Consider the following 57,671-nt stretch of genomic DNA (forward strand, 5'->3'; position numbering starts at 1 on the left):
TCGGGATGACCGCGGCGGCGCTGGCAGCCGCGGTGGCCGGTCTGACCGAGCTGGTGCGGCCCGACCTCGCGGTCATCGGCGGCGGCTTCGCCGACGGGCTGGCGGGATTCGTCGACGAGGTCGCCGCCCGGACCCGGGCCCTGTCCCGGCCCGGTCACCCCCCGGTACCGGTCCAGGCCGCCCAGCTGGGCGGCCTGTCGTCGCTGGCGGGCGCGTTGCTGCTGGCCCGCACCCTGGACCCGACGTCCGGCTGACGGGTCGGCCACGCCGGCCGACGTCCCACCCGGGCGTGAGGGCCGCGAACCAGCGATGCATCCGGGGCCACCGACAGTGGCCTGGATGTCTGTGTACCTACCGCGCGGCGACCCATCGGGGATCCCGCGCCGCCACGCAGCACCGGCAGTTCGTACGAATAGGGGCGAACAGCGCTTGACCGTCCGCAAGAAGTGAGGATCCCGGTTGTTTGAGCAGCCAAAATCCTCCCTTCCTGCTCGGCCGCGGCGGGCGCGGCGTCAGAGGCCGCGCCGCGGAGTGCGGGCGGGGGCTGTGGGCCTCAGGCGGGCTGGAAGGGCCGCGCCGTGAGCAGGCCGAGTAGCTGCGCCGGGGTGTGGGTCACCCAGTCCGGGGCTGCCGCCAACAGTTCGTCCTGGTCGGTTTCTCCCCACATCGCGGCGATGGCACGGACCCCGGCGGCTCGGGCGCTGCGGATGTCGGTGACGGCGTCGCCGACCATCACGGCCTGCGTCGGTGCGACGTCCAGGGTGTGGAGGGCGAGCTCGACGATGTCGGGTGCCGGTTTGGGGTGGGCGACCTCGTCGGAACCGATGACCCGCACGAAGCAGTCGAGGATGCCGAGCTGGGCGAGCAGGTCACGGGCCCGGGGGCCGGCCTTGCCCGTCGCGACGGCGAGGCGTGTCCCGCGGTCGAGCAGGCCGGTGAGCAGTTCGCGGACGCCGTCGAAGAGCACGACCTGGGGTGAGAGCCGGTAGCTTTCCCGGACGAAGGGGCCTTCCATCTCCAGGGGCAGCCCCATGATCTCCATGATGTCGGGGAAGTAGCGGCCGAGGTGCCGGTTGTACTCCTCGAACGGGGCCGGGCCCGGGCCGACGACCTCGGCGTAGGCGAGGGTGAAGGCCTGCCGCATGACGGCGTGGCTGTCGACGATCACGCCGTCGAGGTCGAAGACGACAGCTTGGATGTCCATGGGTGCCTTTCCAGGCGTGGGCAGGGTGGTGGCCGTCCGGAGGGTCACGGCGTGACGGCGAGCCGGCCCGTGACGGCGGCCCGTTCCCGTGCGGCCGGCTGCCCGGACACGGCGGATCGCCCGGCGCAGTGGTAGATCCGTTCGATGGCGGCGATCGTCGACCGGGCCTGCGTCAGCGCGAGACCGTGTCGGTCCGGGTCGCGTAGCAGTCCGGGGAGCTCGTCGAGCTGGCGGCGGTACTCGGTGCCGACCGGTTCGGTGGCGACGTCCACCGGGGTCGTGGTGCCGGCCCGGGTCCAGGACAGCGACGACGCGGGGCGGCGGTTCGGGCTGAACCCGAACGTGCAGTGCAGCTCGGCGGACCCGGCGCTGCCCTCGACCCGGATCACCGTGGCGTCGAGGGGTTCGTGCGACGCCCAGCTCGCCCGCAGGCTCACCGACACCCCGTCGGCGCTGACGAGGAACGCGCGGGCGGTGTCCTCGACATCGCCACCGGAACGGGTGGCCGCGGAGCCGGGATGACGCCACGCGGCGCTCCAGGCGGCGTCCGCGACGAAGTCACTGGAGATCGTTCCGACCGCCTCGACGAACCCTCCCGGCCCGGCCAGGGGCACGACCGCGTCCAGCAGGTGCCAGCCGAGGTCGACCAGCGCCCCGCCACCGGCCAGGTCACGCCGGGTGAACCAGCCCCCCGCGTCGGGAACCCCGTGCGCACGCACCCAGGACACGTCGACATGGCGGATCGTCCCGAGCTGCCCGGCCAGCGTGTACAGCGCCCGCAGGTCGGCGCGCAGGCAGGCGGCGCTCCCGGCGAGCAGCACCGCGCCACCGGCCCGTTCGGCCACGGCGAGCCGGTCCGCCTCGGCGGTGCTCAGGCAGACCGGTTTCTCCACGAACACGGAGATCCCGGCCTCGAGCAGCCCCGCGGCGATCGGGCAGTGCAGATGGTTGGGCACCGCGACGACGGCGAGATCGACGTCGTGCCGGCTCAGCTGGTCGGGATGAGCGAACACCCCGACCGGCCCGGTGCTGTCGAGTTCGGCGCGGATGACCGGGTCGGGATCGACCAGCGCGACCACCTCGTATCCGGGGTGCTCCCGCAGCCGGGGCAGCCAGATCGACCGGCCCGCCCAACCGAGCCCGACCACCGCCACCCGCACACGCCCGGCCTCGGCTCCGCGCTCGTGTTCTGGTTCGGGGGACGTCGGGCTCACGCGGCGGCCAGGGCCTGCGCCAGGATCTCCGCGATGGCGTGCATCTGCTCCTCGGTCCCGAGCAGCGTGCGGTGGTGCAGCCAGATGCCGTCGGCGCCGATCGCCTCCACGTTCGGGCACCGCCCGGCGATCTGATCGACGGTCTCCTCCGGCGCCCCGGTCTCCCAGAAACCGGCGGACCGGTAGATCGCGCGGAACGCGGCGAACGCGGGCAGCCCACGCTCCACCAGGTCATCCACCAGCGCGTTACGTCGATCCTCGTCGAACCCGGGCAGCCGGAACATCGCCATGTAGTGCGGATTACGATCACAACGCGGATCCCGGCCCTGCGGGACAACCCCGGGGATCTGCGCGAGCAGACCGGCGAGAAGCGGCCAGCGCTGCTCACGGGTGTCGATCTGCCCCCCGAGCCGGGCGAGCTGCGCCCGCAGCACCGACGCGGAGAACTCGTTCATCCGGAAGTTCGACCCCGACGTCTGGTGCAGGTACCGACGGTCCGTCCGCGGCCGGCCGCAGCTGTGACGCAGGAACGCCTGCTCGAACTGGTCCGCGTCGCAGAACGTCACCGCGCCGCCCTCACCGGCGGTCATCAGCTTGCCGTTCTGGAAGCTGAACGCCGCGATACCACCATGCTCGCCGACCCGGCGGCCCTGCCAGCTCGCCCCGTGCGCGTGCGCGGCGTCCTGGATCAGCGGCACACCACTGTTCGCGGAGATCTTGCCGAGCGCGTCCATGTCACAGAAATGACCAGCCATATGCACCGGCATGATCGCCCTGGTACGGGAGGTGATCGCGGCCTCCACCGCGGCCGGGTCCAGGCAGTACGTGTCGAGATCGACATCGACGGGCACCGCGACCGCACCGAGCCGCTGCGCCGCCTGCGACGACGAGATGAACGTGAAACCAGGCACGATCACCTCGGTGCCCGGACCGACCCCGAGCACCTGCAACGCCAGCTCCAGAGCATGCGTGCCGTTCGTGACCGCCAACGCGTACGGCGCACCGTGGTACTCGGCGAACTCCCGCTCGAACGCGTCGACCTCACCACCGCCCATCCGCCACCACTGGCCCTGATCAAGCGCACGGACCAGCCCAGCACGCTCCGCGTCATCGAACTGCGGCCAGACCGGGAAGTCAGGAGCCGTCCGTGGGCTGTCGCTCATCGAGCCACCTCTTGTTGATGTGTACGGATGGATACCGGTCGGCGGTGCTGTCAGCGGCCCTGCCTGCCACGTCGACGCCCGCGATCAGGGCGGCACGATACAGGGCAATTCTTCCGGAACGTCAGACAACCAGTCCGAACTACCGGGCAACAGGAATGTTGCCGCGAAAGCCGACCACTGGCGCTGTCGCGATGTCGACACGGCCGGCCGCCAACACCAAGGCGCTTGCGGAGGTGGTCAGAACGGGGTAGAAGCGGTATCGCCCAGGCTCAGGTCCGGAACCGGCGGAAGCGCGTCCTGTTATAAACACCGTGCCCGGACCACGTGCCACACACCTGTAGAGGTCATCGTGAGCAGTCTTCTTCTCCTGAACGGCCCGAACCTGGGGATTCTGGGCCGGCGCCAGCCCGAGATCTACGGGACGGCCACCCTGGCCGACATCGAGGCCGCCGTCAGCGCACGGGTGGCCGACCGGGGCTGGAAGGTCGTCTCGATCCAGCGCGAGTCCGAGGGCGAGCTGATCCACGCCATCCAGGACAACTACGACTCGGTCGGCGCGATCGTGAACCCAGGTGCGCTGATGGTCGCCGGCTGGAGCCTGCGGGACGCGCTCGCCAGCTACCCACGGCCGTGGATCGAGGTCCACCTGTCGAACGTGTGGGCACGGGAGGCGTTCCGCCACGAATCAGTGATCTCCCCGCTGGCCGCGGGGGTCATCGCCGGGCTCGGCCCACTCGGCTACGAGCTGGCCGCCGACGCCCTGCTGCGGCTCGCCCCGGAGTCCTGAGAACGGGCGTCCCAGGATCCGGCCCGCACAGCGCCGGCGCCCCGAGAACCCGCGTTCCGCGCACCCACGGTGCGCAGGCCTGCCGCGGCGCAGGCCTGGCGGAACGCAGGCTGGCGGGACGCAGACCTGCGCCGCCGGCGGCGGTCACCCGATGGTGTCGCGGGCCCGGGTCGGCGGAGAAACGTCCGGAGGATCAACCCGGCACCGGGACACCACGCGGAGACGGGCACAGCGGGCCAGATCGCCGACCTCCGGTCCGGCGCGACGGCCGGAAAGACCGGTGCCGGACCGGGCGGTCGACCAGCCCAGGGCGGGCACCGGACCGACCCGGCGCCGGCACCGGGCCAGGACAGGCGCCCAGATCAACCGGCCGCCGGCCGGCCCGCCGGCGGCGGCCGGCCCAGCGCCGCGGGCCCGGCCGCGACCGCCTGCGTCAGAATTCGTGCGCGCACCGCAAACGCACCAACATCGGCACGAATGTGTGTTGCCGGATCGTCACGCTCAGGAAGTACGGATCGCGCCGAAATGAGACGGCCGCCAGTAAAGTTTCGTGAGTGTTTCGACCGGACCTGGAAAGCCGTCAGATTTCCCTGCCCGAGCCCACCGTCGAGCTCCCGGCGGACCTCCTGGATCCGCTCGCGAACGTCATCGCGGATGTTTTTCCCCAGCTGGTGGCACGGATTCCGCCCACGCCCGCGGCCGAGCTCGGTCGGATCGGCGCGGCGGAGCGGCCCACGGACCGCCCCGGAGCCCCGGTTCTCACCGCGCTGCGCTCGGTCGGACCACGCCTGCCCGAACGCCTGCTCGGTGCCCTTGAGCTGGTGGTCGACGAGATTCCGCTGCACGCCCCGCGCGGCCTGACCGCGGCGCTGGCGGGTGCTCCAGCACGGCCCGCAACCGCGGCGGCCACCCGGGCACTGACTCCCGCGGACGAGCCCGAGGCGGTCACCGCCGTCGCGCAGCTCGACCGGATCAGTCCCGGTGCCTGTGCGCTCATCCACTCCTACCTGCACCGCCTGCTCGACCATCCGGAGATCGCCCCACTGCTGGTCGTGGACGACCGCGTGTTCGACGTCGACGACGCGGCGGACTGCGCGGGCGACCGGTTCGGCGCCGCCCGCGACAGCGCCCGCAACAGCGCCCGCGACGACGACGATGAGGTCGGGCTGGCCGGCGACGAGGCGACCGACGGGCCCGCCGACGAGGCGACCCTCGCCGCCCGCCACGGAGCCGCCCACCTCGCGCTCGCGGTGGCCGTCGCCACCGCCGTCCTGCGCGAGCTGGCCCCGCCGTCGCTGGGTGCCGAGGCCCCGGTCGTCGTCGGCACCGCGGTCGGCTGCGCCGTGCTGGTGCTGCGGGGACGTCCCATGCCGGACGCCTACCCGGCGGCGCTGCTCATGCGCCGGCGCGCGGACTACCGGCTGCCCCGCCAGGTGATCGGCTGCGTGCACGTCGAGGGCCACACCTTCGGCCTCGTCGAGGACATCGTCGAGCCCGCAGCCGAGCCCGCGGCCAAGGCCGCCGTGGAGGACGCGGGCCGCGCGGTGCCGGCGCCGGACTTCCATCGCAACGGGCTCGTGGACGTCGTCGCCGGAGGGGCCCGCGTGCGCACCGGTGTGGGCACGGGCCGGGTGAACGTGTCCCTGCGGGTGCTGGCCGCGCCGCCCGGGACGCCCACGCCCGCCGAGGCCGCTGCCTGGGACGAGATCGTCGAGGTCAGCTGGACGGCCGGCGCCGGCGCCGCGTCGGTGGTGGGGGCCGTGACCAGCCGGGCGGCGGCACCGCCGGACGCGCGTTCCCTGTTCCACCAGACACCGCCCTGGCCCGGGGACTACCGCCTGCGCGTCTGCGCCCGCGGCCGGGACGGTGCCGGCGAGGACGAGACGTACGAGCTGGCGCTGTGGGGCGCACCCGCCGCGCCAGAAGTCGTCCACCAGCGCGGTGACCAGCTGGGCCACCGGCTGCGCGGCGAGGAGCTCCCGCCGGTCACCTCCCAGCCGGAGACCAGGTACCGGTGGGTACGCCGGCGCAGCGAGTTCCGCGAGGCCGCCACGTTCACCGTGGTCGTCGGAGCGACGCCGCAGGATGTCGTGCGCTACTTCGACGCCGACCCCGACGCCCCGTGCTCGCTGGCGCGGCTGCGCGCCGAGGGGCGCACCGACCCGTACCTGCTCGTCCTTCCGCTCGCGGGCGCCGACAGCGGCGCGGTGCTCGCCGTGGAGGCGAACGGCCTGCAGGGCTCACGGCACGCGGTGCTGTCCTCGGTGTCCCGCCAGGGCCTGGCCGCGAGCATGTTCTGGAACATCAACGCGCTCACCCGGCTGTCACTGGCTCAGGGCGGCGAGGTACTGGCCGCGTTCGAGCCCGGCCCGGACGCCGTTCCCGACGCCGTCCTCCCGCTCCTGCGCGACCTCGACCTGACCGGAGCGACCGACCGGGTCGCCAAGGGGCTCGTCGTCGTGGAACGGTTCACCGGCCACGAGATCCGCCCGGAGCAGGTACAGCAGATGATCGACAACGACGTGGCCTATCTGATCAACCAGCCCTGAGCCGTTCGGAACCTGGGCCGTTCGGGATCTGGGCCGTTTGGGATCAGTAGAGCCCGTCGCAGAATCCCGAGCCTCGGGCTCGGGCTGCCGCCGCCGCTGCTCAGTAAGAAGTGAGGATTTCGGCTGCTGCAGCAACCGAGATCCTCACTTCTTGCGGATTACCAAGCGACTCCGCACCCCGTTTGCCCCTATTGTCCGACCTGCGTCTCTCGGGCCGGCACCGGGCCGCCCGCCTCTGCACCTGCGGTGGCGACCGCGCCGGGCTGGGGCTGGGGCTGATGGGCGCCGCGCAGCACCGACGCCACCGCGGCGATCAGCCCGAGCGCCGCGGACACGCCGAACACGACCACCAGGCCGTCCTGGAACGGGGCGGAGATCAGGTGCGGGAAGAACTCCCGCCCGGTGATCGTCGCCTGGTGCTCGGGAGCGAGCAGGTCCAGCGAGCCGGTTCCGGCCAGCAGATGCTCCACCGGATTCAGGCCGAGCACGGCAGCGAACAGGGACGCGACCGGCGGCAGCGCACCGACCTGCTGCGCGACGTCCGCGGGCACCCCCTCGGCGCTCAGCCCCGAGGAGAAGGCACCGGGCAGGCTGCCCGCGAGCCCGGCGATCATCAGGGAGAAGAAGACACCGATCGACAGCGCGCTGCCGGCGTTCTGGAAGGTCGTGCGCATGCCCGAGCCAACGCCCCGCACGGCCGCCGGGACGCTGCTCATGATGGACGCCGAGTTCGGCGCGGCGAACATCCCGGAACCGACGCCGATGGCGGCGATCAGCAGGGCGAACGTCCAGTAGGTGAAGTCGACCGGCAGCAGCATCAGCCCGACGTAGCCGCCGACGGTCACCAGCGCACCGGACGTCGACAGCCCACGGGCCCCGAAACGGTCGGACAGGAAGCCCGACAGCGGACCGGCGACGAGGATTCCCGCTGTCAGCGGGAGCAGGTAGATGCCGGCCCACAACGGCGTGTCCTCGAAGTCGTAGCCGTGCAGCGGCAGCCAGATGCCCTGCAGCCAGATGATCAGGACGAACTGCAGGCCGCCGCGGGCGATCGACACCGCGAGCCCGGCGATGTTGCCCGCGGTGAACGCCCGCAGCCGGAACAGCGCGAGCTCGAACATCGGCGCGGTGAACCGTCTCTCGATCGCGACGAACGCGACGAGCAGCGCGGTGCCGCCGATCAGCATCGCGAGCACCGTGGGTTTCGTCCAGCCCATGGTGTGCCCGCGGTAGGGCTGCAGCCCCTCGGTGACGGCTATCAGGATCGCGCCGAGGCCGACGGCGAAGGTGATGTTGCCCCACCAGTCGAACGGCGCCCGCTCCGGCTGTTCCCGGCGGGCCGGCTCCCGCAGCTTGAGGTAGGCCCAGATGGTGCCGAAGACCCCGACGGGAACGTTCACCCAGAAGACGGCCCGCCAGTCCCAGACGGCGAGGACGCCGCCGGCGACCAGGCCGATGAACTGCCCGGCGATCGCCGCGACCTGGTTGATGCCGAGCGCGAGGCCACGCTGGTCGGCGGGGAAGACGTCGGTGAGGATCGCCGCCGAGTTCGCCGCCAGCATGGAGCCGCCGATCGCCTGCAGCACCCGCCAGCCGATCAGCCACATCGCCGCCGACCCGCCGCGCAGCGGGTCGAAGGACAACAGGATGGAGGCGACGGTGAAGACCACGAAGCCGGCGTTGTAGATCCTGACCCGGCCGAACATGTCGCCGAGCCGGCCCAGCGGCACCACGAGCACGGCCTGCACCAGCCGGTAGCCCATGATCATCCAGAGCAGGTAGCTGACGTTGCCCGGGGCGAGCGGATCCAGATCGATGCCCAGGAAGATCGGCGGCAGCGCGATGAGGATGATCGACCCGTCCAACGCGGCCATGAACACCGCCGCGGTGGTGTTCGCCAGAACGACCCACTTGTACCGGGGGCCGCCCGGAGCGCTGGAAGCCGCCAGCGCCCTCACAGGGTGTGTGCCAGTCGCTCCAGCAGGGGCGCCGCGGCTTTCAGGCAGGCCAGCTCGGCATCGCTGAAACCGTCGGTGAGCGCCCGCGCGAGCTGCTCGATGCGAGCGTTGCGCCGCTCCAGCAGCGCGTCGCGACCCGCATCCGCAAGCGACAGGATGACCCGCCGCCCGTCACCCGGATCGGGCCTCCGCTCGATGAGGCCGCGTACCTCCAGACCGCTCAGGATCGCTCCCATCGACTGTGGGCTGATCGCCTCCTGCTTCGCGAGTGCCGCGGCCGTCGCCGGCCCGCCACGCTCCAGGCGGACGAGAGCCGCCGTCTCCCCCGCCGTCAGCTCGCCGACCGGCCGCGTGATCCGTAGCCTGCGCACCAGCAGGCTGAGGCTCAGCCGGAGCTCGGAGGCAGTCTGGAGCACCTCGGCAGCGGCGGCATCCGCGCCGGAACCCGATCTGTCGCCGTCAGCCATATTGCCAGTATGAACTTATAAGTTCCGACTGACTAGCGGTTGGCCTCAGCAGTCCGTCGGGACGTCACCGAGGTTGATGTCGCCTCCGGCGCACGAACGCGGCCGGACCTCCGAGCGCCCGGCGCCCCGGTAGCCCGGCGGCCCGGCGGCCCGCGGCCCGGTTTGGCGAGTCGCAAGAGTGAACGATTCTGGTCGTTGCGACGACCAGAATCCTTCTTTCTTGCGGGCCGCCAGGCGGCCCTGCGCCCGCTTTTTATCCCTTTTGAGATGAACTGCCGGCGCTGCGCGGCGGTGCGAGATCCTCGGTGGGTGGCCGTACGGGTACGCCCGTGCCGATCGGGATGGATCGGGAGCGCCTGCCAGCAGCCTCGGCATACGGTGCGAAGCATGTCTGACAACCCACCGGTCGTCCTGGTCCACGGCCTCGGCTCGTCGAGCGAGCACGGCTGGCGCGGCGCCGGCTGGATCGACATGCTGCAGGAGGCAGGCCGCGAGGTTCTCCTCGTCGACCTGCCGGGGCATGGCACCTCCCGCCGAGACACCGACCCGGAGTCCTACGCGGACGCCGCCGCCGAGATCGCCGAGGCCTTCGCCCGCCGCGGTCCCGTCGACGCGGTCGGTTTCTCCGCCGGTGCGCACCTGCTGCTGGAGTCGGCGGTGCGCGGGCTCGCGTCCTTCAACCGGCTGGCCCTGATCGGGCTCGGCCCGCGCATGCTGGAGTTCCGTCCCGAGCAGGGCCGTGCCTTCACCCCGGACGCCTCGGACGGCACCGACGTCCTGGCCCGGGTGATCAAGGGGCTCGCCCGCCGCGCCGGCAACGACACCGACGCCGTGCTCGCGTTCGCCCGCCGGCCGACCGCACCGCTGACCGCCGCCGGCCTGGCCACGGTCGCCTGCGAGGTGCTGGTCGTCATCGGCGAGCGGGACACCGCCGGATCCCCGGACGAGTTCGCCGCCCTGTTCCCGAAGGCCACCGGACGGACCATCGACGGCGCCGACCACTACTCCGTACAGGCCCACCCCCGGGCGATGAGCGCCGTCTTCGACTTCCTCGGCGTCTGAGTCCGGACGCCGGGTGGCGCCGCCGAGGATGCGGAGCAAGCCGACTCGCCGTCGTCCGACCGCTGGCCACACCGGCGCGAAGAGGCGGCACAGCGTCAGCTGACCGCCAGGACGATGGCGGCGCCTAGGCCTCCGAGGCCGACGGCGAACGCCATCTCGGGCAGCCCACCGTCGCGCCGCCGGAAGAAGCGGTCAAACGCGAGCCGCCCCGCGCCGATCGCCGCGACCGCGGTCGCGACCACCGCGATGCACAGCGGATACTCCATGCCGCCGTTGGTCTCCCACAGCCCGTGCGGCACGGTCACGATCATCGCATTGATCATCACACCGATCACGGCCGCCGCCGCCAACGGGGTCAGCAGGCCCGCGGCCAGGCCGAGACCACCGAGGAACTCGCCCGCACCGGCCATTCCGGCGAAGAACGTGCCGGGGTGGTAGCCGAGCTGGGCGAACCCTCTGCCGGTCGCGCTGAGCCCCTCGCCGCCGAACAGGCCGAAGAGCTTCTGTGCGCCATGCCCGGCGAGCAGCAGGCCGAAGGTCAACCGAAGGAGCAGCAGCCCGAGGTCAGCGGCGGACACCGCCGCGGGCCGCGCGATGCGGCCGGTCCCAGGGGGTGCGCCCGGGGTCACCGTTCGAGCCGGGACAGCGGCCGGGGCCGAGGTGGCGGGTGGTGGACGGTGGGGCGTCCGGTGCCGCTCGAGAAGCTTCATGTCGAGACCTCGATTCTTCAGGCACACATGGCGATGCTCCGGTCACTGGGATGTTGCCCCTGGACCGGGGCGGTACCACCGCACCGCGTGGCACACCCGGTGGGACGGGCACCACCTGGCTGTTCGGCTGCCCGGGAAGCCCGTCTGTGAATAAATCTCGGACATGTCTGCCATGTGCAGGTCCCGTGTCACCCGCTCGTTGATCGTCCTGCCTGCGCTGGTCGGGATGGCGCTGGTGGGGGCCTGCGGATCGGACAGTCCAGCGGCCACCGGCCCGGCACCGTCGCCGTCGGCGCCCGTGTCGACGACGACGGCCCCGGCGCCGGCGACGCCGAGCGGCCTGAGCGGCCCGGCCTCCCCCGCGGGCACCCCGAGCGCGTCGGCGACCGCAGGGGCGACACCGACGGCGTCCCCGGCGCCCACGGCGTCCCCGACGGCGACCTCGGCCGGGACGACGCCGTCACCAGCGCCGACGCCGACCGGCCCGCCGATCCTGCGGCCCGGCGCGACCGGCCCGGAGATCCTGGAGCTGCAGCGGCAGCTGATGGCGGCCGGCTACTGGCTGGGCACCCCGGACGGCACGTTCGGCCTGCTCACCCAGCAGGCGGTGCTCGCCGTGCAGAAGACCGCCGGCATCGGGCTGGACGGGCTGGTCGGGCCGGCCACCCGAGCCGCGATCGCCCGCGGCACGCGGCCGGACGCACGCAGCACGCAGGGCTTCGTCCTGGAGGTCGACAAGGGCCGGCAGCTGCTGAAGATCGTGCGGGACGGACACGTCGAGACCACGCTCAACACCTCGACCGGCACCGAGCAGATCTACTACCACGACGGCGTCCAGTACCTGGCCGACACCCCGCCCGGCACCTGGCGGATGTTCCGCCAGGTCAACGGGGTCGACCACGGCAGCCTCGGCGACCTCTACCGGCCGAAGTACTTCCACGCCGACGGCATCGCCATCCACGGGTACGCCTCGGTCCCGGCCCGGGCCGCCTCGCACGGCTGCGTCCGGGTGACCAACGCCGCGATGGACTGGCTGTGGTCGTCGGGCAACGCCGAGATCGGCACCACCGTCCTGGTCTACTGACGGCCGGTCCGCTGACGGCCGGTCCGCTGACGGCCGGTCCGCTGACGGCCGGAGGCGGCGGGCCGTGCCAGATCGTGGTCGCGCGACCTGCCGCTCAGGTGGACAGGCAGGTGTAGTGGGCGACGACCTTGGCGATCAGGCCGTCGGCGTCGACGAACAGGACGTCGGCGACGAGCCGGCCACCTACACCCCGCATGTAGATCAGGATGCTGTCGAGGCCGCGCATGACGTCGACGATCTCGAACCGCAGGTCGGGGTTCGCGGCGAGGGCGGTCTCGAAATAGGTGCGTGCCTCGCCCCGGCCCCGCACCAGGTTGCTGCCGACGAGCTTCTCGGCGAGCGGGGAGACGAATTCGACGTCCGCGCTGTACAGGGCGAGGATCCGGTCGAGATCACGCGTGTTCCAGACCGCGATGTGGTGCTCGGCGAACTCGACTGCGCTCTTCTCCGTCCACGGCATGCCGGCAGTCTCTCCTCTTTCGTGCCGCGGCGGTCCGCGGTGCGGCGGTCCGCGGTGCGGCGGTCCACGGTGCGCGTCCGGCGATCTCGGCGGAGGTGTCGGGTGGGGCGCGGGTCACGGCGGGTCCCGGGCCAGCGCACGTGCCGGCGGGCGCTGGCATGCTGGGACGGGCGACGCGCGGCCACCACGCGCGGCCCACGCCGGAAGTCGCGCGACGACGCGATGACGCGATCACGTGAGAGGGAGCCACAGCGCATGACGACGTCCGCTGCCGGTGCCGACCGTGCCCAGGTGATCGGGGACGTGTTCGGGGCGGCCTTCGGTGAGCTGATGGCCGCGGAGCCCGGTGCCTTCCGCCGCAAGTTCCGGAAGATGGCAGCCTCGCCGTTCGCCTTCTACCGGGGTTCGGCCGCGCTGTTCTACACCGATATCAACGGCCTGGACGACCCTTTCCTGAACGAGCGGACGAGCCGGGTCTGGATTCACGGTGATCTGCATGCGGAGAACTTCGGCACCTACATGAGCAGCAACGGCGTGCTCGTGTTCAACGTCAACGACTTCGACGAGGCGTACGTCGGGCCGTTCACCTGGGACCTGCGCCGCCTGGTGGCGAGCCTCGCCCTGCTCGGCCGGGCGAAGGCGCTCAGCGACGCCGTCATCACCGACCTGGTCGAGGCGTGCGTCGGCGCCTACCAGGAGAAGATCCGCGTCCTCGCCGAGGGCGGCTCGTCCGCAGACCTGCTGACCCGGACGTCCACCGAGGGTGTGGTGCACGCCTTCCTGCAGACCGCGCGGCGCGCCACCCGGGTCGCCCTGCTCGACGAGCTGACCGTGGTCGAGAACTACGACCGCCGTTTCGCCCACGTCGACGGCGTCAGCGCGGTGGACGACGAGACACGCGCGAAGGTCATCGCCGCCTTCGACCGCTACCTGGCGACGGTGCCGCCGGGCCGGCGCACGCGCCCGGTGGAGCTGACGGTGAAGGATGTCGTGCTGCGGCGCGGGGTGGGTATCGGCAGTGCCGGGCTGCCGTCCTACAGCATCCTCGTCGAGGGACACACCGAGGCACTGGACAACGACGTAGTCCTGTACATGAAGCAGGCGCAGAGCCCGGCGGTGAGCAGGTTCGTCCCCGACGAACGGATCGCCGGCTACTTCCACCACCAGGGGCACCGCACCGCGGTGTCACAGCGGGCGCTGCAGGCCGACAGCGACTCCTGGCTGGGCTACTCCGAGCTGGACGGGATCGGCCAGCTCGTCGCCGAGGTCTCCCCGTACGCCCAGGACCTCGACTGGTCCGAGGTCAACGAGCGCGACGAGATGCTGGGCCTGGTCGCCGACCTCGGCCGGTCGACCGCCCGGATGCACGCGGTCGCCGACGACGAGAGCGACCACGACCTGGTGAGCTTCTCCACCGAGGACGCCATCCACGAGGCGATCTCGGCGGACCCGAAGGGGTTCACCCTCGCCATGGTCGAGTTCGCCCACGACTACGGAGCCCAGGTCCACCGCGACCACGCCCTGTTCGTCGACATGTTCCGCAACGGCCAGCTCATCGACGTCGACTGAGCCTGCCGTCAGCACCATGGCGTCGCGACGACCGGGCTCCGGCCCTCCCATGGCCTGGCGGCGTAGAGGGCCGTGAGGTCCGCCGCGGCCGCGGCCATCGCCTCGCGCAGCTCCGGCGGGTCCAGGACCTCCACCTCGGCGCCGAGGACGAGCAGGTCACCACGGGCGTGCCGGATCGACTCGATCGGCAGCCGCGCGCGGACCCATCCGTCTACGTCCGGCTCCTGCGCCGTGCTCCGCAGGGACCTCACCACCGCGGGTGCGAGCCGGAAAGGTGCCATCCGCAGTCCTTCCGGGGAGAGCCGCACCGTGGCCGTCGCCCGGTAGACACTCGCCTCGTAACGGGCCGTCCACCCGGCCCAGTAGTCCGCGAGATCGAAATCATCCGGACGAGGGAAGGTGCCCGGCAGCGTCTCCAGGTGGTGAATCTTCCCGACCCGGTAGACCCGGACGCCATCCCCCGCATCCGCGGCAGGCTCGGCCGCGGCGGCGGCCCCGGCAGGCTCGGCCCCGTCCTCGGCCTCGACCTTGGCCGCCGCCGCCGCGGTCGCGGTCGCGGTCGCGGTCGCGGTCGCGGTCGCGGTCGCGGTCGCGGTCGCGGTCGCGGTCGCGGTCGCGGTCGCGGCGACCAGGTACCAGGTACCGCTCTTGAGGACGACGCCGAGCGGCCTTACGTCCCGCACCACCCCCTGGGGGGAGCGCCAGCGCAGGTAGGTGAGCCGCAGCGGGCGGCACTCCCAGACCGCCCCGGCCACCTCGGCCAGGTGCGGCACGGGTTCGACGTCCCGGAACCAGCCCGGCGCGTCGAGGTGGAACAGGCGGCGGGCGTGCTGCGCCCGCCGCCGGTTGCCGGACGGGAGCGCGGCGAGCAGTTTGCGTTCGACGGCGGCCGCGCCCGGGCCGAAGCCGAGCGCCTCGGCGGCCGCGGGGAGCCCGGCCAGCGGCAGCGAGTCCGACTCGCCGGCGGTCAGGCCTGTCAGGCTGGTGCGATAGCCGCCCAGCAGCCGGTAGCCGCCGGCCGACCCGCGCTCGGCCACCACCGGGAAGCCGGCCCCGGCGAGCGACTCCACATCCCGGTAGACGGTGCGGACCGACACCGCCAGCTCGTCGGCGATCTCCCGGGCTGTCAGCCGCCCCCGTGCCTGCAGCAGGAGCAGGACCGAGAGCAGGCGATCGGCGCGCACCGGCCCATCATCCGCCGCGATACCTGACAGAGGAAGTCAGGTATCGCGGTCAGGATGGGACCGCAGCGGTGCTCCCGGTGGCGGCCCCGGTGCGTTCCGACACTGTCGAGAAGACGAGAAGAGAGGCGAGACCCTTGAGCGAAGAGCCTGGACCGGTGGGGACAGCGACGACGTCCGCTGGCGTGAGCTGGGCGGGGCTGATGCTGGACTGCCCCGACGCGAAGGCCCTGGCGGAGTTCTACGGCGAGCTGACAGGCTGGGGCGTCGCCGGCGCCGACGAGGCGGGCGCGTGGGCCTATCTGACGCCTCCGGGCACCGAAGTGATGATCGGCTTCCAGCGGGTGGAGGGCTACCAGCCGCCCCGGTGGCCGGACCAGTCCGCCCCGCAGCAGTTCCATCTCGACTTCCGGGTCACGGACCTGGCGGCTTCGCTTGAGCTGGCCGAGAAGCTCGGCGCGACGCAGGCCGAGTTCCAGCCGGGCGGGGAACGCTGGCGGGTGCTGCTCGACCCGGTCGGCCACCCGTTCTGCCTCTGCCCCCCGGCGCCTTCGGCCTGACCCCGAGCCCCACTGCCGCTGGCCACTGCCGCTGGCCACTGCCGCTGGCCGCTGGCCGCTGCTCCAGAGCAAGAAGGGAGGATTATGGCTGCGACAGCAACCGAAATCCTCCCTTCTTGCGGCTTATCAAGCGACTCCGCGTTCCCTTTGTCGCTATTGGCGTTGATTGCGCGCGCAGCGCCGTGACGCGGGATCCCCGGCGGTCGACGTGCGGCGGGTGGGCACGGACCACCAGGTCAGGTTTCGGTGGCCTGGGCTCCCGCCACTCCTTGGGGATCTTGCGACGCACTCCGGAACGACGAAGATCGCCCGCCCTTTCCTTTGTTTCCCATGCGCCGTGCCCCCTGTGTTTCCCGGGCCCCGCGCCCCGGGGCCTCGCCAGGCCCGAACCGGGCCCGAACCGGGCCCGAACGGACCGACGCGCCCGCGCGAACGGCTAACGTCCACGATGAAACGGTCGGGTCGGGAATCGGATCGGGAATCGGATCGGGTCGGGAATCGGGTCGGGCTGCCGCGGCGGCGCTCGGAGCGGATACGGGGGATGTGGGTGTCGGTACAGGCAGCGGGACCACGGGCCGGGGCGGCTCGGGCAACGGCTGCGCGCACGGTGACGGTCGGCGTCGACGGCGCGTCCAACGAGGTGATCGTGGTCGGGGACGGGGAGCCCGTGGTCCTGGTCGCGCATGCCTGGGGTGCGTCGGCGCGGGTCATGCTGCCGACCGCGCTGGGCCTGCCCGGGACGAAGGTCGTCGTCAACTTCCGCGGCTACGGCGGCTCGTCGCCGCGGCCCAACGGCTGGACGTACCCGGAGCTCGCCGACGAGCTGGCCGCTGTCGCCGCCAAGTTCGGGGCGACGGCCGCCCTCGGGCAGAGCATGGGCGCGGGCGCACTGCTGGCGCTGGCCGCCCGGGAGCCGGGCCTGTTCACGACGCTGGCGCTGCTGCTGCCACCGGCGCTGGACGAACCGATCCCGCCGGACGTCCTGGAGATCTTCCGGCGGATCCACCTCGCCCGGCACGGCGGTGACGAGGACGAGCTGCGCGCCGAGATCGCCACCTCCATGACCTCGCAGCTGCACGGAGTGCGGGGCTTCGACGTGTACCTGCGCGCCTACGCGCTGATGCTGACCGCATGCTCACCGCCGACGGAGCTGCCGGGGAACGCCCCGCTCGCCGGCCGCGCGGCGCTGGCCCGGGTGGGCGCGCGGGCGCTGGTCGTCGGGCAGGACGGCGATCTCATCCACCGCACCGAGGTCGTGGGCGAGGTCGCGGCTGCCCTCCCGCGCGCCCGGACGCACGTCTTCCCGGCGACCGCGCCGATGTGGAGCGACCGCCGAGGCCTGCGCGCTCTGCTGACCGCGCACTTCGGCTGACCGCGCACTTCGGCTGACCGCGCATTTCGCCACCGGGGACCGCTGACACCAGCCCCGGCTGCCTTCGCCGGCTGCTCTCCCACCGCAGCGAGGTCTGCCGGCCTGGGGCTGGATGTACCGATGTGGCCGCCGTCGGCCAGGTTCCGCAGGCCCCAAAGGGCACCGTGTAGGGTCTTGTGTCAGGTCGAGGGGCGCTGCAACGGACGGGTTCCGCAACGGGCCAAGGTCCGCCACGCTCGGCTGGAACCTCTCCGTAAGGGCGCCTCCCCCACAGGGAGGTGTGTGTCTTGGCGGTATCCGGAACCCTCGACAACCTGGTGAGCGGTGCCAGCACGGATTCCCCCGGTACCGACCCCTCCGACACACCCGGCACACCCGGCGCACGTGCCATCACCGCGAGTGAGCGGGCGCTGCGGGAGCTGCTCGGGCAGCGGGTCGCCGTCCTCGACGGGGCCTGGGGCACGATGCTGCAGAACGCCGGCCTCACCCCCGCCGACTACCGCACCGAGCGGTTCGCGGACCATCCGAAGGACGTCACCGGCGACCCGGACCTGCTGAACCTGACCCGGCCGGACGTCATCCTCGACGTGCACCGGCAGTACCTGGCCGCGGGCGCGGACATCACGACCACGAACACGTTCACCGCCACCAGCATCGGGCAGGCCGACTACGGCCTGGAGTCGCTGGTGCGGGAGATGAACGTGCAGGGGGCGCGGCTGGCCCGGCAGGCCGCCGACGAGGCGGCGCAGAAGTCCGGTACCCGGCGGTTCGTCGCCGGGTCGATCGGGCCGCTGAACGTCACCCTGTCGCTGTCGCCGCGGGTGGAGGACCCGGCCTACCGTGCGGTGACCTTCGAGCAGGTGAAGGCCTCCTACGCCGAGCAGATCGCGGCGCTCGCCGAGGGCGGCGTCGACCTGCTCCTCATCGAGACGATCTTCGACACTCTGAACGCGAAGGCCGCGATCGCGGCGGCCCGTGAGGTCGCCCCGCAGCTGCCGCTGTGGATCTCGGTGACGATCGTCGACATGAGCGGGCGGACGCTGTCCGGCCAGACCGTCGAGGCGTTCTGGAGCTCGATCGCGCACGCCGAGCCGCTGGTCGTCGGGGTGAACTGCTCGCTCGGCGCCGAGGAGATGCGCCCGCACGTCGCCGACCTGGCCCGCCTCGCCGGCACGTTCACCGCCTGCCACCCGAACGCGGGCCTGCCGAACGCGTTCGGCGGCTACGACCAGACCCCGGAGGAAGCCGGCCGACTCATCGGCGGGTTCGCCACCGAAGGCCTGGTCAACGTGGTCGGCGGCTGCTGCGGGACGACCCCGCCGCACATCGCGCGGATCGCCGAGTCGGTGCGGGGCACCGCGCCGCGCGCGCTGCCGGAGCTGCCGGCGACAACCCGCTTCAGCGGCCTCGAGCCGTTCGAGATCGGCCCGGACACCGGCTTCGTCATGATCGGCGAGCGGACCAACGTGACCGGTTCGGCGCGGTTCCGCCGGCTGATCGAGGCCGACGACTACCAGGCCGCGATCGACGTGGCGCTGGAGCAGGTGCGCGGCGGGGCGAACCTGCTGGACGTCAACATGGACGCCGACCTGCTCGACAGCGAGCGGGCGATGACCACGTTCCTGAACCTGCTGGCGACGGAGCCCGAGGCCGCCCGCCTGCCCATCATGATCGACAGCTCGCGCTGGAGCGTGCTCGAGGCCGGGCTGCGCTGCGTGCAGGGCAAGGGCGTCGTCAACTCGATCAGCCTCAAGGAGGGCGAGGAGCCCTTCCTGGCGCAGGCGCGGCGCATCCGCGACTTCGGCGCCGGCGTGGTCGTGATGGCGTTCGACGAGCAGGGCCAGGCCGACACCACCGAGCGCAAGGTGGAGATCTGCGCCCGCGCCTACGACCTGCTCACGCAGAAGGTCGGCTTCCCGGCGACGGACATCATCTTCGACCCGAACGTGCTGGCGGTGGCCACCGGCATCGCCGAGCACAACGGCTACGCCAAGGCGTTCATCGACGCGCTGCCGCAGATCAAGCAGCGCTGCCCCGGGGTGCGCATCTCCGGCGGCATCTCGAACCTGTCGTTCTCCTTCCGCGGCAACGACGTCGTCCGCGAGGCGATGCACTCGGCGTTCCTGCTGCACGCGGTGCGCGCCGGGCTCGACATGGGCATCGTAAACGCCGGCCAGCTCGCGGTGTACGCGGACATCCCCGCCGACCTGCTGGAGCTGGTCGAGGACGTCCTGTTCGACCGCCGCGACGATGCCACCGACCGCCTCGTCGCGTTCGCCGAGACGGTGAGCGGCAGCGGCACGAAGCGCGTCGTGGACCTGTCCTGGCGCGAGGCTCCGGTCGCGCAGCGGCTCTCGCACGCGCTGGTGCACGGCATCGTCGACTTCATCGAGGCCGACACGGAGGAGGCCCGCGCGGTGGCGGCCCGCCCCCTCGACGTGATCGAGGGCCCGCTGATGGACGGGATGAAGATCGTCGGCGACCTGTTCGGCTCCGGCAAGATGTTCCTGCCGCAGGTGGTCAAGTCCGCCCGGGTGATGAAGCGTTCCGTCGCCTACCTGGAGCCGTTCATGGAGGCGGAGAAGCAGGCGCTGCTCGCCGCCGGCGGCTCCGTGGACGCCGACGCGGGCCGCCGCGGCAACGGCCGGGTGGTGATGGCGACCGTCAAGGGCGACGTCCACGACATCGGCAAGAACATCGTCGGCGTGGTGCTGGGCTGCAACAACTACGAGGTCATCGACCTGGGCGTGATGGTCCCGGCGAAGGTCATCCTCGACACGGCGGTGGCCGAGGGCGCGGACGCGATCGGCCTGTCCGGGCTGATCACCCCGTCGCTGGACGAGATGGTCGCGGTGGCCGCCGAGATGCAGCGCCGCGGGCTGAAGCTGCCGCTGCTGATCGGCGGTGCGACCACCTCACGCCAGCACACCGCGGTGCGCATCGCGCCCGCCTACGACGGCACGACCGTCCACGTGCTGGACGCCTCCCGGGTCGTCGGTGTGGTCTCCGACCTGCTGGACGACGACCGGGCCGCCGAGCTCGCCATCCGCAACCGCGCCGAGCAGCAGGAGCTGCGTGAGGCGCACGAGCGGCGCCAGCAGCAGCCACTGCTCACCCTCGCCCAGGCCCGGGCGAACCGTGAGCAGGTCTCGTTCGACGACCTGCCCGTGCCCGCGTTCACCGGGCTGCGGGTCGTGCGGCCGGGGCTCGCCGAACTGCGCGCGATGATCGACTGGCAGTTCTTCTTCCTCGCCTGGGAGGTCAAGGGCAAGTTCCCGGCGATCCTGGAGCAGCCGGTCGCCCGCGAGCTGTACGACGACGGGAACGCCCTGCTCGACCAGATCATCGCGGCCGGCAGCCTGCGGGCCGAGGGCGTGTACGGCTTCTGGCCGGCCGTCGCCGACGGCGACGACATCCTCGTCGACGTCCCCGCGGCCGGCACCGGCGCGTCGGGCACTGGCGCGGCCGGCACCGCCGCCACGGTCGAGCCGACCGTCTCGGCAACCGACGGCCGGCTTCGGCTGGCGATGCTGCGCCAGCAGACGGCCAAGCCGGCCGGTCGGCCCAACCGCAGCCTCGCCGACTACGTGGCTCCGGCCGGCGACCACCTCGGCGCGTTCGCGGTGGCCATCCACGGCGCGGATGCGCTGGCCGCCGAGTACGAGGCCCGCCAGGACGACTACCGGGCGATCATGGTGAAGGCGCTGGCCGACCGGCTGGCGGAGGCGTTCGCCGAGTACGTCCACCTCGAGGCCCGGCGGGCCTGGTTCGAGCCGGGCTCCGAGCCCGCGCTGGAGGACCTGCACGCCGAGCGGTTCCGCGGCATCCGGCCCGCGTTCGGCTACCCGGCGAGCCCGGACCACAGCGAGAAGCGGCCGCTGTTCGACCTGGTCGGCGCGGACCAGGTCGGCATGGGGCTGACCGAGTCTTTCGCGATGACCCCCGCCTCCGCCGTCAGCGGGATCATCTTCGCGAACCCGGCGGCGCGCTACTTCACCGTCGGGCGCATCGGCCGCGACCAGGTCGAGGACTACGCCACCCGGCGCGGCATGAGCATCGCCGAGGTCGAGAAGTGGCTGCGCCCCAACCTCGCGTACGACCCGCAGTAGTAGTCGGTCGTCGCACCACGCTGTCGCGGGTCGTTGCGCCTGGCCGCTGCCATGGTGTGGGATCCGCGGTGGCGGGGTGGTCCGGGTGCCGGGGGCGGCCCGCGCCGGGTCCCTCCGGTCGGGAGGCGCCAGGTGGGCAGGTCGTCCGGACCGAACGAGCGGTCCGGCGGATCCCGGCGATCGGGGCGCTCCGACGCGCCGGAGCCGCGGGAGCGCACGGAGTCCGCGGAGCAGGCGCCCGATCGGCTGGGACGCTACCGGCGCAGGAGGGACTTCCAGGCCACCCCGGAGCCCACGGGTGACGGTGCGGGCCCCGGCCCTGACGGCGCGGCACGCTTCGTCGTGCAGCGGCACCGTGCCCGCAGGCTGCACTACGACCTGCGGTTCGAGATGGGCGGGGTGCTTGCCAGCTGGGCGGTCCCCCGCGGCCCGACCCTGGATCCCGCGGTGCGGCGGATGGCCGTGCACGTCGAGGACCATCCCGTCGAGTACCTGGACTTCGAAGGGGTCATCCCGGCCGGGCAGTACGGCTCCGGCGATGTGATCGTGTGGGACATCGGCAGCTGGGTCCCGCACGGGACGGATGATCCGGTCGCGGCGGTCGCCGCGGGGGAACTGCACGCGGATGTGTTCGGCCGGAAGCTGCGGGGCCGGCTCGTGCTGATCCGTCAGCAGGAGCCGCGGTGGCTTCTGCTGCACAAGCGGGACGCACAGGCGGTGCCCGGCTGGAACCCGGAGCAGCATCCGCGGTCGGTGCTCAGCGGTCGCACCAATGACGAGGTCCGCGCCGTGCCCGACCGGGTCTGGCGGTCCGGCGTATCCGCGGCGCAGGCCACCGAGCGGACCCGCGCACCTGCACCCGGACGCGACGCCGACGATGCCGCCGACGCCGACGCCGACGCCGACGCCGACGCGACGGATTGTTCAGGGACGGCGGGCGGCGCCGGGGCCGGTGCGGCGGCGCCCGCGGTGCGCCCCCCGGGAGACGACGAGCTGCGGGCGCTCGACGAGCTGGGGGCGAACGGTGTCTGGGAGGTCTTCGGCCGGCCGCTGCGCCTCACCAATCTCGACAAGGTGCTGTTCCCGGCGGGAGCGGAACGGCCCGCGGCCACCAAACGGGACCTCGTGCGCTACGCGGCCCTTATCGCGCCGACCGTGCTGCCGTACCTCACCGGCCGGGCTCTGAACATGCACCGTTTCCCGAGCGGGGCGCAGGCTCCTGGTTTCTGGCACAAGCAGGTCCCGGCGCACGCGCCCGACTGGGTCACCCGCTGGCATCCCCCCGGGGCCACCGCCGGCCGGACCACCGAGCACCTGGTCGTGGACTCACCGGCGACGCTGGTCTGGGCGGCCAACTTCGGGGCGCTGGAATGGCACGCCTGGACGGCGCCGGTGACCGCCGTGGAGCAGCCGTCCTACGCGCTCATCGACCTGGACCCGGGAACGGGCACAGCCTGGGAGGACGTCCTGGTGCTGGCCCGGCTGCACCGCACAGCGCTCGCGCACCTCGCCGTGCGGGCCGGGGTCAAGGTCACCGGACGCCGGGGCCTGCAGATCTGGGTTCCCATCGCGCCCGGGCCGGGCTTCGACCAGACCCGGGACTGGGTCGAGCGGCTCTCCCGGGCGGTCGGCGCCGTCGTTCCCGAGCTGGTGAGCTGGAAGTGGGAGGTACGCGAGCGGGCCGGGCGCGCCCGGCTCGACTACACGCAGAACGCGCGGAACAAGACGCTGGTCGCCCCGTACAGCCCGCGCGCCGCCGCGGGTGCGCCGGTGTCGGCGCCGATCGACTGGGACGAGCTCGACGACCCGAAGCTTCGCCCCGACAGCTTCACGATCCGCACGGTACTGACTCGTCTCGCCGAGCGCGGCGACCCCTTCCGCGTCGTGCTCGACGGCGGTCAGCCGCTGCCACCGGTGGCCTGATTCCGCGAGCCCAGGCACAGGCGCAGGCGGCTGCGCCAGAACCTCAGCCCGGGTCGCTCAGTCCTCGCTCTCGATCTGGCTGATCTGCATGACCGGGGTGATCGTGGTGTAGTTCGACAGGTCGGAGGCGATCGCGGTGCTGTCGGCCTTCATCGCCGTGCTGAGGGCGTCCATCGAGTCGAAGCGGAAGTGCGCTGCCGCCACGTAGGGCCCGCGGATGCCCCGGTCGACCTCCACCTGGGTCAGCCCCCACATCCTGCAGGCCATCGGGATGTGCTTGTTCAGGTAGTAGTCATGGTCGAACGTCGCGCCCTCGGTCTTCGGGTACAGCACGCTGAGCCGGATCACGGCGATGGCCTCCTCGCTCGCGGCGCGCGCCGGATGCGTCGCCTTTTTCCCAGCTTCCCGCAGATCCCCCGATCGGCGCATCTTTCGTGGCAGACCGGGCCGGCCCGGCGGCCGCGAAGTAGTCCAGCGTGGCGCGCGTCTTGGTCTGCTGCGGGCCGGTGAGGTCCACCCCGTGCCGGCGCAGGACGTCGGCGGTGCGGGCGGCGACCCGCAGGGCCTCGGTAGGGGCGCAGCGGGTCGACAGCTCGACGATGCGGGAGCCGTCGGGGTAGGTCCACCGCTCGACGAGCAGGCGACGCCCCAGCCCGTCCGGGCGGATCTTGGCCCGGCGCACGTCCACCGGGCCGAACACCCGCAGCTGGTCGAGGTCGAGACCGGTGGGCAGGCGGGCGCTGAGCAGGCGCAGCTGCGGGCGGGTGAACAGGCGGTGCAGGCCCCGCCCCTGGGCCATCACCCGTTCGACGTCGTCGGCGCCGAGGCGGGCCCGCAGCGCGCCGGAGCAGACGTAGTAGCCGGGCATTCCATCGACCTCGACGACGAAGTCCTTCGATCGGCGCAGCCGCCGGGAGACGTCGCCGGGAACCATCGGACGCAGCTTGACCACCGCGTCGTCCGGGCCGCCGACGATGCTGCGGACCCGGGCGACCGCGCCGTTGCGGTGCAGGGCGCGGTCCGCGGTGTCGAGGTAGAAGACCCGCTGCCGACGGCCTCGGGTGAAGTCGACACCGAGCGCCGCGCAACAGCTGTCGTGGGCGTCCACCGGGACGACCAGCTTCAGCTCGACCCGGTCCACCTCGCTGGCGAGCTCCAGCAGCCGATCGAGCTCCTTGTCGGGCAGTTGCCAGAACCGCTGGGCGGCCAGCCGCCGCCGGGCCGACCGGGCTCCGCTCGCCGCCATGGACCCGCCCTGCGCCCGGCCGCGGGACGGACCACGCGACAGACCGGGCAGGCCGGACGCGCGGGACACCCGCAGCACGCGCAGAGCGCCGGAACGGTGAGGTTTCATCGTGAATGATCGTAGAGAAGCGGGCGGCAATTCACCCAGCAAAGGGGCTCATTTTTCTTCCAGCCTGGGCTTGACAGGAGGAAATACGTGCACGGGCGGACGTGCCGCCCGTGGTCCCTGTCAGCTCCGCCGCGGATCGGGCTCAGTCGTCGGCGAGGCTGATGGCCTGCTTCGGGCAGGCCGCGACAGCGGCCTTCAGGTCGGCGCGCAGGTCCTCGCCGGGCTCCTCGTCCAGGATCACCAGATAGTCGTTGTCGTCCAGCTCGAACACCGATGGCGCGATGCCCACGCACAGCGCGTTGCTCTCACACAGCTTGAAATCGACTACTACTCGCATGCTGACCTCCGTCAGACAGACAGTCCGGACCCGGATGACGCCCGCTGTCCCCCCGGCGCCGGCTTCCACCGCCGCCAGGGCGTCCGATGGACGCCATCCTCGTCATCCTTTCGCGCACCTGCTCGGTGTGCGGAGGTCAGGCTACGACCTCTTCGCCTACGAGGGTGGTTCGGTGCATCAGTCTGCGGGACGTGGCCGTGTACGGAATTGCCCGGTGCAGCATGCCGGTGTTGTCCCAGATGACCAGGTCACCCGGGCGCCAGTGGTGGCGCAGGACGAACCGGGGCTCCGTCGACCAGGCCAGCAGCCGGTCGAGCAGGGCCCTGCTCTCCTCCTCCGGCCAGCCGACGACGTGGCTGGCGGTGACCCCGACCAGCAGGGACTTGCGGCCGCTGCGGCGGGTCCAGACCAGCGGGTGCTCCCGGCTGGGCACCCGGGCCCACAGCGCCCGGGTCTTCTCCGACGCGTCCGGCTCGGCGAGGCGCTGGGAGGCCGCGAAGCTGTGCACGACGCGCAGCGTGGCGAACTGGGCCTTCTCCTCGTCGGTCAGGGCGTCGTAGGCGGCGTAGGTGTTCGCGAACTCGGTGTCGCCGCCCTCGTCGGAGACCTGGCGCGCGGTCAGCAGGGTGGCCTTCTGCGGCAGCTCGTCGTTCGCGCCGTCGATGTGCCAGAAGAACGTGCCCCTGCGGTACGCGGCGAGCACGCTCTCGGCCGGGTCAAGGGTGATCTTCGAGACCTCGGGAAGCCCGTCGATCCCGCCCGTGGGGGCGACCACGACGGTGCCGAGCAGGCGGCTGAAGGCGACCAGATCGGCGTCGTCGATGTTCAGCTCGCGGTAGACCACCACGCCGTGCTTCTCCAGCAGCGCCTGGCACTGGGCCGCCGCCACCGGATCGACGAGCTGGTGACCCGCCAGGCCGGCGACCTCGACGCCGACCTCGGGGCTGATCGCGGACACGGTCACGGCCATGGCAACTCCTACTCGGATCGTGCTGTCTGGATCGTCCGTGCGGTGCCGCCCCGGCCGGCGCCGGGGCGGCGGGGCGGCGGGCCCTTCGCGGCGATGGCTCGCGACGTGCTCATCGCGACGCGCTCAGTCGTGGCTCTCGTGGAGGTCGTCGTCGAGCGGCAGGTCGAACGAGCTCATCATCATCGCCAGCATGTCGTAGGTGCCGGTCGTGAAGATGATGTCGAGCAGCTGCTGGACGTCGAGCTTGCCGGCGAGGAACTCCCACGTCGTCGCGCTGATCCCGCCGTCAGTGATCAGCTCGTCGACGGCGCGGAGCAGCGCCGCGTCCAGCGGGTCCAGGAAGGGGGCGTCCGGGCCCCACGCGATACGCGCGATCTCGGCGTCGGTGAGGCCGAGATCGCGGGCCATGATCACATGCTGGGCCCACTCGTAGGCGACCTTGCGCACCGTCGCCACCCGCAGAACGATCATCTCCCGCTGGCGCAGCGTGAGCGTCGTGCCGCGCAGGATGTGGCCGTTGAACGTGAAGAACGCATGCGCCAGCTCGGGATGGTGGGCCATCGTTCCCAGCGTGTTCAGGGCCTTGGAGCGCCCCTCGGTGGGCAGCGGAGGATGCCGGGGCGCCGCCGGGGTCATCGCCGCGAGGGCCGCGCGCATCTCCTTCGGCCACTCCCGCAGGGGACGCGGTTCGATCCGTGCCATGTCGACGGCTCCTCTGCCCTCAAACCCAGAACATGCCCTTGAACCCAGCACACGCCCGACAACCAACCGTGATAGCCGTCACACCGGACGCCTTCACGCCATCATCCCCGAGCCCGGCCCCGGAGGCACGCGATTGATCGAGCCTGCCCGGCGGACCGACCGGAACCCTCGCGATCACATCCCGTTCGACCGGCCGCGATAACGAGGCCAAAAAATGCCTATCACCTGACGTTCGATCGGTCAAGAGCCTGTGGATTCAGACCTTCAGGCAGCTACCAGGGCGGACTCGAAGCACCCGCACTTGCCCCCCTACCATATACCTGGCGGACATCGTAGGGATACCAGCGAGAATCAAATATAGCGGGTTCGAGAATGTCCCATCCAGCACAACCGACCCTCCCTTGTGCCACGGCGTGAGCTGGGGGCCGGGTCAGGGCACCCCGTGGACCACAGACTCCGCCCTCGGTTACGGACAGCGCTCGCCATAGCTTCCTTCAGCAGTCACTGCAAGTCATGTTCTCTTTTTTGAGATTGTTGTTTGCGTTCATTGGCAAGGCGTCCGGCTGGTCGCCCCCGGCGGGGCAGACAGATCCCCCGCAGTGTTCCGGGATCGATTCGGGAGGAGTCCCGAGGACACTCTCCGAAGGCATCGCCAGCAGCCGCCAGTTTTATTCAGCGGCAGCCTTGGCCGACACTTCTCGGATTTCTTTATGTTTCATCGCCCAGGCCTCCCGGGAAAGCGCGAATCCGGCACGTCCGCCGTGGATGCCTAGCAGGCCCTGAGGGTTCCGGCCGTTCCGGAGCCCGTCGCAGAATCCCGAGTCTCGGGCTTTCCGGTGCCGCCGCCGCTCCCGAGCAAGAAGTGAGGATTATGGCTGCGACAGCAACCGAAATCCTCACTTCCTGCGGATTGCCAGCGACCCGCACCCCTTTTTGTCACTATTAGCGTGAATTGCTGGCGCTGCGCGGCGGCGCGGGATCCCCGGGAGGGTCAGCCGCCCCGGACGAAGGGGTAGATCCGGGTGAAGTCGGCCCCGGCCTCGGCGGCGGCGAACTGCTTCCACAGTCGCGCCGTGACCGGAGCGACCACCGGGGTGCGGCCGACCTCGCCGACGGCCTCCAGTTCGCCGACGGCCTCCAGGTACAGCGCCACGTCCTTGGCCATCAGCGTGTTGGCGAAGCCGGCGGCGTAGCGCCCGGTGAGCACGTGGTGGGGAAACTTGTCGCTGGTCGCCGTGTTCTGGCCACTGGCAGCGTTCAGGACTTCCAGCATGGTGGCCATGTCGAGCCCGGCCGCGGTGCCGAACGCGACAGCCTCGCTGGTGGCGATGAGCGCGGTGGCGGAGAGGAAGTTGTTCGCCAGCTTGAGCGCCTGGGCGAGCCCCGGCCGCGCGCCGACCCGCCGGCAGCGGTCACTCAGACCGGCGAGAACAGGCCCGACCGCCGCGCAGTCGTCATCCGAACCGGCGAACATCACCGCGATCGTGCGGGCGCGGGCCCCCGCGACACCACCCGACACCGGGGCGTCGACATAGCCGATGCCCGCGCCGGCCAGCAGTGCCGCCACCTGCCGTGCCGCCGCCACCCCGATCGTCGAGGTGTCCACGACCCGGGTGACCCGCCGGGGCGACCGCCCGGCGATCCGCTCGGCGACCTGGTGGCTGGCCGCGCCGTCGGGAAGGCTGAGCACCACGACCTCGGCCCGCCCGGCGACCTCGGCGACCCCGCCGGCGCCGGCGGCACCGGATGGCACCCGCTCCGGACCGGCCGGGTCGAACGCCACGACCTCGTGCCCCGCCGTGACCAGGTTCGCGGCCAGTGCCCCACCCATGCTGCCCAGGCCGACGAAGCCGACCACCGGCCGGCCACCCGAACCCGCGTCCGCCATCGCGCGTCCCTCCCGCCACTGTCTCCCGCGGCCCCAGCCCCGGCGCAGCCACAAGTACAAGTACACGTCTACGTATATTTGACGTTCATCACAGCAGAGGCTGAAGGGGACGGCAAGCGGCAGGAGCCTCGCAGGCCGTCGCGCCGGACGATCAGGGCAACGGCTTGACAATAAGTATACGCATCGGTGTACTTATCGTATGAGGTCGGAGGCCGAGGCCATCGAGGTCGGCACCAGCGGAGCGAGGCCCCGGCACGCGCGCACCACCCGGGCCGGCGCCGCCAGGGCCGACACCAGCGGTCCCGACAGCAGCGGTCCCGGCACCACCGGTCCCGACACCAGCGGTGCCGGGGCGGCGGGGCGGTCCCGCACCGGGCGGCCGACACCGACCGAGGCCGCCGAGATCACCGCACGCCTCCGTCGGGCGGCCGTCGAGATCTTCCTGCGGGACGGCTACGACCGGACCACGATGGAGGCGGTCGCCCAGGCCGCGGGGATCACCAAGCGCACCCTCTACGCCCGCTTCCCCGACAAGCGGACCCTGTTCCTCTCCGTGATCTCCTGGGCGCTCGCCCGGCACGAGAACGACCCGGTCGAGCTCGACACGGTGCCCGACGACCTGGCCGAGGGCCTGACGGTCATCGCCCGGTCGCTGCTGGCCCGGGCCGTCGACCCCGACCTCGTCGCACTACACCGGATGGCGATCGCCGAGGCGGCGCGGTTCCCCGAGTTCGCCGCACATTCCCGCACGCTCGCCTGGTCGCCGCGGCTGCAGGCGGTCATGAGCCTGCTGCGCCGGCACATCGAGCGGGGCACGATCGTCGTCGACGACGTCGAGATCGCCGCCGAGCAGTTCATCGCCCTCGTCAGCATGTCTCCGGCCTGGCTCGCCACGTTCGGCGTCACTCGGGATCCCGAGGTCAGCGAGCGGCACCTGCGCCACGCGGTCGCACTCTTCCTCAACGGAGTGCGCCGCCGGGGCGACGCCGGCCTCCCGGCGTCGCGGTCACGTTGACGCCTGACGCGCCGGCGGCTTTCCTCGCCGGCTACCACCCAGGAAAGGACGTGATCGAGATGGCCGGGAATCCTGCCGGCAAGGTCGCCGTCGTCACCGGTGCCGCCTCGGGGATCGGCCGCGCCTGCGCGGTACGCCTCGCCCGGGACGGCGCCCGGGTGGCGGTGCTCGACCTCAACGGCGGCGAGGCCGAGGGCGTCGCCGAGGAGATCCGGGCAGCCGGCGGGACGGCCCTGTCCGCCACGGTCGACGTCGCGGACCGCGCGAACATCGACCAGGCCCTGGCCGACGTCCGCGAGCGCCTCGGCCCGGTCGCCATCCTGGTCAACTCGGCCGGCAAGGAGGGCTTCAAGCGCTTCCTCGACATCACGATCGAGTCCTGGACGTCGATCCTGACCGTCAACCTGACCGGGACGTTCCACTGCTGCCAGGCCGTCGTCCCCGACATGGTCGAGGCCGGCTGGGGCCGGATCGTCAACATCTCCTCCTCCAGCGCCCACAGCGGCCAGCCGTACATGACCCACTACGTCGCCTCGAAGGCGGGCGTCATGGGCTTCACGAAGGCGCTCGCGCTGGAGCTCGGTCCGGCCGGCATCACCGTCAACACGATTCCGCCCGGGTTCATCGACACCCCGATGACCCGCCGTAACGAGGAGCGGGGCTTCTTCGGCTCGACGGTCGACGAGCTCGCGGCCCGCACACCGGTCCGCCGCGCGGGGCTGCCGGAGGACATCGCCGCGGCCTGCTCGTTCCTCGTCTCCGAGGAGGCCGGCTACATCACCGGCCAGGTCATCGGTGTCAACGGCGGCCGCAACACCTGAGCCGGCCGGCGGGGCCGCCGACCACGCCGACGACCACGCCACCGTCAGCAGGCGGCTGGCCGGGAGGATTGATTGTGGTCGGCTGACCTGGCCGAGCGGAACGAGCGCGGGCCCCGTCCGGAACGTCCCGGACGGGGCCCGCGTCGCTGTACAGGTGCGCGCCGGTCAGCGGCGGCTGGAACCGCCCCGCGGGACGTCGCGGAACGCGACCCCGCGGTCCAGCGCCTGCTCCCGCGGCATGCCGAGCACCCGCTCGGACACGACGTTGCGGGCCATCTCGGTGGTGCCACCACCGATGCAGCTCACCTGCCGCAGCAGGTAGTCGTTGCCGCACTCGGCGGTCGCGCCGTCGGCGTCCTCCCAGGCCGCGCCCGTGCCGCCGGCGATCTCGAAGGCCAGCGTCGTCGTCCGCGCGGCGACCACACCGGTGAACAGCCGCCCGACGGCCGCCGACTGGTCCGGGATCCGGCCGGAGCGCAGGCCGGCGGCGACCCGCTCCTGCAGGGCGTGGGTGACGACGTCGAGGGTGCGGCCCTCGCCGATGAGGTCCCGGGCCAGCGGGTCGTCGAGGCGGCCCGCGTCGCGGGCGATCTCGACGAGGTGGGCGGCGCGGATGCTGCCGCGCGCCCCGCCCTTGGGAATGGTGACCAGGGGCGAGTTGTGCAGCATGCGCTCGTGGAACATCCACCGGGTGCCGACGGTCCAGCCGTCGTCGATGTTGCCGACCCGGTCGGAGTCCGGCACCCGCACATCGGTGATGAACTCCTGGCAGAACTCCTTGTTGCCGTTGAGCATCTCGATGCGGTTCACCTCGATGCCGTCCTGGTGGATCGGCAGGATGAAGACCGTCAGACCACGGTGCTTCGGCACGTCCCAGTTCGTGCGGGCCAGCACCAGGCCCCAGTCGGACCACCAGGCACCGGTCGTCCAGATCTTGGAGCCGTTGAGGATCCAGTCGTCACCGTCCCGGACCGCCGTGGTCAGCGCCGCGGCGACATCCGAGCCCGCGCTCGGCTCGGACAGGAACTGCATCCACAGCTCCTCGCCCCGCAGGATCGCCGGGATGTGGCGGCGCTTCTGCTCCTCGGTGCCGAAGTCCAGCAGCACCGCGGCGCACGGCGAGAAGGTCGGCGCCTGGATCTCCGACGGGTACTCGTACCCGGAGATCTCCTCGCTGAAGGCGGCCTGGTGCTCGGGGGTGAGGCCCTGCCCGCCGTACTCCTTGGGGAAGCAGATGCCGGCGAAACCCGCGTCGAAGAACATCCGCTGGATCTCGCGCTGGCGGGCGATGGAGGCGAGCTCCTCCTCGTCGCTGTGGCTGGCCCGCATCACGCCGACCAGGGCGTCCGATGCGAGCGGCGCCAGGTTCGAGCGGATCCAGTTCCGCGCCCGGAGCCGGAAGCTCTCGACGTCCTCGATGTCGCTCGCCGTCGCGGCGCTGCCGCCTGTCGCGCCCGTGCTCATGCTGACCTCTCCTTGAGGTGCTCGACCACACCGGCGATGCGCTGCCGGTGCTCGGCCGGTGTTCCGAACAGTGCCCGGTCAAGCACGACCCGGCGCAGGTAGAGGTGTAGGTCGTGCTCGAAGGTCACACCGATACCACCGTGCATCTGGACGCAGTCCTGAAGCAGCTCGGACCCGTAGTCACCGATGAACGCCTTGGCGATGCTGACCAGCTCGGCCGCGTCGGGCGACTGGGCGTCCACCGCGGCGGCCGCCTTGTCGCTGATGGCGTGCGCCGCCTCCAGCCATGACTTCATGTCCGCGAAGCGGTGCTTGAGCTCCTGGTAGGAGGCCAGCGGCCGACCGAACGAGTAGCGCTCGAAAGCCCACTGGACGGTCAGGTCGAACGCGGTCTGCATCGCGCCGACGCTCTCCGCGGTCAGGATCACCAGCGCGATCTGGAGCTGGCGCTCCACCTGCTCCGCGGCACCGCCCAGCTCACCGACGACGGCGCTGCGCGGCACCCGCACACCGTCGAACCGCACCGTCGAGAAGCGCCGGGTCAGGTCGACCGTCTTCAGGGGCGTGATCGTGATCCCGGGTGCGTCGGTCGGGACCAGCACCTGGGTGAGGCCCTCCTCGGCGCGCCCGGTGACCAGCAGGTACCCGGCCTGGGCGGCCGACTCGACCGGCCGCTTCACCCCGTCGAGGACGATCTCGTCGCCGTCGACCCGGCAGGTCAGCGTGATCGTGCCCAGCCGGTCGTTCGGCGCGGGCTCCGCGTGCGCCCACGACGCGATGGTCTCCCCGGCCAGCAGCCCCTCCAGGACCGCCAGGTGCGCCTCGCCGCCGGCCGCGCTCAGCGCCGCGGCGACGACGTTCGCCGACGCCAGCGGGCCCGGGGCCGACCGCACGCCGAACTCGTAGGCGGCGATCGTCAGGTCGACCAGGGGCGACCCGCTGATCGACCCACCGCCGTGTTCCTCCGACACCAGCAGGGACGTCCAGCCGAGCTCCGCCCCGGCCTGCCAGTAGCCCGCGTCGAAGCCGGCGGGGTCGTCACGAAGCGCCCTGATCCGGTCGACCGGGACGCGGTCGGTCAGATACCGGGCCGTCGCCTCCCGCAGGACTTCCTGATCAGCGTCCAACTCCAGCAGCACAGTCTGATACCTCCAACTTGCTCGAGCCCTCACGCGACATCCAGGTCCGCAGGAGGTGACAAAAACTTATAGGCGTATTTGACCGGCGTTCAACCCTTGCCGCGACATCGGACGCCCGGACCCGGAGCGGACCCCCCAGCAGCAGCGATACTGGCCTGCGCCGGGTGTCGCCAGCAGCCGACCAGCCCCGCAACTGGGACACCGGTCAGCTCACCCGTCAGCCGTTCCGGCGGCAGCCTCGCCAGCGCTCCCGGCGGCGGCCTCGGCGGCTGTCCCGGTGGCGCTCTCGGCGGCTGTCCCGGTGGCGCTCTCGGCGGCTGTCCCGGTGGCGCTTCCGGCGGCTTTCCCGGTGGCGGCCTCGTCGTCCGCGCCGATCTCGAAGTCGTACTCCAGTGGGACGATCGACCGGTACGGCAGGAAGGCGAGCTCCTCGTACGCCCCGCGGTGGGCCGGGTACCGGCCGACGGCCCGCCAGTACACCCTGGCCCGGTCGATCCGCTCCATCACGGCCGCGGGATCGTCCTCACACAGCAGCAGGTGCAACACCAGGTCGGAGGCGTCGAAGGCGTCGGAGGCGCCCCGCTCCTGTGCCGACGGCCCCTGGCCCGGATCGACCCCCGGCGCGGCGCCCGAATCAGCCTCCGGACGAGCCACGTCGTCAGCCCAGCCCAGCCGGACCGCGGCGAGCACGCCGGGCACCGCGGCCAGGTCGGGCAGGTGCACCCGCTCCCACCAGTCCACCGCCTCGCCCAGCCGGTCGGCCGACGGCGCCCGCCCCAGCGCCACGATCACCCCACGGTGGGCCAGGTACGGCACGGCCACCGGACGGACCAGGCAGCCGGGGCGGGTCCACGCCGAGGTGACCCGCCACCGCGAGTTGTGCCGCGCCCGGCCAGGCCGCCAGAAACGCCCGGAACGCAGGATCGTCCGGTCCAGCGCGAGCCAGCCCTCGCGGGCCTGCTCCCCGCACATGTCGAGCGGCCCGCCGAACCAGTAGGTGGTCAGGTACGGCGGATGCCCGCCGAGCAGGTCCGAGCGGATGATCCCCGGCGCGGCGCGCAGGTCGCGAGCAGCCACGTAGCGGCGGCCGGCCAGCACATCCGGTTTGGCGAGGTGCTCGGGCATGTGATCGAGGTCGTACCAGCGGTTGTACTCCGCGGTGAACTCCGCCGGGATCTCCAGCAGCGCGAGCATCATTCCGGTGATCTCCACACCAGCCCCTTCCAGTCGCCCGTTTCACCCTGGCACCCGGCGACCGCACGGGCTCGGGACGCCACCGGTCGCCGGTGTTTGGACCTGTTGACCCTCGGTGTGCTGGTGTGGGTCAATGCGGCATCGGCACCGAATTTCGGGGGCCGTCGATCACGGTTTGCATCCGTCCGCCTGCTTCCGGCGAAGGAGACCGATGCGTCCCGAGCATGTTGGGTACGACGTCGTCGACGATCACATCGGTGTCATCACGTTCCGTCGACCCCGCGCCGTCGAGGAGCACGGCGCCCGCGGCGCCCATCACGCGCAGCTCCTGCGCGAACTGGACGACGCCTGGCAGACCGCCGCGGCGGACAGTCGGGCCCGGGTCATCGTGCTGAGATCAACCGGCCCGAACTTCTTCGCCGGGCCGGGCGGCTCCGGCGACCGCACGGGAGCCGGCACCGTCCGGCCCGGAACCGGAACCGGTGCAGGTTCCGGCGACAGCGGCACCGGCACCGGCACCGGCAGCACGGTGGGTGCCGCGGCCGGTGCGTGCGGTGGTGACCACGACTGGGAGGTCCGCCAGCAGCTCCACTACGCCCAGGTCTGGCGCGACATCCCGAAGCCCGCGGTCGCGGCGGTCCAGGGCCGGTGCATGGCCGGCGGGGTGTTGCTCTGCTCCCCCTGCGACCTGGTCGTCGCCGCCGACGACGCCGAGTTCGCCCGTCCCGTGACCGGCACGGGCGGCGGCCCGGCCACGGCAGACGGCGCGGCACAGGTAGGCGACCCGGTCACGGCAGGCGGCCCGACTTCGGTGGGCGCTCCGGCCGGGGCCGGCAGCTCGGCTTCGGCATGCGCCATCCTGACCGCCGCGCAGGCTCAGGACCTCGGCCTCGTCACCACGGTCGTGCCGCTCGCCGCGCTGCATCGCACGGCCCTCGCGCTGGCCCGCGACCTGGGCGCGAGCCGGTGACCATCCAGCCGTAGCCACCCGACGAACGCCGCTGGACGCCTGAGCGTGATGGCCAGGGAGGCTCGCACCGCCACGCAAAACCGGTAGTTCATACCAAAAGGCCCGCAGACTCGCCAGGCGACCCGCAAGAACGAAGGATTTTAGTCGTCGGAACAACCAAAATTCTTCGCTCTTGCGACTCGCCAAACCTCCGCTGGCCTCAGGCGGCGCGGGCCTGGCGGTCGTCCAGGATCACCACCAGCGTGACCAGCGCCCACACCGGCAGCGCCGCCAGGACCGCGAACCAGGGCAGTGGCAGCCCGGCCGCGGCCGCGGCGGCGATGGCGGCCAGTGCGCCGCAGGCGACGATGACGACACCGAGGCCGGTGATCGGGAACGCGTGCAACGGGGCGTGCAACACCCACACCAGCAGCAGGAACGCGATGACCGGCAGCGCGATCGCGAACCCGACGACACCGTCGGACACCTTGATGTGGTGGACGAGCGTCTCCGCCGCCACCTCCAGACCGGCACCCAGCGCGGCCAGCGCGGCGAAGACACCGTAATGGCCGTAACCCCAGCCGAACGCCCGCTCCGGGTGGCGGGCCAGCCCGTGCCCGGCGGGGGCCGCGAAGTACAGCCACCAGCATCCGAAGAGCAGCAGCAGCCCGCCGGCACCGAGCAGGACGGTGTCGGTGGTCGCGCCCGCCTCGACGGCCGGCGCGAGCGCCCGGGACGCGGCCAGCACGCTCTCCCCGAGCACGATGATGACGAACAGCCCGTAACGCTCGGCGATGTGATGGGGATGCCAGGACGTCCGGGCCGCGCGCTCGGCCCACGGCGGGACGGCCAGCTCCAGCGGCACGAGTACGAAGAACGCGATCAGCCCGGCGGTGTCCGGCAGCGCGAGCCGGGCGAGCCAGCCGGCCTGGATCACGGCGGTGCCCAGCGCGTAGCGGTACGCGGTCGCCCGGCTGGCCCGATCGCCCCGACCGGCACGCACCCACTGCGTGACCATCGCGACCCTCATGATCACGTAGCCGACGGTGACGGCGGTGTAGTCGGTGTCGTCGAAGGCGGCCGGCACGCCCGCCGCGAGCACCAGCACCCCGGCCATCTGCAGCAGGGTCAGCAGCCGGTACGGGACGTCGTCGCTGTCATAGGCGGAGGCGAACCAGGTGAAGTTCATCCAGGCCCACCAGATGGCGAAGAAGACCATCACGAAACCGACGACACCGTGGCCCAGGTGGTCGTCGGCCACGGCATGCCCGAGCTCCGCCGCGGCGGCGGCGATGGCCACCACGAAGGTCAGGTCGAACAGCAGCTCCAGCGGGGTGGAGGCCCGGTGCGGCTCCACGGCGGAACGCGCACCCATCGGCAGCCGCCACCGGCGCCCGGCGGCCGGGCTCGCCGGTTCACTCGCCGGTTCAACGGTCTCCGGCATACACGCCCCCTTCGTGGTCGGTCGCTGTGGCATCGTCGCCTACCGGCAGCGAGACACCGAAGGCGGCGCCGCCCTCCGGGGCGTGGCCGGCGAAGGGGGTGCCGCCGAGCCGGCGGGTCAGGCCGGCGACCAGCGCGAGACCCACCCCGGTCGAGACCGGCCGCCGGCCGCGGTAGCGCTCGAACAGCGCCGAACGCTCGAAGGCGACGGCGAGGTCGTCGTCGGTGAGGCCGGGACCACCGTCACGGACCTCGATCACGGCGGTGACCGGGGCGGCGACCGGGTCCGCGCGCAGCGCGATCACCACCGGCTGGCCGGCCGGCACGACCCGCAGGGCGTTCTCGGCCAGGCCGTCCACGATCTGACGGAACCGCATCGGATCAGTGCGGGCGGGCACCGGTACGCCCGGCAGCTCGACCTCGAGACGGACACCGGCAGCCGCGCAGCGGGGGCGCCAGACCGCGGCCGCCTCGGAAACCAGCGCCCGCAGGTCGACCTCGGCGAGATCGACGCGGAAGTCGTCGGCGCCGAGGCGGGCCAGGTCGAGCAGGTCGCTGACCAGCCGGTCCAGGCGCTGGGCCTCGCCGAGAATGATGCGCCCGGTGCTGGCGACGTCGGCCGGTTCGGTCACGGCGTCCGCGAGGGCCTCGGCGAAGCCCCGCACCGCGGTCAGCGGTGTGCGCAGCTCATGCGAGACGGACAGCAGGAACCTGCGCTGGCGGTCCTCGCTCTCGGCGAGCGCGGCGGCGAGACCGTCGAGCGCCGCGCCGACGTCCGCGACCTCCGCCGGCCCGGAACGGATGGTCACCGGCTCCGCGGCCACCCGCTCCGTACGGCCCGACCGCCGCAGACCTCCCAACCGTTCCAGACCTCCCAACCTCGCCGGTTCCAGACCTCCCAACCTCGCCGGACGGCCCGCCCGAGCCGGTGCCGCATGCTCCGAGGCCATGTGCTCCGGGCGCACGGCGGACCGCGGGTCACGGTCTCGGCGCCCCGCGGCGAGCTGGTCGGCCACCTCGGCGAGGCGCCGCAGCGGCCGGGCGAGCCGGCGGGCGAGCAGCAGCCCGACGGCCGTCGCCGCGGCGAGCCCGCCGGCCAGCGCGATCCCGAACCTCCGCAGCATCGCGCCGGCCAGCTCACCGTTCTCGGCCGCGGGCTGCACCAGCGCGATGGCCCCGCCGCCGTCGAGCGGCCTGGCCGCCACGATCACCCGCCGGCCACCGACCGTGCGCGCCGCGCCGACGTCCTGCCCGGCGCCGATCCTGGTGAGGACCTCCGTGGGCAGTTCGAGGCCGTGGCCGGACCCGGGACCCTGGCGGGTGATCGGGCGGCCGTCGGGGGTGACCCGCACGAAGGTCACCCGCTGGGCCGCGATCGTCCGGGCCACCCCGGCTCTCAGGTCCGCCGTGGCGTTCGGCCGGGCGAACAGGGTCGCGACGACGTCCGCCTGCCGGCCGAGCGCGCGGCGGGCCTCGTCGTCCGCGGCGCCCCCGACCAGACCGGCGAAGATCGTTCCGGTGAGCACCACCGCCAGCACCGCGACGGCGGTGGTCGCCAACGCGATGCGCGCGGCGAGGCCGACGGGCCGCCGGCCGTCACGCATCGGCGGTGTAGCCGACGCCGCGGACGGTGCGCAGGGGGCTCGCCGGGCCGAGTTTCGCGCGCAGCTGCGCCACATGGACGTCGACGGTCCGGCTGCCGGCCGCCGCCTGGTAGCCCCAGACCTCCGCCAGCAGGCGGTCCCGGGTGTGCACCAGGCCGGGCCGGCGCATCAGCACCGCCAACAGGTCGAACTCGGTGGCGGTCAGGTTCACCTCCCGGTCGCCGGCCGTCACCCGGCGGCGGTCCACATCCAGCCGGACCTCGCCGGCACGCAGCAGGCGGCCCGGTTCGGAGCCGGAGATCGAGTCCGAGATCCGGTCCGGGCTCGTCCTCGAGTCCGGGGCCCTCCTCGAGTCCGGGGCCATCCTCGGTTCCGGGGCCGTGCCGGGCGCTGGCGCGTCCCGCGCCGACGCGGCTCTGGCCGCGGCCGCCGGGCCGGACGTCCGCCGCAGGACGGCCCGCAGGCGCGCGACGAGCTCCCGCGGGGAGAACGGCTTGGTCAGGTAGTCGTCGGCACCGAGCTCGAGCCCGACGACGAGATCCACCTCCTCGTCCCGGGCGGTCACCATCAGCACCGGAACCCAGTCGCCCTCGGCGCGCAGGGTGCGCAGCAGCTCGCGGCCGTCCAGGCCGGGCAGGCGGACGTCCAGGATCACGGCGGCGGGCGCGAGGGCGCGCGCGGCGGCGAGGCCGGTAGGGCCGTCGGTGCTGATCTGGACCTCGAAACCCTCCCGGGCGAGGTACATGCGGATGAGCGCGGCGATGTGCGCCTCGTCCTCGATCACGAGGATCAGGTCGGCGCGGTCGTCCCTGTCCGCGGGCACGCGGGTATCCACCGGTCTGAGTGTGCTTGCCGCGGTCGGCCGCGCCGGCACCGGCTGCGCTCGCCTACCTGTATCGACCTCGCGATCCGTGCCCGCCCGCCACGCGGCGACCCACCGGGGATCCCGCGCCCCCGCACAGCGCCAGCAATTCATGCTATTAGCCGCAAATAGGACGGATAGTCGTTTGACAATCCGCAAGAAGGAAGGATTTTGGTCGTTGTAGCAGCCAAAATCCTTCCTCCTTGCTCAGCGGATGCGGCGGAAGCGGCGGAAGCGGCGGCCCGAGGCTCGGGATTCTGCGACCGGACCGGATGCACCCGCATGACCGGCTGATCAGAGGAACGCCAGGCGGGGAAGGCGCGCGTCCGAGCCGAGGACGACGTCCGCCTCGGTGCCGAGCACGCCTTCCAGCAGGGTCGCGTACACCGAGCGGAAGTCGGTGGTCACCCGCAGGTCGCCGTCGTCGAGCGCGGTGAGGCTGGGCTGCTCGCCGAAGCAGCCGCCGCGCACCGGGTGGCCCAGGATCAGCACGGGGCCCGCCGTTCCATGGTCGGTTCCTCCGCTGGCATTGGGCACGACCCGCCGGCCGAACTCCGAGTAGACCATCGTCGTCACCGCGCCGGCCCGCGGGCCGGCGGCCAGGGCCCGGTCGAAGCGGGTCAGCGCGGCGTCGAGCTCGCGGAGCAGGCGGGCGTGGGTGCCGCTTTCGGCGGCGTGGGTGTCGAAGCCTCCGAGGCTCACCGAGTAGACCCGGGTCGGGACCCCCGCGCCGATCGCCCGGGCCACCACGTCGAGCTGCACGCCCAGCTCACCGCCATCGCCTCCATCCCCGGCGGCACCGGCACCACCGGCGGCGCCGGCAGCGGCGTCGTCACCGCCGGTCGCCGCGCCCTCGAGCTGGCCGGAGGTCCCCGCGGCGCGCTCGGGGGCGTCGGCCAGCACCGGCCCGAGCGCTCCGGCGACCGTGAACATGTCGGCCCCGGACCGCGCCACCCGGGCCCGCAGCGGGCTGTCGGCCGGGTCGGGGCGGTACAGCGTCCGCAGCAGCTCCCCCTCCCGGCCGTCCGGCGCGGCGAACTGGCCGGTGGGGACGGCCGCGCCGACCGCGTGCTCGCCGACGAGCAGTGGGGGGAGCGTCGGCCCGATCGCCAGCGCGAGCAGCGGATCACCGCCGGACGACCCGGCGCGCGTCGCCGTGGCGTCCAGCCACCGCCCGATCCAGCCGGAGGTGGACGCCGTGCGCGGCGACGCCGACTGCCAGATGGCCATCGACCGGAAGTGGCTGTGGTCCGGCTCGGGGTACCCGACTCCGGACACGACCGCGAGCCGGCCCGCGTTCCACAACCCGGCGAGGCCGGACAGCGCCGGGGCGAGCGCGAGGCCGTCGGCGAGCGGGTGGACGTCCTGGGCCGCCGCGGCGAGATCGCCGCGGGCGGTGCGGTACGCCGGGTCCTCGATGGGCACGACGGTGTCGAGCCCATCGTTGCCGCCGTAGAGGGTGACGATCACGAGAATCCCGGTGCCGTCCGCGAGCGGTCGCCGGGTCGCCGCGTCGTGCAGGACATCCCAGCTGACGGCCCCGGCCCCGGCGGCGACGGCCGCCGCCCCGGTCACGCCGGAGGCGAGGAGGAAACGGCGGCGGCTCAGCGGCATGGCGGTCCTTCCGGGTCGGGACGGGTTCGCGGTTCGGTGTCAAGGCCGCGGTTCGGAGCCGGGCCGCGGTTCGGAGCCGGGGCCGGAGCCGCGGTTCGGAGCCGGAGCCGGGGCTGGGATCGGGATCGGGATCGGTCAGGTGACGACGTACTCGGGGGCGAGCAGGGCAAGGGTGACCAGCTGCCGCGGGTCGTCCCGGGCCGCCGACAGCGCGTCGCGGGTGCGGGTGCTCCACGCCGGCACCGAGAGCAGGCGGGCCACGGCGTCGACCCGTTCACCGGGCGGGACGTCCGCCACCGGCGACAGGTCCGCCAGGCCGGTGACGGCGGTGGCGAACCGGGTCCGGGTCAGGCTCGCCGCGGTCGTAAGCCAGGCGCCGCCGGCCGGCCAGCCACCGACGCTCGGCGGGACGAACGGGACCTGCCCGAGGCCGCGCAGCACCGCGATCAGGCGGCTCGGCGCCGCCGCACCCGCCGCACCCGTCGCCGCCCCCGGCTCCGGCACCGCGAGCCGCAGCGCGCGGAGCACACCGACGACGTACTCAACCGGCTGGACGACCAGCCCCCCGGCGGTGGCGCGCAGGCCCGGCGCGAGCAGCAGCGCGCGCAGGGCCGCGCCGGTGTCGAGACCGGGACCGTAGGCGGCCAGCAGCCCGGCGATCGCCGGATCGCCCGGTGCCACCGGTGCCGCATACCGGCTCCACAGCCGGGAGCACACCCAGCGCGGGGACGCCGGCGCGTGCGTCACCAGGTCGATGACGTCCTCGCCGCCGAGGTTCCCGGTATGCCCCAGCACGGTTTTGGTGCCGGAGTCGTGCTGGCGGGCCAGCACGGTGAACCGCCCGGACCGGTCGGCCCGCCAGCCGGTGAACGCCCGCGCGGCCTCGCGGACGTCGGTCTCGCCGTACGCGCCGATACCGAGGGTGAACAGCTCCATCAGCTCGCGGGCGAAGTTCTCGTTCGCGTTGGCCTTGACGTTGCGGCCGGCGTCCAGCCAGAGCAGCATCGCCGGGTCCTGGGCGACCGCAAGCGTCAGCTCGTCGAACCGGCCGCGGCCGGCGCGGCGGAGGATCTCGTTCTGCGCCAGCATCAGGGCCGGTGACCGCACCTTCTGGATGGAGGTGGCGAAGTGGCCGTGCCAGAAGAGGGTCAGCTTCTCGGTGACCGGGTCGGCAGTCGCCACCATGCGGCGCAGCCACCAGCCGATCAGCGCCTCGGTGCGCTCCCGCAGGCCCTTCGCGTAGGCTGCGCGGGCCGCCTTGTCGGCGAGGTCCGGTGGTCGGTGGTCGGCCTCCTGGTCGAGGTCGGGTGGTGCCGCCGCGGCGGGATCCGGGCGGTCGCGTGCTCGCAGCAGGCTGTCGACGGTCGCCTCGAAGCCGGCCTTCTCGGCGGCGTCGAGCTCGTCCGGGCGGGCGCCGAAACCGGCCCGGCGGAACAGCAGCGCGAGCGCCGCCCGCCCCTCGGCCGGTGCGGGCGGGCTGGCCCGGCCCGGTGTGGTGGCGGCTGGGCCGGATGTGGTGGCGAGAGCCATGGCACCGAGGATGGCGGCGCGACATCAGGAACCGGCGAGGGTCCTGTTCGGGTTCGGTAAGGATTCGCCGGTAGCGCCGTTGCGATCAGGGGATCATTGGGCCGGGCCCGAGCCGAGGGCCGAGGGCCGAGGGCCGACGCAGGCCGGCCCATCCGCCGGGCACCCGGACAGATCCAGCTCAATGTCACTCTTGGCGACTGAATGACATCCGGAATGTGATGTTCATTCGTGGCGAATCAGATGCACAGTAGGGCTCGGCGCGGGATTGTCTGTCATGGCGGATCCGCCGGGTCCCGCCGCCGTCCCGCTCAGCCTCGTCCAGTGGAAGGTCGACCGATGCACTTCGAACTCACGTCGGATCAGGAGCAGCTCAGGGCCGGGGCGCGCGAGCTCGCCCGCAGCTTCGGGGACGACTACTGGGCGGACAAGGACCAGAAGTGCGAGTTCCCGTGGGAGTTCTACAACGCGTTCGCCGAGGGCGGCTGGCTCGGCATCGCCATCCCGACGGAGTTCGGCGGCGGCGGGCTGGGCATCACCGAGGCGGCGCTGCTGCTGGAGGAGATCGCGGCGTCGGGCGCCGGCATGAACGGGTGCAGCACGATGCACCTGACGATCTTCGGCCTGAACACCATCGTCAAGCACGGCAGCGCCGACCTGCAGAAGGAGATCCTGCCGAAGGCGGCGGACGGCTCCCTGCACGTCTGCTTCGGGGTGACCGAGCCGAACGCCGGTACCGACACCACCCGCATCTCCACGTTCGCCCAGCGTGTCGACGGCGGCTATGTGATCAACGGCCGGAAGGTCTGGATCACCAAGGCCGGCGACTCGCAGAAGATGATCCTCATCACACGGTCGACGAAGCGTGAGGAGGTCACCCGTCCCACCGACGGAATGACGCTGTTCCTCATCGACATCGACCGGGAGAAGATCGACCTGCGGGCCATCCCGAAGATGGGCCGCAACGCCGTCTCCTCCTACGAGGTGTTCATCGACAATCTGTTCGTTCCGGAGAGCGCGCGTATCGGCGAGGAGGGCAAGGGCTTCAAGTACCTGCTGGACGGGCTCAACCCGGAGCGCATCCTGCTCGCCCACGAGGCACTGGGGATCGGGCGCGCGGCCATCGAGAAGGCGACCCGGTACGCCAGGGAGCGGGTCGTGTTCGAGCGGCCGATCGGCCAGAACCAGGGCGTCGCCTTCCCGCTCGCCGAGGCCCAGATCCGGCTCGACGCCGCCGAGCTGATGGCGCGCCAGGCCGCGTGGCGCTACGACCAGGGCCTGCCCTGCGGGCCGCAGGCGAACATGGCGAAGTGGCTGTGCGCCGAGGCCGGGTTCCAGGCCGCCGACCAGGCCGTCCAGACCCACGGCGGGATGGGCTACGCCCGGGAGTACCACGTGGAGCGCTACTTCCGGGAGTCCCGCGTCATGCGGATCGCGCCGGTCAGCCAGGAGATGGTGCTCAACTACGTCTCCCAGCACGTGCTCGGCCTGCCCAAGTCGTACTGAGCCCCAGGTCCCGGAAGGCCGGCGGGTCCCCTCCCGCCGGCCCCGGGAGCGCCGGGCTCAGGCTCGGGTGGAGCTCAGGCCCGGGTGGAGGAGACGAACTCCAGCAGGTCGGTGCTCAGCCGTTCCCGGAAGGTGACGGCCAGGCCGTGCGGACCGCCCTCGTACACCTTGAGCGTGGCGTCCTTGATCAGCTCCGCCGAGCGCTTCCCGCCGACCTCGAAGGGAACCACCTGGTCGTCGTCGCCATGGATGACGAGGGTCGGCACGTCGAACGCGGCCAGGTCCGGCCGGAAGTCCGTCGCCGAGAAGGCGGCCACGCACTCGTAGGAGCTGCGCAGGCTGGACTGCATGCCCTGGGCCCAGAAGGAGTCACGGGCCCCCTGCGAGACGTTGCTGCCGGGCCGGTTCGCGCCGAAGAACGGGCCGTCGGCGAACTCGCGGTAGGCCTGGGCGCGGTCGTTGACCAGGCTGGTGCGGATCCCGTCGAAGACCTCGATCGGCAGGCCCTCGGGGTTGTCGTCCGTCCGCAGCATGAACGGCGGCACCGCGGAGACCAGCGCGACCTGCGCCACCCGGAACGTGCCGTGCCGGCCGACGTAGCGGGTCACCTCTCCCCCGCCCATCGAGAACCCGACCAGCGTCACGTCGTGCAGATCGAGGTGGTCGATCAGGGTCGAGAGGTCGTCGGCGAAGGTGTCCATGTCGTTGCCGTCCCACGGCTGCGACGAACGGCCGTGCCCGCGGCGGTCATGCGCGACGACGCGGTAGCCGTGGGCCGCGAGCGCGGCCGCCTGGGACTCCCAGCTGTCCGCGTTCAGCGGCCAGCCGTGGCTCAGTACCACGGGACGCCCCGTGCCCCAGTCCTTGTAGTAGATCTCGGTTCCGTCCTGCGTCGTCACGGCCGCCACGATCGTCCCCTTCTCCGCGTGGGTGGGTGGGGGTTACCTCCCCCTCTCTCACGCTAGGCCCGCCCACGGGAGAACGCGCACCGATCAGGCACCGGCCGACACCGTTCGGGCGAGGCCCGGCGAGGCCCGGCGAGGCCCGGCGAGGCCCGGCGAGGCCCGGCGAGGCCCGGCGAGGCCCGGCGAGGCCCGGCGAGGCCCGGCGAGGCCCGGCGAGGCCCGGCCGGCGGCTGCGCGGGCAGCCGCCGGCCGGCTCAGGCGGCTGTCAGGCCGCGGCGGGCCGGCGGCGCCACGGCCGGAGCAGGCCGCCGGGATCGCGGGCGACCACGCCCGTCACCGCTCCCGAGACGGCACCGCTGACGGTGCCGGTCATCATCGCCGTCACCGCGGCCGCGGCGGTGGGCAGGCGCTGGGCCGGCACGCTGACCCGGGCCCGCGGGGCGCAGTCACGCAGCGCGGCGAGCTCGTCCAGCCACAGCTGCGCGAACCGGTCGTGGTTCGGCACGCTGTCGCTGGCGACGACCATGACGCCGACCCGGTCGTCGACACCGAACATCGCCACGGCCAGATGCTGGCGCCCGACCAGCAGCGGGCCCATGCCGATCAGGCCGGTCATCCGCCGGCCGGCGACGGACAGCGGGCCGCGGATGGTCCGCGCGTTGGTCGCGACCAGCGCCATCTTGCTGATCTGGGTCGGGTAGCTGCCGACACTCGCGAGCATGCGCTTGCTGGCGAACCGCGCCATGGCCGGGAAGTGGGCCCGCTCCACCAGGCCGAGGCCGCCCTTCTTCATCCGCGCGGTCGCCTCGGCTGTCCGGGCGAGGCGCCGGGCCGGGTCGGGCTCGCCGCAGTACAGCGGAACCCGCACCCCGGTGTTGAAGTTCGACAGGACGTCCTGCTCGGCCAGCGTGCGGATGCTCACCGGCATGAGCGCGTGGACGGGGCGTGACCCGCTCTCCCAGTCGGCCGGTGACCAGGCGCGCAGCGCGCCGGCGACCGCGGCGAGGTACACGTCGTTCACGGTCACCCCGTGCTGGCGGGCGATCGACCGCAGGGTGCTCAGCTCGGTGGTGACCCAGCTGTGCCGCGCGGGGCCGGACGGCGGGCCGCCCCAGCCGGCGAGGCGGCGGGTCGGCAGCAGGCAGCCGATGCCGCGGCTGACGAACTTCGCGTACTCGACCGGGCGGGGGCGGCGGATCGTCTCCGGCAGGCCCAGGTCGATCCGGTCGCTCTCCCCGAAGAGCAGGTACATGACGCGGTAGAGCGCCATCCCGTCCTGCTGGATGTGGCTGGAGCGGTAGACCATCGCCGTCCGGGTCGCCGCCGGGTCCGGGTCGCGAAGCAGGTAGAGCATCCACGGCGGCCGGGTCATGTCGACGGGCCGGCTGACGATGCTGTCGACGGCCGCCTGCAGCCGGGCGTCACCGAAGCCCGGGTCCCCGCCGGTGCGTGCGTCGGCGGCGGCGCCTTCCCCTGCGCCGGCACCGGAGTCGACACCCGCGTCGGCACACGCGTCGGCGGGAGGCAGGTCGACGACGACGATGTGGTGGTCGAGGTCCACCCCGGGGTCGGAGACCCAGCGGGTCTCCTTCGCCGAGGATCCCCGCTCGGGCGACCAGATCGTCACGGTCTCCAGCCGGTCGGTCAGCATTCGCGCCCGCGGGTCGCGCAGCCGTTCGGCGATGTGCGCCCGCAGCTCGTCGATGCCCACCTGGGGACCGTCGAAGAACAGCAGGGCGCCGATGTCCTGGTGCTCCCCCGGATTGCGGTCGACGAACGCGAGATACGCCCGGTCGCCGGGGGTCAGCGGGCGCACGTGCGCCGGCGTGTAGTCGGTCTTCCTGAGCGCGCCGAGCAGAGCCATCAGACGCTCCCCCAGCCCGTCCGCGGGCGGTGGGTACAGGTCTGGACCGTCCGGTCCTCAGCCCTGACAAATGAGCGCAACTGTGCGCAAAACGTACCTATACCCATGAACCAATTACAACTGGTCACCAACGCGGTAAGCGTCGCTGTGTCGGACGTCTCCACGCCAGCGTTGTGACACGCACGGCAAGAGGGTTGTCGCAAGTAGCAATGAAGAAGGGTGAGCTGCGGATACGCCGCGTTCCCTCATGACAACGGTACAACCGGCCCGCGGGCACCTAGGTGGCTCGGCACCGGCGCGACGGCGGCGAGCGACTCAGTTCCAGTGCGCCGCGAGGCTCAGTTCCAGTGCACCGCGAGGCCGTCCCGACGCCCGAACCGCTCCAGGTGCGAGCCCACGACGTCCTTCACCACGTCGAGCAACTCGGGTTGCCCTTCGGCGGGGCCAGACGGTCCGGGCGGGTCCGGGCCTGGGCCCCGTCACCCCGACCACCTGCCCGGAAATCCGCCGGTAAAAGACCCGGCCCGACCTGGGACGGGAAGGCGACAACACCGGAGGGCACCTTCGGCAGGCACTCCCGAGACGCTGGTCACAGCCCTCCAGAAGGCGCCGCGGAGCACGTTCACCCAGGATTCCCTCCGGCGGGGGCCCCGATTCCCGGCCGTGCTGGACGAGCCGGCGGCCACGGCGCCCGCATCGCGCCGTCCTAGGCCTTTCTCCCCGCGAACGGGCCGCCCAACCACGAGCCACCAGAGCTCTGACCAGGCATAACCCGTGCCCGCGCCGGGTTCCGGACGAACCCTGCGCGGCAACGGAAATCGATTTCAGCCGCAGCGGCGGCCTTCTTTTCCGGCAGCATCCCGAGTTCCCCGGGCTTTCTTCCGACGGCCGGCCACACCATTCTCCGGCGATTTCCGGCACGGCTCCGAGCAGGCCCCAGGGTGATTCTGAACACGATCCGCCCCCGCACCCGAGGCGGAAAATCGGTTGGCAGCGACCGACCACCGCCGCAGTTCTGGTCCGCCACCACAACCGCCTCCGCCACCAACCGCCGAAGGTGGACCTTGACGATCCTCGACGCCAACACCACCCCCGGGCTCGCCGGGCAGCCGAGCTCCCACGGCCCGCGGCGCGACGCCGCGCCGCTGCTGCCCGAGCGTGAGCCGGTCCGCGTACTCGGGACGGAGGCGGCCGGCACGGTCGACCCCGACCTGCTGCGCGATCTGCACCGCCGCCTGGTGCTGGGGCGCCGTTTCAACCAGCAGGCCACCACGCTCGCCCGGCAGGGCAGCCTCGCGGTGTACCCGTCGTCCACCGGGCAGGAGGCGTGCCAGATCGCCGCCGCGATGGTGCTGCGCGAGACGGACTGGCTGTTCCCCACCTACCGCGACACCCTCGCGGTGATGGCCCGGGGCGTGGCGCCGATGGACGTCCTGGCGCTGATGAGGGGTCACACGCACTGCGGCTACGACCCGCGCCGGCACCGGACGGCCCCGCTGTCGACCCCGCTGGCGACCCAGGCCTGCCACGCGGTCGGGCTCGCGCACGCGGCCCGGCTACGGGCCGCCGGCGATCCGGGTGGTGGTCACGACGTGGTGGCGCTCGCACTGATCGGCGACGGCGGGACCAGCGAAGGCGACTTCCACGAGGCACTGACCTTCGCCGGGGTGCTCAACGCGCCCGTGGTCTTCCTCGTGCAGAACAACGGCTACGCGATCTCGGTGCCGCTGGCCCGGCAGAGCGCGGCGCCGACGCTGGCGCACAAGGCGGTCGGCTACGGCATCACCGGCCGTCTGGTCGACGGCAACGACGCGCCCGCCGTGCATGCCGTGCTCGGCGCCGCCGTCGAGCACGCGCGGGCGGGCCGGGGCCCGGTCCTCGTCGAGGCCATCACCTACCGACTGGACGCGCACACCAGCGCAGACGACGCGACCCGTTACCGGACGTCCGAGGAGGTCGAGGCCTGGCGCGCCCGCGACCCGCTCACGCTGCTGGAACGGCACCTGCGCGGCGCCGGCCTGCTCGACGACGCGGGCCTGGCCGCCGTGACCGCCGCCGCCGAGGAGCTGGCCGCCTCGATGCGGGCCGCGGTGGCGCGGGCGGAGGAGCCCGACCCGCGGTCCCTGTTCGCCCATGTCTACGCCGAGCCGACCAGCCAGCTCCGGGAGCAGGCCGCGGACCTGGCCGCCCGGCTCGCGGACGAGGCCTCGACCCCCGCGACGCACGCGACGCACGCCGAGGCCCGGGCATGAGCGGCACCGGCGGAACGACCATGGTGCAGGCCCTCAACACCGCGCTGCGCGACGCGCTGCGCGAGGACCCCGACGTGCACCTGCTCGGTGAGGACGTCGGCGCCCTCGGGGGTGTCTTCCGGGTCACCGACGGGCTCGCCGCCGAGTTCGGGACCCAGCGCTGCCTGGACACCCCGCTGGCCGAGGCGGGCATCCTCGGCACCGCCGTGGGCATGGCCATGTACGGCCTGCGCCCGGTCGTGGAGATGCAGTTCGACGCCTTCGCCTACCCGGCGTTCGAGCAGCTCGCGTCGCATGTCGCCAAGATGCGCAACCGCACGGCGGGCCGGCTGCCGCTGCCCGTCACGATCCGGATCCCCTACGGGGGCGGCATCGGCGGGGTCGAGCACCACAGCGACTCCAGCGAGGCGTACTACGCCCACACCCCGGGCCTGCACGTCGTCACGCCCGCGACGGTCGCCGACGGCTACGGTCTGCTGCGCGCCGCGATCGCCTCCGACGACCCCGTGGTCTTCCTGGAGCCCAAGCGCCTGTACTGGTCCAGCGAGCGGTTCCCACCGACCGCGGTGGCGCCGATCGGCCAGGCGGTGGTACGCCGGGCCGGCACCGACGCGACCCTGCTGACCTACGGGCCGTCACTGCCGGTGTGCCTGCGGGCCGCCGAGGCCGCCAGCGCCGAGGGCCTGGAGCTCGCCGTCGTCGACCTGCGCTCACTGGTGCCGTTCGACGACGAGACGGTCTGCGCGGCGGTGCGCGCCACCGGGCGTGCCGTGGTGGTGCACGAGTCGGTCGGGTTCGCCGGGATGGGTGCGGAGATCGCCGCCCGGGTGACCGAACGCTGCTTCCACCACCTGGCCGCCCCGGTACTGCGGGTGACCGGGCTCGACATCCCGTACCCGGCGCCGCTGCTCGAACATCACTACCTGCCCGGCGTGGACCGGATCCTCGACGCCGTCGCCCGACTCCAATGGGAGCAGTGACCTCCGTGGCCGCGGTACGCACCTTCGCCCTGCCCGATCTCGGGGAGGGACTGACCTCCGCCGAGATCGTCCGCTGGCTCGTCGCGGTCGGGGACGTGATCGTCGTCGACCAGCCGGTGGCCGAGGTCGAGACGGCGAAGGCCGTCGTCGAGGTCCCCTGCCCACACGGCGGTGTGATCACCTCCCTGGCTGGGCCCGCCGGCAGCCAGCTCCCGGTCGGCGCGCCCCTGGTCACCGTGGCTGTCAGCGAGGCCGTGGACGAGGCCGCCGCCGGCGAGGCCCCGGCCGGCCCGCCGCAGCCTTCAACCGGCCCGGCGCAGCCTCCGGTCGCCCCGGCGCAGGCTCCGGTCGGCCTGGTTGCAGCGCCCGACGCCGGCGGTCCCGATTCCGGGGGCCCAGGCAGTGGCGGCTCGGGCAGCGTGCTCGTCGGGTACGGCGTCCGGGACGAGCTCGGTGGCTTCGGCACCGCGGGCGGCACCGCGACCGTGACCGGCGCGCCGCCGCCCCGGACGGTCGCCAAGGTCATCTCACCGCTGGTCCGCCGGCTCGCGCGCGACCACGCCATCGACCTGACCAGGCTCACCGGCAGCGGACCGGACGGCCTGATCCGCCGTGGGAATGTCGAAAGCGCCATCGCCGCCAGCCGGTCCGCGCAGCCGACGACATCCACGCATCCGGCGACATCCGCCCAGCCGGCGACATCCGCCCAGCCGGCGACATCCACCCAGCCGCTGGCCGGGGCCGGGACGGGCACCGGGACGGGCGCGATCACCGGGCCCGGCGGTTCCGCGGAACCGTCCGTCGTCACCCTCAGCCCGCTGGCCCGGCACGCGGCGGAGACCTTCGTCCGTAGCCGGCGCGAGGTCGCCGACGCCACCTGCTGGGTCGACGCGGACGCGACCGCCCTGCTGGCGGCCAAGAAGGAGCTGAACGAGGGCACCGGCGGCGGAGCCGGGGCCGGGGCCGCGCCGGCGGACGGCGTTGCACCGACGGACGGCGCCATCGGCCTGCTCGCGATCATCGCGCGGATCTGCGTCGCCGCGCTGCTGCGCTTTCCCGACCTGAACTCCCAGGTCGTCACAGATCTGGACGGGCGGGCGACGGCGGTGCGCCGCCACGGTGCCGTCCACCTGGGCTTCGCCGCGCAGACGCCGCGCGGCCTGGTCGTCCCGGTGGTCCGTGACGCGCACGCCCGCAGCACCGCCGCGCTCGCCGCCGAGATCACCCGGCTGACCGCGGCGGCCCGGGCCGGCCGGCTCACCCCCGCCGACCTCGCCGGCGGCACGTTCACGCTGAACAACTACGGCGTCTTCGGCGTCGACGGTGCCACGCCGATCATCCACCACCCCGAGACCTCGATGATCGGCATCGGCCGGATCGTCCCCCGGCCGTGGGTGGTGGACGGGGCGCTGGCGGTCCGCAGCGTCACACAGCTGTCGTTCACCTTCGACCATCGGGTCTGCGACGGGGCGACAGCGGGATCGTTCCTGCGGTTCGTCGCGGACGCCGTCGAGGCGCCCACCCGCCTGCTGAGGTTCCTTTGACGACCCGCCCGGTCCTGCCGGTGTTCGACGTTCCCCGGCAGGCCGGCGACAGCCGCCGCCGGCCCCGTCCGGGAAAGGATCTTTTGCCTGCTCACCCGCAGCGATGCACCTACCTCGGGCCGGAGGGCACCTTCACCGAGGCCGCGCTGGGCACGCTGCCCGAAGCCACCACCCACGAGCTGTTCCCGTCCGCGACGGTGGCCGCCGCACTGGACGCCGTACGCGACGGCGACGCCGCGGCGGCGCTCGTGCCGATCGAGAACTCGGTGGAGGGGCCGGTGACCGCGACCCTCGACGAGCTCGCCACCGGCCAGCCGCTCACGATCCGTCGGGAGGTCCTGCTACCGATCAGCTTCGCGCTGCTGGTCCGTCCGGGCACCACCCTGGACGACGTCAAGAGCGTCACCGGTCATCCGGTCGCCCAGGCGCAGGTGCGGCGCTGGCTCGCCCGGCACCTCCCGCACGCCGTGTGGGAGTCGGCGGCGTCCAACGCCGAGGGAGCCCGGCTGGTCCGGGACGGCCGTTACGACTGCGCCTTCGCCGGCGAGTTCGCCGCGCGCCGCTACGGGCTGGAGGCCCTGGTCACCGACGTCAACGACGCCGCCACCGCGACGACCCGCTTCGTCCTGCTCGGGCCGCCGGGCCGGGCCGCGGCGCCGACCGGCCGGGACAAGACCTCGGTGGTCGTGTGGCCGGAGGCCGACGGCCCCGACGCACTGCTGGAGGTGCTGCGGGAATGGGCCGTACGCGGGGTCAACCTGCTGCGGGTCGAGTCCCGGCCGACCGGCGAGGGCCTCGGCCGGTACTGCTTCTCCATCGACGCCGAGGGCCACATCGGCGACCGGCCGGTCAGCGAGGCCCTGATGGGCCTGCACCGCATCAGCCGCAAAATCCGCTACCTGGGATCATACGAACGCGCGGACCGGGCGGACGCGACGATGCAGGCCCGCCGGGCCGAGCGGAGGTTCGCGCTGGCGGCGGACTGGCTCGCCCGGTGCCTGCACGGTCTCGGCGACAACACGGAGCCCTGACCTGGGAGACGGCGACGGGGGACGGGGGTGGGTGGCGTGGCCGATGGCGGCCCGATGTCCGGGGTGCGGGTGCTGGAGGTCGCCACCCATGTGTTCGGGCCGGTGGCGAGCGCGGTCCTGGCCGAATGGGGTGCCCAGGTCGTCAAGGTCGAGCATCCCCGGACGGGCGATCCCTACCGGGCCCTGACCACCGTCGGACTGCATCCCGAGTACCGGGGGGTCGATCCCTACTTCCAGTCCGCGAACCGGGGGAAGCGGTCGGTCGGCATCGACCTGACCCACCCGCGGGGACGTGAGCTGCTCGACCGGCTCCTGGCCGGCAGCGACGTGTTCGTGACCAACCTGCGTGAGGGCGCCCGGCGCCGGCTGGGCATCGACGTCGACGACATCCGCGCGCGGCACCCGTCGATCGTCTACGTCCGGGCGAGCGCGTTCGGTGCCCGCGGGCCGGACGCGCACCGCGGCGGCTACGACGCCGGCGCGTTCTGGGCCCGCAGCGGCATGCAGCACCTGCTCGGCTCACCGGGCACGGCGGATGCGGCGGGCACGGCGGACACGGCGGACGCACAGTGGCCGGGGCCGCCGCGGCCGGCCTTCGGGGATCTGGTCGCCGGGCTGGCACTGGCCGGCGGGGTCAGCGCCGCCCTGTACCGCCGGGCGACGACCGGGGAGGGCGCGCTCGTCGACGGATCACTGCTGGCCGCGGGCCTCTGGCAGGTTCAGCCGGACATCATCAACGCCTGGATCGAGCAGGCCGAACGCTCAGCCGCGCAACCCGCCAGCGGCCCCGCGGAACCGGACGGCACCGCGGAACCAGACGGCTCCACCGGCCCCCGGTCCGTCCGGCGCCGGGCCTGGAATCCGCTGATGCTGCCGTACCGGACCGCCGACGGCCGTTTCGTCGCGCTGATGATGTTGTCCCCGGACCGCAACTGGCCCGCGCTCTGCGATGCCCTGGGCCGGTCCGACCTGGCCACCGACCCGCGTTTCGTGGACCTCGACGCCCGACGCCGCAACGCTCCCGCCTGCGTCGACGAGCTCGACGCGATCTTCGCCGCGCGCCCGCTGGCGGCCTGGCGGGAGGCCCTCGCCGGATTCGGGGGCGAATGGGCGGTCACCCAGCATCCGGGTGAGGTGCACGATGATCCGCAGGTGGCCGCCAACGGTTATGTCTCCGAGGTCGAGACGGGCGGCGGCTTCGGGATGCCGATGGTCACGACCCCCGTGCAGTTCGACGGACGTCCAGGAAGCCCTTCCCGCGCGCCCGAACACGGCGAGCACACCGAGGACGTCCTGCTCGAACTCGGGCTGAGCTGGGAGGAGATCCTGCGCCTCAAGGAACACGGCGCGATCCTCTGACGGCAGCTCACCCATCCCCTGCGGCTCGGCCCGGCTCGGCCCGGCTCGGCTCGGCGGAAGAGTGAAGGCTTTGGGTCGTTCCAGCAGCCAGAATCCTCCACTCCTGCCCGGCGGCAACGGCAGCGACCGGGATCCAGGGCGGCGGACCGCCAGACGATCGGTTGGGCGCAACTACTCCCCTGTCAGCCACAATGTGGCTAATCTCACCGTCTATGACGCGGGACGAGCACAACGGGGCGCTTCGGCCGTACCAGGAGGTGCGGCCGTCGGAAGAGTTACCCGTCACGTCAGCGTGGTGGAGCCACCCACTCGCCGGGCTCCTCGCCGCGATCCGCGCACGGCCCGCTGGTGCCGCGGTAACGGCTGAATCCGCTGGAACCTCCGGAACCACCGGGGCCGGACGCTCCGGAGCCGGGGCCGGGGCCGGCCGTGCTGGCGCCGACCTCGCCGGCCGGGCCTTCACCGGCCGGAACCTGCGCGGGGCCGACCTGCGCGGGGCCTTTCTCAGCGGCGCCGACCTGCGCGGAGCGGACCTGCGCGGAGCGTGCCTGCGCGGCGCCGATCTGCGGGACGCCGACCTGAGCAGCGCCGCGCTGTCCGGCGCGGACCTGCACGGGGCGCTGCTCGTCGGCACCTTTCTCAGCCGCGCGGACCTGCGCGGCGCCGATCTGGGCCGGGTGTACCTGCGCCGGGCCGATCTGCGTGGCGCCTTTCTCGGGCGCGCCGACCTGCGGGGAGCGGATGCCGCCGAGATCGTCCTGCGCGGTGCGGTCCTGCGGGGCGCCGATGCGACGGGCGCCGTCCTGGACACCATGGACCTGCGGGGGGCGGACCTGCGTGGGCTCCGGCTGGCCGGTGCGCGCCTGCTCCGCGTCGATCTGCGTGGGGCGGACGTCCGTGACACCGACCTCGGCGAAGCCGTCCTCTGCGCCGCCCGGCTTGATCGACTGCGCTGGTCCACGACGACGACCTGGCCCCGCGACGAGTGGGCTCACCGGGTGCGCTCGGCCTCCCATCGGACCTCCCCCGACATGTTCGAGGTCGTCGACGGCTCCGCGCGCTGACCCGCGCCGGTTCCCTTCCTCGCATGACGCTTCGGCCTTACCAGTCGAGTCCGAGACGGGTTCGTCCTACGATCTGCTGATGAGGCTGAGCCTGATGAAGCTGAACCCGCGGCGCATGACCACGGTGTGTGCTCCGAGGTCGGCCTGATGGGCCTGTTCCGGCGCCGCCCGGACGCGGCGCGTGACGACGATCCGGCCCCGACCTTCGGCGGGCGGACACTGAGCCGGCTGTTCGGCGTCTCGTGCACCGAATGCCGGCTCGGGCCGGCGTCGTTCACCCGGGTCGCGGCCGAAGCCTACGCCTGGGCCAACACCCACAACGAGCTGCACCACCCGGCCAGATCCTCTGCCCGGGTCGTCACGCACCGCTGACCACGGCTCGCGGAGCGCGAACTCACCCGCCGCCGACGGCGACGGCGGCCGAGCGCGGTGTCTGGTGAGCGAGAGCCAGATGTTCGCCGGCGAGGTCGATCACGATACCCGACCCGTCCGCCACCTCGCCGGCGACCAGGGCCCGACCGATGCGGGTCTCGACCTCCCGCTGGATGAAGCGGCGCAGCGGCCGGGCGCCGAACACCGGGTCGAAACCCTCCCGGGCGATGAACTCCCGGGCCTCGCCGGTGATCGCCAGTGTGATCCGACGCTCCGCCAGGCGGCAGCGCAGGTCCGCGAGGAGCAGGGTGACGATCCGCTCGATCTCGACCAGGGTCAGCGGCTTGAACAGCACGGTCTCGTCGAGCCGGTTGAGGAACTCCGGCCGGAACCGCTCCCGCAGCTCCGCCGTCACCCGGGAGCGGGCCTCCTCGTCGATGTCGCCGTCCGGCCCCACCCCGTCGAGCAGCCACTGTGAGCCGATGTTCGACGTCATGATGATGACGGTGTCGGAGAAGGAGACCGTGCGGCCGCGGCCGTCGGTGAGCCGGCCGTCGTCGAGGACCTGCAGCAGCGTGTTGAAGACGTCGGCGTGCGCCTTCTCGATCTCGTCGAGCAGGACGACGCTGTAGGGCTTGCGGCGCACGGCCTCGGTGAGCTGGCCGCCCTCCTCGTGGCCCACGTAGCCGGGCGGCGACCCGATGAGCCGGCTGACGGTGTGACGCTCCTGGTACTCGCTCATGTCGATGCGGATCATCGCGTCCTCGGAGTCGAACAGCGCCTCGCACAGCGCGCGGGCGAGCTCGGTCTTCCCGACCCCCGTCGGGCCGAGGAACAGGAACGATCCGACCGGGCGCCGCTGGTCGCGGATGCCGGCCCGGGCCCGGATGACCGCGTCGGCGACCAGCCCGACGGCCTCGTCCTGGCCGACGACCCGCTCGTGCAGGATGTCGTCCAGGCGCAGCAGCTTCTCCCGTTCGCTCTCGACGAGGCGGGAGACGGGGATGCCCGTCCAGCGGGACACGATGTCGGCGATCTCGTCCTCGGTGACCTGCTCGCGCAGCAGCGGCTGGCCCTGCTGGCGCCCGCCGAGCCGGTCCTCCTCTGCGGCGAGGCGCCGGCGCAGGTCGGGCAGCCGCCCATGGCGCAGCTCGGCGGCGGTGTTCAGGTCGTAGGCGCGTTCGGCTTCCTCGGCGCGCCGGCGTACCTGTTCGACCTCCTCGCGCAGGTCCCGCACCCGGCGGATCGCCTGGCGCTCGGACTCCCACCGGGCCCGCATGGCGTCCGCCTCGGCACGCAGATCGGTGAGCTCCTTGCGGAGCTGGTCGAGCCGGGCGACGCTGGCCGGGTCGTCCTCCTTGGCCAGCGCCGCCTCCTCGATCTCCAGCCGGGTGACCCGTCTGGTGGTCTCATCCAGCGCGGCGGGCATGGAGTCGATGTCGGTGCGCAGCATGGCGCAGGCCTCGTCCACGAGATCGATCGCCTTGTCGGGCAGGAACCGGTCGCTGATGTGGCGATGCGACAGCACGGCCGCCGCCACCAGGGCGCCATCCTGGATGCGCACCCCGTGGAAGATCTCGAACCGTTCGCGCAGCCCGCGCAGGATCGAGATCGAGTCGGCGACGGAAGGCTCGTCGACCGCCACCGGCTGGAACCGGCGCTCGAACGCGGCGTCGGACTCGATATGCCGGCGGTACTCCTCCACCGTCGTCGCGCCGATCAGGTGCAGCTCACCGCGGGCCAGCATCGGCTTGAGCATGTTCCCGGCATCCATCGCGCCTTCGGCCGCACCGGCACCGACGACCGTGTGCAGCTCGTCGACGAACAGCAGGATCCTGCCCTGCGCGGCCTTGACCTCGGCCAGGACCGCGGTGAGCCGCTCCTCGAACTCCCCGCGGTACTTCGCCCCGGCGATCAGCGCCGCCAGGTCCAGCCGGAACACGATCCGGTCGCGCAGCCCCTCGGGGACGTCCCCGAGGTGGATGCGCTGGGCGAGGCCCTCGACGATCGCCGTCTTGCCCACCCCCGGGTCACCGAGCAGCACCGGGTTGTTCTTCGTCTTCCGGGAGAGGATCTGGATCACCCGGCGGATCTCGGCGTCCCGCCCGATGACCGGGTCCAGGCGGCCCTGCGCCGCGGCGGCGACCAGGTCCTGGCCGTACTTCTCCAGCGCCTCGTAGGTCGCCTCCGGGTTCGGCGAGGTCACCCGCTGGTTCCCACGGATCCCGGTGAGGGCGGCGAGCAGGTGCTCCCTGGTCACGCCGCTGCCGGTCAGCAGACGCCCGGCCGCGGTGGTCGGGCCCTCCTCGGCGAGGGCGAGCGCGAGATGCTCCACCGAGACGTAGTCGTCGCGCAGCCGCTCCGCCTCGCGCGCGGCGGTGTCCAGCAGGCGGGCCATCCGCTGGGTCACGTACACCTCGCCCGGCCGCGCACCCGGCCCGGAAACCCGCGGCCGCCGGTCCAGCTCGGCCGTGACCGCCTCCGCCAGCGCGGCCGGGTCGGCGCCGACATCCGCCACCAGCCGCCGGACGAGGCCTTC

At 72.7% G+C, this 57,671-nt stretch carries 47 protein-coding genes (2 of these 47 cut by a window edge); 21 read left to right on the forward strand and 26 right to left on the reverse strand.

Going from position 1 to position 57,671, the window contains the following annotated elements; translation table 11 throughout:
• Nucleotides 1-254, forward strand: the final stretch of a protein-coding gene (locus AWX74_RS20235; RefSeq protein ID WP_091279178.1) for an ROK family protein. 772 nt of this gene lie to the left of the window's left edge; 254 of the gene's 1,026 nt are visible here — the last part of the coding sequence; the start codon falls outside the window, past its left edge; it ends in the stop codon at nucleotides 252-254.
• A 299-nt stretch (nucleotides 255-553) separates the two neighbouring features.
• Here AWX74_RS20235 and AWX74_RS20240 read toward each other — a convergent pair whose 3' ends face one another.
• From AWX74_RS20240 to AWX74_RS20250, 3 genes are read right to left on the reverse strand one after another with little or no spacing between them, the layout of a single operon-like run.
• Complete coding sequence (locus AWX74_RS20240; RefSeq protein ID WP_091279181.1) at nucleotides 554-1,204, reverse strand: HAD-IA family hydrolase; 651 nt, start codon at nucleotides 1,202-1,204, stop codon at nucleotides 554-556.
• 44 nt (nucleotides 1,205-1,248) lie between these two features.
• A complete protein-coding gene (locus AWX74_RS20245; protein WP_091279185.1) occupies nucleotides 1,249-2,418 on the reverse strand; it encodes a Gfo/Idh/MocA family protein in 1,170 nt (389 codons plus the stop codon).
• Entirely contained in the window at nucleotides 2,415-3,581 is a 1,167-nt protein-coding gene (locus AWX74_RS20250; protein WP_091279188.1) for a DegT/DnrJ/EryC1/StrS family aminotransferase, read from the reverse strand. Before AWX74_RS20250 ends, AWX74_RS20245 begins: the two co-directional genes overlap by 4 nt.
• Before the next feature lie 349 nt (nucleotides 3,582-3,930).
• Between AWX74_RS20250 and AWX74_RS20255 the strand changes: the two genes are divergently transcribed.
• Nucleotides 3,931-4,368 (forward strand): type II 3-dehydroquinate dehydratase, encoded by a 438-nt coding sequence (locus AWX74_RS20255; protein ID WP_091279195.1) that lies wholly within the window; start codon nucleotides 3,931-3,933, stop codon nucleotides 4,366-4,368.
• 554 nt (nucleotides 4,369-4,922) lie between these two features.
• Nucleotides 4,923-6,917 carry a DUF6461 domain-containing protein gene (locus AWX74_RS20260; protein ID WP_091279197.1) on the forward strand — a complete coding sequence of 665 codons (1,995 nt, stop codon included), beginning with the start codon at nucleotides 4,923-4,925 and terminating at the stop codon, nucleotides 6,915-6,917.
• Nucleotides 6,918-7,105: 188 nt separating this feature from the next.
• Here AWX74_RS20260 and AWX74_RS20265 read toward each other — a convergent pair whose 3' ends face one another.
• Both AWX74_RS20265 and AWX74_RS20270 read right to left on the reverse strand, forming a co-directional pair.
• Nucleotides 7,106-8,866: an MFS transporter gene (locus AWX74_RS20265; protein ID WP_091279466.1), complete on the reverse strand. Its 1,761-nt coding sequence runs from the start codon at nucleotides 8,864-8,866 to the stop codon at nucleotides 7,106-7,108.
• A gap of 5 nt (nucleotides 8,867-8,871) precedes the next feature.
• Nucleotides 8,872-9,342, reverse strand: a complete 471-nt coding sequence (locus AWX74_RS20270) for a MarR family winged helix-turn-helix transcriptional regulator (protein WP_091279200.1) — start codon at nucleotides 9,340-9,342, stop codon at nucleotides 8,872-8,874.
• A 387-nt stretch (nucleotides 9,343-9,729) separates the two neighbouring features.
• On the opposite strand from AWX74_RS20270, the gene AWX74_RS20275 reads away from it, so the two are divergent.
• Nucleotides 9,730-10,404, forward strand: a complete 675-nt coding sequence (locus AWX74_RS20275) for an alpha/beta fold hydrolase (RefSeq protein WP_091279203.1) — start codon at nucleotides 9,730-9,732, stop codon at nucleotides 10,402-10,404.
• A gap of 95 nt (nucleotides 10,405-10,499) precedes the next feature.
• On the opposite strand, the gene AWX74_RS20280 is transcribed toward AWX74_RS20275, so the two are convergent.
• Nucleotides 10,500-11,114, reverse strand: coding sequence for a DoxX family protein (locus AWX74_RS20280; RefSeq protein ID WP_193209863.1), 615 nt, complete (start codon nucleotides 11,112-11,114; stop codon nucleotides 10,500-10,502).
• 172 nt (nucleotides 11,115-11,286) lie between these two features.
• On the opposite strand from AWX74_RS20280, the gene AWX74_RS20285 reads away from it, so the two are divergent.
• Nucleotides 11,287-12,198 carry a L,D-transpeptidase family protein gene (locus AWX74_RS20285; RefSeq protein ID WP_091279206.1) on the forward strand — a complete coding sequence of 304 codons (912 nt, stop codon included), beginning with the start codon at nucleotides 11,287-11,289 and terminating at the stop codon, nucleotides 12,196-12,198.
• 94 nt (nucleotides 12,199-12,292) lie between these two features.
• On the opposite strand, the gene AWX74_RS20290 is transcribed toward AWX74_RS20285, so the two are convergent.
• Nucleotides 12,293-12,658, reverse strand: a complete 366-nt coding sequence (locus AWX74_RS20290) for a nuclear transport factor 2 family protein (RefSeq protein WP_091279209.1) — start codon at nucleotides 12,656-12,658, stop codon at nucleotides 12,293-12,295.
• Between the two features lie 255 nt (nucleotides 12,659-12,913).
• Here AWX74_RS20290 and AWX74_RS20295 point away from each other — a divergent pair, with 255 nt between their 5' ends.
• On the forward strand, nucleotides 12,914-14,227 hold the full coding sequence (locus tag AWX74_RS20295) for a DUF2252 domain-containing protein (RefSeq protein WP_091279213.1): 1,314 nt from the start codon (nucleotides 12,914-12,916) through the stop codon (nucleotides 14,225-14,227).
• An 8-nt stretch (nucleotides 14,228-14,235) separates the two neighbouring features.
• Here the strand turns inward: AWX74_RS20295 and AWX74_RS20300 are convergent, their stop codons facing one another.
• Nucleotides 14,236-15,411, reverse strand: a complete 1,176-nt coding sequence (locus tag AWX74_RS20300; protein WP_091279216.1) for a helix-turn-helix transcriptional regulator — start codon at nucleotides 15,409-15,411, stop codon at nucleotides 14,236-14,238.
• Nucleotides 15,412-15,611: 200 nt separating this feature from the next.
• Here AWX74_RS20300 and AWX74_RS20305 point away from each other — a divergent pair, with 200 nt between their 5' ends.
• The 4 genes from AWX74_RS20305 (at nucleotide 15,612) to AWX74_RS20320 (ending at nucleotide 23,372) form a co-directional block, all read left to right on the forward strand.
• Entirely contained in the window at nucleotides 15,612-15,968 is a 357-nt protein-coding gene (locus AWX74_RS20305) for a VOC family protein (RefSeq protein ID WP_091279473.1), read from the forward strand.
• A gap of 607 nt (nucleotides 15,969-16,575) precedes the next feature.
• Nucleotides 16,576-17,340: an alpha/beta fold hydrolase gene (locus AWX74_RS20310; protein WP_091279477.1), complete on the forward strand. Its 765-nt coding sequence runs from the start codon at nucleotides 16,576-16,578 to the stop codon at nucleotides 17,338-17,340.
• A gap of 389 nt (nucleotides 17,341-17,729) precedes the next feature.
• Nucleotides 17,730-21,449: a methionine synthase gene (gene metH, locus AWX74_RS20315; RefSeq protein ID WP_091279480.1), complete on the forward strand. Its 3,720-nt coding sequence runs from the start codon at nucleotides 17,730-17,732 to the stop codon at nucleotides 21,447-21,449.
• Between the two features lie 132 nt (nucleotides 21,450-21,581).
• Nucleotides 21,582-23,372, forward strand: coding sequence for a non-homologous end-joining DNA ligase LigD (locus AWX74_RS20320; protein ID WP_242666332.1), 1,791 nt, complete (start codon nucleotides 21,582-21,584; stop codon nucleotides 23,370-23,372).
• Between the two features lie 57 nt (nucleotides 23,373-23,429).
• On the opposite strand, the gene AWX74_RS20325 is transcribed toward AWX74_RS20320, so the two are convergent.
• The 6 genes from AWX74_RS20325 to AWX74_RS20350 all read right to left on the reverse strand — a co-directional run bounded on the left by AWX74_RS20325 (nucleotide 23,430) and on the right by AWX74_RS20350 (nucleotide 28,623).
• Nucleotides 23,430-23,720 carry an EthD family reductase gene (locus AWX74_RS20325; RefSeq protein ID WP_091279222.1) on the reverse strand — a complete coding sequence of 97 codons (291 nt, stop codon included), beginning with the start codon at nucleotides 23,718-23,720 and terminating at the stop codon, nucleotides 23,430-23,432.
• A complete protein-coding gene (locus tag AWX74_RS20330) occupies nucleotides 23,665-24,726 on the reverse strand; it encodes a CYTH domain-containing protein (RefSeq protein WP_226931342.1) in 1,062 nt (353 codons plus the stop codon). Before AWX74_RS20330 ends, AWX74_RS20325 begins: the two co-directional genes overlap by 56 nt.
• A 142-nt stretch (nucleotides 24,727-24,868) precedes the next feature.
• Nucleotides 24,869-25,063 (reverse strand): ferredoxin, encoded by a 195-nt coding sequence (locus AWX74_RS20335; RefSeq protein WP_035952675.1) that lies wholly within the window; start codon nucleotides 25,061-25,063, stop codon nucleotides 24,869-24,871.
• A gap of 136 nt (nucleotides 25,064-25,199) precedes the next feature.
• Nucleotides 25,200-26,033 carry a TauD/TfdA dioxygenase family protein gene (locus AWX74_RS20340; RefSeq protein WP_091279226.1) on the reverse strand — a complete coding sequence of 278 codons (834 nt, stop codon included), beginning with the start codon at nucleotides 26,031-26,033 and terminating at the stop codon, nucleotides 25,200-25,202.
• 123 nt (nucleotides 26,034-26,156) lie between these two features.
• The gene (locus tag AWX74_RS20345) at nucleotides 26,157-26,735 is read right to left on the reverse strand and encodes a carboxymuconolactone decarboxylase family protein (RefSeq protein ID WP_091279229.1); all 579 of its coding nucleotides are present in this window, start codon (nucleotides 26,733-26,735) and stop codon (nucleotides 26,157-26,159) included.
• 991 nt (nucleotides 26,736-27,726) lie between these two features.
• Nucleotides 27,727-28,623: an NAD(P)-dependent oxidoreductase gene (locus AWX74_RS20350; protein ID WP_091279242.1), complete on the reverse strand. Its 897-nt coding sequence runs from the start codon at nucleotides 28,621-28,623 to the stop codon at nucleotides 27,727-27,729.
• A gap of 199 nt (nucleotides 28,624-28,822) precedes the next feature.
• Between AWX74_RS20350 and AWX74_RS20355 the strand changes: the two genes are divergently transcribed.
• Nucleotides 28,823-29,638, forward strand: a complete 816-nt coding sequence (locus tag AWX74_RS20355; RefSeq protein ID WP_226931341.1) for a TetR/AcrR family transcriptional regulator — start codon at nucleotides 28,823-28,825, stop codon at nucleotides 29,636-29,638.
• Nucleotides 29,639-29,697: 59 nt separating this feature from the next.
• Nucleotides 29,698-30,459: an SDR family NAD(P)-dependent oxidoreductase gene (locus AWX74_RS20360; protein WP_091279488.1), complete on the forward strand. Its 762-nt coding sequence runs from the start codon at nucleotides 29,698-29,700 to the stop codon at nucleotides 30,457-30,459.
• A 165-nt stretch (nucleotides 30,460-30,624) separates the two neighbouring features.
• Here the strand turns inward: AWX74_RS20360 and AWX74_RS20365 are convergent, their stop codons facing one another.
• From AWX74_RS20365 to AWX74_RS20375, 3 genes are all read right to left on the reverse strand, one after another.
• Nucleotides 30,625-31,923, reverse strand: coding sequence for an acyl-CoA dehydrogenase family protein (locus AWX74_RS20365; protein ID WP_091279245.1), 1,299 nt, complete (start codon nucleotides 31,921-31,923; stop codon nucleotides 30,625-30,627).
• Nucleotides 31,920-33,062: an acyl-CoA dehydrogenase family protein gene (locus AWX74_RS20370; RefSeq protein WP_091279248.1), complete on the reverse strand. Its 1,143-nt coding sequence runs from the start codon at nucleotides 33,060-33,062 to the stop codon at nucleotides 31,920-31,922. Before AWX74_RS20370 ends, AWX74_RS20365 begins: the two co-directional genes overlap by 4 nt.
• A 210-nt stretch (nucleotides 33,063-33,272) precedes the next feature.
• Nucleotides 33,273-34,274: a TraB/TrbI/VirB10 family type IV secretion system protein gene (locus AWX74_RS20375; protein ID WP_242666333.1), complete on the reverse strand. Its 1,002-nt coding sequence runs from the start codon at nucleotides 34,272-34,274 to the stop codon at nucleotides 33,273-33,275.
• A 193-nt stretch (nucleotides 34,275-34,467) separates the two neighbouring features.
• Between AWX74_RS20375 and AWX74_RS20380 the strand changes: the two genes are divergently transcribed.
• Nucleotides 34,468-35,226, forward strand: coding sequence for an enoyl-CoA hydratase-related protein (locus AWX74_RS20380; protein ID WP_091279251.1), 759 nt, complete (start codon nucleotides 34,468-34,470; stop codon nucleotides 35,224-35,226).
• Between the two features lie 199 nt (nucleotides 35,227-35,425).
• On the opposite strand, the gene AWX74_RS20385 is transcribed toward AWX74_RS20380, so the two are convergent.
• The 5 genes from AWX74_RS20385 to AWX74_RS20405 form a co-directional block, all read right to left on the reverse strand.
• Nucleotides 35,426-36,649 carry a low temperature requirement protein A gene (locus tag AWX74_RS20385; protein ID WP_091279255.1) on the reverse strand — a complete coding sequence of 408 codons (1,224 nt, stop codon included), beginning with the start codon at nucleotides 36,647-36,649 and terminating at the stop codon, nucleotides 35,426-35,428.
• The gene (locus AWX74_RS20390; RefSeq protein WP_091279258.1) at nucleotides 36,633-38,252 is read right to left on the reverse strand and encodes a sensor histidine kinase; all 1,620 of its coding nucleotides are present in this window, start codon (nucleotides 38,250-38,252) and stop codon (nucleotides 36,633-36,635) included. Before AWX74_RS20390 ends, AWX74_RS20385 begins: the two co-directional genes overlap by 17 nt.
• Nucleotides 38,245-39,075, reverse strand: a complete 831-nt coding sequence (locus tag AWX74_RS20395) for a response regulator transcription factor (protein ID WP_091279261.1) — start codon at nucleotides 39,073-39,075, stop codon at nucleotides 38,245-38,247. Before AWX74_RS20395 ends, AWX74_RS20390 begins: the two co-directional genes overlap by 8 nt.
• Before the next feature lie 333 nt (nucleotides 39,076-39,408).
• Nucleotides 39,409-40,728, reverse strand: a complete 1,320-nt coding sequence (locus AWX74_RS20400; protein WP_091279264.1) for a DUF1501 domain-containing protein — start codon at nucleotides 40,726-40,728, stop codon at nucleotides 39,409-39,411.
• Between the two features lie 135 nt (nucleotides 40,729-40,863).
• Nucleotides 40,864-42,258, reverse strand: a complete 1,395-nt coding sequence (locus AWX74_RS20405) for a DUF1800 domain-containing protein (RefSeq protein WP_091279266.1) — start codon at nucleotides 42,256-42,258, stop codon at nucleotides 40,864-40,866.
• Nucleotides 42,259-42,594: 336 nt separating this feature from the next.
• On the opposite strand from AWX74_RS20405, the gene AWX74_RS20410 reads away from it, so the two are divergent.
• A complete protein-coding gene (locus AWX74_RS20410) occupies nucleotides 42,595-43,761 on the forward strand; it encodes an acyl-CoA dehydrogenase family protein (protein ID WP_091279269.1) in 1,167 nt (388 codons plus the stop codon).
• Nucleotides 43,762-43,835: 74 nt separating this feature from the next.
• On the opposite strand, the gene AWX74_RS20415 is transcribed toward AWX74_RS20410, so the two are convergent.
• The 3 genes from AWX74_RS20415 to AWX74_RS42575 all read right to left on the reverse strand — a co-directional run bounded on the left by AWX74_RS20415 (nucleotide 43,836) and on the right by AWX74_RS42575 (nucleotide 46,952).
• The gene (locus AWX74_RS20415; RefSeq protein ID WP_091279272.1) at nucleotides 43,836-44,669 is read right to left on the reverse strand and encodes an alpha/beta fold hydrolase; all 834 of its coding nucleotides are present in this window, start codon (nucleotides 44,667-44,669) and stop codon (nucleotides 43,836-43,838) included.
• Nucleotides 44,670-44,931: 262 nt separating this feature from the next.
• Nucleotides 44,932-46,530 (reverse strand): WS/DGAT domain-containing protein, encoded by a 1,599-nt coding sequence (locus tag AWX74_RS20420; RefSeq protein WP_091279275.1) that lies wholly within the window; start codon nucleotides 46,528-46,530, stop codon nucleotides 44,932-44,934.
• Between the two features lie 338 nt (nucleotides 46,531-46,868).
• Nucleotides 46,869-46,952: a DUF2218 domain-containing protein gene (locus tag AWX74_RS42575; RefSeq protein ID WP_226933102.1), complete on the reverse strand. Its 84-nt coding sequence runs from the start codon at nucleotides 46,950-46,952 to the stop codon at nucleotides 46,869-46,871.
• A 642-nt stretch (nucleotides 46,953-47,594) separates the two neighbouring features.
• Between AWX74_RS42575 and AWX74_RS20425 the strand changes: the two genes are divergently transcribed.
• The 7 genes from AWX74_RS20425 (at nucleotide 47,595) to AWX74_RS20455 (ending at nucleotide 55,132) form a co-directional block, all read left to right on the forward strand.
• Nucleotides 47,595-48,782 (forward strand): thiamine pyrophosphate-dependent dehydrogenase E1 component subunit alpha, encoded by a 1,188-nt coding sequence (locus AWX74_RS20425; RefSeq protein ID WP_091279278.1) that lies wholly within the window; start codon nucleotides 47,595-47,597, stop codon nucleotides 48,780-48,782.
• Nucleotides 48,779-49,762 carry an alpha-ketoacid dehydrogenase subunit beta gene (locus AWX74_RS20430; RefSeq protein ID WP_091279282.1) on the forward strand — a complete coding sequence of 328 codons (984 nt, stop codon included), beginning with the start codon at nucleotides 48,779-48,781 and terminating at the stop codon, nucleotides 49,760-49,762. Before AWX74_RS20425 ends, AWX74_RS20430 begins: the two co-directional genes overlap by 4 nt.
• 5 nt (nucleotides 49,763-49,767) lie before the next feature.
• The gene (locus tag AWX74_RS20435; protein WP_091279491.1) at nucleotides 49,768-51,306 is read left to right on the forward strand and encodes a dihydrolipoamide acetyltransferase family protein; all 1,539 of its coding nucleotides are present in this window, start codon (nucleotides 49,768-49,770) and stop codon (nucleotides 51,304-51,306) included.
• Nucleotides 51,303-52,337, forward strand: coding sequence for a prephenate dehydratase (gene pheA / locus AWX74_RS20440; RefSeq protein WP_226931340.1), 1,035 nt, complete (start codon nucleotides 51,303-51,305; stop codon nucleotides 52,335-52,337). The genes AWX74_RS20435 and pheA overlap by 4 nt, the downstream gene beginning before the upstream one ends.
• Nucleotides 52,338-52,391: 54 nt before the next feature.
• Complete coding sequence (locus AWX74_RS20445) at nucleotides 52,392-53,696, forward strand: CaiB/BaiF CoA transferase family protein (protein WP_091279495.1); 1,305 nt, start codon at nucleotides 52,392-52,394, stop codon at nucleotides 53,694-53,696.
• A gap of 212 nt (nucleotides 53,697-53,908) precedes the next feature.
• A complete protein-coding gene (locus tag AWX74_RS20450) occupies nucleotides 53,909-54,760 on the forward strand; it encodes a pentapeptide repeat-containing protein (protein WP_091279285.1) in 852 nt (283 codons plus the stop codon).
• A gap of 126 nt (nucleotides 54,761-54,886) precedes the next feature.
• Nucleotides 54,887-55,132, forward strand: coding sequence for a hypothetical protein (locus tag AWX74_RS20455; protein ID WP_242666335.1), 246 nt, complete (start codon nucleotides 54,887-54,889; stop codon nucleotides 55,130-55,132).
• Nucleotides 55,133-55,154: 22 nt separating this feature from the next.
• Here AWX74_RS20455 and clpB read toward each other — a convergent pair whose 3' ends face one another.
• On the reverse strand, nucleotides 55,155-57,671 hold the 3' portion of the coding sequence (gene clpB, locus AWX74_RS20460; RefSeq protein ID WP_091279288.1) for an ATP-dependent chaperone ClpB. The gene runs 126 nt beyond the window's last position; 2,517 of the gene's 2,643 nt are visible here — the last part of the coding sequence; its start codon lies beyond the right edge, outside the window — the gene reads right to left on this strand; the stop codon is at nucleotides 55,155-55,157.

Origin of the sequence: Parafrankia irregularis (assembly GCF_001536285.1) — a bacterium.
In the GTDB taxonomy this organism is placed as follows: domain Bacteria; phylum Actinomycetota; class Actinomycetes; order Frankiales; family Frankiaceae; genus Parafrankia; species Parafrankia irregularis.

Coding starts and splice junctions, on each gene's coding strand:
- AWX74_RS20240 (WP_091279181.1), bottom strand. CDS start 1,204: ATGGACATCCAAGCTGTCGTCTTCGACCTCGACGGCGTGATCGTCGAC.
- AWX74_RS20250 (WP_091279188.1), bottom strand. CDS start 3,581: ATGAGCGACAGCCCACGGACGGCTCCTGACTTCCCGGTCTGGCCGCAG.
- AWX74_RS20270 (WP_091279200.1), bottom strand. CDS start 9,342: ATGGCTGACGGCGACAGATCGGGTTCCGGCGCGGATGCCGCCGCTGCC.
- AWX74_RS20275 (WP_091279203.1), top strand. CDS start 9,730: ATGTCTGACAACCCACCGGTCGTCCTGGTCCACGGCCTCGGCTCGTCG.
- AWX74_RS20280 (WP_193209863.1), bottom strand. CDS start 11,114: ATGAAGCTTCTCGAGCGGCACCGGACGCCCCACCGTCCACCACCCGCC.
- AWX74_RS20285 (WP_091279206.1), top strand. CDS start 11,287: ATGTGCAGGTCCCGTGTCACCCGCTCGTTGATCGTCCTGCCTGCGCTG.
- AWX74_RS20290 (WP_091279209.1), bottom strand. CDS start 12,658: ATGCCGTGGACGGAGAAGAGCGCAGTCGAGTTCGCCGAGCACCACATC.
- AWX74_RS20295 (WP_091279213.1), top strand. CDS start 12,914: ATGACGACGTCCGCTGCCGGTGCCGACCGTGCCCAGGTGATCGGGGAC.
- AWX74_RS20305 (WP_091279473.1), top strand. CDS start 15,612: ATGCTGGACTGCCCCGACGCGAAGGCCCTGGCGGAGTTCTACGGCGAG.
- AWX74_RS20330 (WP_226931342.1), bottom strand. CDS start 24,726: ATGAAACCTCACCGTTCCGGCGCTCTGCGCGTGCTGCGGGTGTCCCGC.
- AWX74_RS20335 (WP_035952675.1), bottom strand. CDS start 25,063: ATGCGAGTAGTAGTCGATTTCAAGCTGTGTGAGAGCAACGCGCTGTGC.
- AWX74_RS20340 (WP_091279226.1), bottom strand. CDS start 26,033: ATGGCCGTGACCGTGTCCGCGATCAGCCCCGAGGTCGGCGTCGAGGTC.
- AWX74_RS20345 (WP_091279229.1), bottom strand. CDS start 26,735: ATGGCACGGATCGAACCGCGTCCCCTGCGGGAGTGGCCGAAGGAGATG.
- AWX74_RS20350 (WP_091279242.1), bottom strand. CDS start 28,623: ATGGCGGACGCGGGTTCGGGTGGCCGGCCGGTGGTCGGCTTCGTCGGC.
- AWX74_RS20355 (WP_226931341.1), top strand. CDS start 28,823: ATGAGGTCGGAGGCCGAGGCCATCGAGGTCGGCACCAGCGGAGCGAGG.
- AWX74_RS20360 (WP_091279488.1), top strand. CDS start 29,698: ATGGCCGGGAATCCTGCCGGCAAGGTCGCCGTCGTCACCGGTGCCGCC.
- AWX74_RS20365 (WP_091279245.1), bottom strand. CDS start 31,923: ATGAGCACGGGCGCGACAGGCGGCAGCGCCGCGACGGCGAGCGACATC.
- AWX74_RS20380 (WP_091279251.1), top strand. CDS start 34,468: ATGCGTCCCGAGCATGTTGGGTACGACGTCGTCGACGATCACATCGGT.
- AWX74_RS20385 (WP_091279255.1), bottom strand. CDS start 36,649: ATGCCGGAGACCGTTGAACCGGCGAGTGAACCGGCGAGCCCGGCCGCC.
- AWX74_RS20390 (WP_091279258.1), bottom strand. CDS start 38,252: ATGCGTGACGGCCGGCGGCCCGTCGGCCTCGCCGCGCGCATCGCGTTG.
- AWX74_RS20400 (WP_091279264.1), bottom strand. CDS start 40,728: ATGCCGCTGAGCCGCCGCCGTTTCCTCCTCGCCTCCGGCGTGACCGGG.
- AWX74_RS20405 (WP_091279266.1), bottom strand. CDS start 42,258: ATGGCTCTCGCCACCACATCCGGCCCAGCCGCCACCACACCGGGCCGG.
- AWX74_RS20410 (WP_091279269.1), top strand. CDS start 42,595: ATGCACTTCGAACTCACGTCGGATCAGGAGCAGCTCAGGGCCGGGGCG.
- AWX74_RS20420 (WP_091279275.1), bottom strand. CDS start 46,530: ATGGCTCTGCTCGGCGCGCTCAGGAAGACCGACTACACGCCGGCGCAC.
- AWX74_RS20430 (WP_091279282.1), top strand. CDS start 48,779: ATGAGCGGCACCGGCGGAACGACCATGGTGCAGGCCCTCAACACCGCG.
- AWX74_RS20445 (WP_091279495.1), top strand. CDS start 52,392: ATGTCCGGGGTGCGGGTGCTGGAGGTCGCCACCCATGTGTTCGGGCCG.
- AWX74_RS20450 (WP_091279285.1), top strand. CDS start 53,909: ATGACGCGGGACGAGCACAACGGGGCGCTTCGGCCGTACCAGGAGGTG.